The organism is Neobacillus sp. FW104-15D2 (assembly GCF_058790155.1).
In genome coordinates this window covers 57,672-115,342 of sequence record NZ_JBYTCJ010000010.1, presented here as the reverse complement: position 1 = coordinate 115,342, position 57,671 = coordinate 57,672, and the positions used below count along the sequence as shown (strand labels likewise).

General features: G+C 39.9%; 59 protein-coding genes, 2 riboswitches and 1 other annotated feature (2 of these 62 cut by a window edge). Of the genes, 29 read left to right on the top strand and 30 right to left on the bottom strand.

The window, feature by feature from the left end; translation table 11 throughout:
- Nucleotides 1-411, top strand: partial view of a hypothetical protein gene (locus AC3WR0_RS10275; protein WP_492552230.1) — the 3' portion only. 294 nt of this gene lie to the left of the window's left edge; the window shows 411 of its 705 coding nt (coding positions 295-705); its start codon lies off the left edge, out of view; the stop codon is at nt 409-411.
- 373 nt (nt 412-784) lie between these two features.
- Nucleotides 785-1,001 (top strand) — a binding site (T-box leader).
- Between the two features lie 175 nt (nt 1,002-1,176).
- Nucleotides 1,177-2,574, top strand: coding sequence for a proline--tRNA ligase (gene proS / locus AC3WR0_RS10270; protein WP_492552263.1), 1,398 nt, complete (start codon nt 1,177-1,179; stop codon nt 2,572-2,574).
- A gap of 40 nt (nt 2,575-2,614) precedes the next feature.
- On the opposite strand, the gene AC3WR0_RS10265 is transcribed toward proS, so the two are convergent.
- The 3 genes from AC3WR0_RS10265 to AC3WR0_RS10255 all read right to left on the bottom strand — a co-directional run bounded on the left by AC3WR0_RS10265 (nt 2,615) and on the right by AC3WR0_RS10255 (nt 4,509).
- Nucleotides 2,615-3,508 carry a YsnF/AvaK domain-containing protein gene (locus tag AC3WR0_RS10265; RefSeq protein WP_492552229.1) on the bottom strand — a complete coding sequence of 298 codons (894 nt, stop codon included), beginning with the start codon at nt 3,506-3,508 and terminating at the stop codon, nt 2,615-2,617.
- A gap of 184 nt (nt 3,509-3,692) precedes the next feature.
- A complete protein-coding gene (locus AC3WR0_RS10260; protein WP_492552228.1) occupies nt 3,693-3,893 on the bottom strand; it encodes a CsbD family protein in 201 nt (66 codons plus the stop codon).
- A gap of 376 nt (nt 3,894-4,269) precedes the next feature.
- Complete coding sequence (locus AC3WR0_RS10255; protein WP_492552227.1) at nt 4,270-4,509, bottom strand: hypothetical protein; 240 nt, start codon at nt 4,507-4,509, stop codon at nt 4,270-4,272.
- Between the two features lie 251 nt (nt 4,510-4,760).
- On the opposite strand from AC3WR0_RS10255, the gene AC3WR0_RS10250 reads away from it, so the two are divergent.
- Nucleotides 4,761-5,942 carry an alanyl-tRNA editing protein gene (locus AC3WR0_RS10250; RefSeq protein ID WP_492552226.1) on the top strand — a complete coding sequence of 394 codons (1,182 nt, stop codon included), beginning with the start codon at nt 4,761-4,763 and terminating at the stop codon, nt 5,940-5,942.
- A 53-nt stretch (nt 5,943-5,995) separates the two neighbouring features.
- On the opposite strand, the gene AC3WR0_RS10245 is transcribed toward AC3WR0_RS10250, so the two are convergent.
- Nucleotides 5,996-7,300 carry a nucleobase:cation symporter-2 family protein gene (locus AC3WR0_RS10245; protein WP_492552225.1) on the bottom strand — a complete coding sequence of 435 codons (1,305 nt, stop codon included), beginning with the start codon at nt 7,298-7,300 and terminating at the stop codon, nt 5,996-5,998.
- The gene (locus tag AC3WR0_RS10240; protein WP_492552224.1) at nt 7,297-7,893 is read right to left on the bottom strand and encodes a xanthine phosphoribosyltransferase; all 597 of its coding nucleotides are present in this window, start codon (nt 7,891-7,893) and stop codon (nt 7,297-7,299) included. The genes AC3WR0_RS10245 and AC3WR0_RS10240 overlap by 4 nt, the downstream gene beginning before the upstream one ends.
- A 124-nt stretch (nt 7,894-8,017) precedes the next feature.
- Nucleotides 8,018-8,119: riboswitch (purine riboswitch) on the bottom strand.
- Nucleotides 8,120-8,324: 205 nt separating this feature from the next.
- Between AC3WR0_RS10240 and AC3WR0_RS10235 the strand changes: the two genes are divergently transcribed.
- On the top strand, nt 8,325-8,711 hold the full coding sequence (locus tag AC3WR0_RS10235) for a hypothetical protein (RefSeq protein WP_492552223.1): 387 nt from the start codon (nt 8,325-8,327) through the stop codon (nt 8,709-8,711).
- Nucleotides 8,712-8,741: 30 nt separating this feature from the next.
- On the opposite strand, the gene AC3WR0_RS10230 is transcribed toward AC3WR0_RS10235, so the two are convergent.
- Both AC3WR0_RS10230 and AC3WR0_RS10225 read right to left on the bottom strand, forming a co-directional pair.
- On the bottom strand, nt 8,742-9,374 hold the full coding sequence (locus AC3WR0_RS10230; RefSeq protein ID WP_492552222.1) for an SdpI family protein: 633 nt from the start codon (nt 9,372-9,374) through the stop codon (nt 8,742-8,744).
- A gap of 4 nt (nt 9,375-9,378) precedes the next feature.
- Nucleotides 9,379-9,657 (bottom strand): autorepressor SdpR family transcription factor, encoded by a 279-nt coding sequence (locus AC3WR0_RS10225; protein WP_492552221.1) that lies wholly within the window; start codon nt 9,655-9,657, stop codon nt 9,379-9,381.
- A 337-nt stretch (nt 9,658-9,994) separates the two neighbouring features.
- Between AC3WR0_RS10225 and AC3WR0_RS10220 the strand changes: the two genes are divergently transcribed.
- Nucleotides 9,995-10,435 (top strand): SgcJ/EcaC family oxidoreductase, encoded by a 441-nt coding sequence (locus AC3WR0_RS10220; protein ID WP_492552220.1) that lies wholly within the window; start codon nt 9,995-9,997, stop codon nt 10,433-10,435.
- A gap of 547 nt (nt 10,436-10,982) precedes the next feature.
- Here AC3WR0_RS10220 and AC3WR0_RS10215 read toward each other — a convergent pair.
- Both AC3WR0_RS10215 and AC3WR0_RS10210 read right to left on the bottom strand, forming a co-directional pair.
- Entirely contained in the window at nt 10,983-11,498 is a 516-nt protein-coding gene (locus AC3WR0_RS10215; RefSeq protein WP_492552219.1) for a CotG/ExsB N-terminal domain-containing protein, read from the bottom strand.
- Nucleotides 11,499-11,962: 464 nt separating this feature from the next.
- Entirely contained in the window at nt 11,963-12,496 is a 534-nt protein-coding gene (locus AC3WR0_RS10210) for a Rossmann-fold NAD(P)-binding domain-containing protein (protein ID WP_492552218.1), read from the bottom strand.
- A gap of 75 nt (nt 12,497-12,571) precedes the next feature.
- Here AC3WR0_RS10210 and fosM point away from each other — a divergent pair, with 75 nt between their 5' ends.
- From fosM to AC3WR0_RS10150, 12 genes are all read left to right on the top strand, one after another.
- Entirely contained in the window at nt 12,572-12,997 is a 426-nt protein-coding gene (gene fosM / locus AC3WR0_RS10205) for a FosM family fosfomycin resistance protein (RefSeq protein WP_492552217.1), read from the top strand.
- A gap of 90 nt (nt 12,998-13,087) precedes the next feature.
- Nucleotides 13,088-13,411, top strand: coding sequence for an Mpo1-like protein (locus AC3WR0_RS10200; protein WP_492552216.1), 324 nt, complete (start codon nt 13,088-13,090; stop codon nt 13,409-13,411).
- Nucleotides 13,412-13,427: 16 nt separating this feature from the next.
- Entirely contained in the window at nt 13,428-14,477 is a 1,050-nt protein-coding gene (locus AC3WR0_RS10195; protein ID WP_492552215.1) for a class I SAM-dependent methyltransferase, read from the top strand.
- A gap of 79 nt (nt 14,478-14,556) precedes the next feature.
- Entirely contained in the window at nt 14,557-14,883 is a 327-nt protein-coding gene (locus AC3WR0_RS10190) for a hypothetical protein (RefSeq protein ID WP_492552214.1), read from the top strand.
- Between the two features lie 386 nt (nt 14,884-15,269).
- Nucleotides 15,270-16,961, top strand: a complete 1,692-nt coding sequence (locus tag AC3WR0_RS10185) for a serine hydrolase domain-containing protein (RefSeq protein ID WP_492552213.1) — start codon at nt 15,270-15,272, stop codon at nt 16,959-16,961.
- Nucleotides 16,962-16,983: 22 nt separating this feature from the next.
- Nucleotides 16,984-19,071 (top strand): glycoside hydrolase family 3 N-terminal domain-containing protein, encoded by a 2,088-nt coding sequence (locus AC3WR0_RS10180; RefSeq protein ID WP_492552212.1) that lies wholly within the window; start codon nt 16,984-16,986, stop codon nt 19,069-19,071.
- A 21-nt stretch (nt 19,072-19,092) separates the two neighbouring features.
- Nucleotides 19,093-20,343, top strand: coding sequence for an exo-beta-N-acetylmuramidase NamZ family protein (locus tag AC3WR0_RS10175; protein ID WP_492552211.1), 1,251 nt, complete (start codon nt 19,093-19,095; stop codon nt 20,341-20,343).
- A gap of 491 nt (nt 20,344-20,834) precedes the next feature.
- Complete coding sequence (locus AC3WR0_RS10170; protein WP_492552210.1) at nt 20,835-21,698, top strand: Cof-type HAD-IIB family hydrolase; 864 nt, start codon at nt 20,835-20,837, stop codon at nt 21,696-21,698.
- A gap of 126 nt (nt 21,699-21,824) precedes the next feature.
- The gene (gene murQ, locus AC3WR0_RS10165; RefSeq protein WP_492552209.1) at nt 21,825-22,742 is read left to right on the top strand and encodes an N-acetylmuramic acid 6-phosphate etherase; all 918 of its coding nucleotides are present in this window, start codon (nt 21,825-21,827) and stop codon (nt 22,740-22,742) included.
- A 15-nt stretch (nt 22,743-22,757) separates the two neighbouring features.
- On the top strand, nt 22,758-23,612 hold the full coding sequence (locus AC3WR0_RS10160; RefSeq protein WP_492552208.1) for a MurR/RpiR family transcriptional regulator: 855 nt from the start codon (nt 22,758-22,760) through the stop codon (nt 23,610-23,612).
- A gap of 129 nt (nt 23,613-23,741) precedes the next feature.
- A complete protein-coding gene (locus tag AC3WR0_RS10155; protein WP_492552207.1) occupies nt 23,742-25,094 on the top strand; it encodes a PTS transporter subunit EIIC in 1,353 nt (450 codons plus the stop codon).
- Entirely contained in the window at nt 25,091-26,098 is a 1,008-nt protein-coding gene (locus AC3WR0_RS10150; protein WP_492552206.1) for a MupG family TIM beta-alpha barrel fold protein, read from the top strand. The genes AC3WR0_RS10155 and AC3WR0_RS10150 overlap by 4 nt, the downstream gene beginning before the upstream one ends.
- Before the next feature lie 302 nt (nt 26,099-26,400).
- Here the strand turns inward: AC3WR0_RS10150 and dltD are convergent, their stop codons facing one another.
- The 8 genes from dltD to AC3WR0_RS10110 form a co-directional block, all read right to left on the bottom strand.
- Nucleotides 26,401-27,597 carry a D-alanyl-lipoteichoic acid biosynthesis protein DltD gene (gene dltD, locus AC3WR0_RS10145; RefSeq protein ID WP_492552205.1) on the bottom strand — a complete coding sequence of 399 codons (1,197 nt, stop codon included), beginning with the start codon at nt 27,595-27,597 and terminating at the stop codon, nt 26,401-26,403.
- Entirely contained in the window at nt 27,594-27,830 is a 237-nt protein-coding gene (dltC, locus tag AC3WR0_RS10140) for a D-alanine--poly(phosphoribitol) ligase subunit 2 (RefSeq protein ID WP_027322837.1), read from the bottom strand. Before dltC ends, dltD begins: the two co-directional genes overlap by 4 nt.
- 18 nt (nt 27,831-27,848) lie before the next feature.
- Nucleotides 27,849-29,003 (bottom strand): D-alanyl-lipoteichoic acid biosynthesis protein DltB, encoded by a 1,155-nt coding sequence (gene dltB, locus AC3WR0_RS10135; protein ID WP_492552204.1) that lies wholly within the window; start codon nt 29,001-29,003, stop codon nt 27,849-27,851.
- Nucleotides 29,000-30,511: a D-alanine--poly(phosphoribitol) ligase subunit DltA gene (gene dltA, locus AC3WR0_RS10130; protein ID WP_492552203.1), complete on the bottom strand. Its 1,512-nt coding sequence runs from the start codon at nt 30,509-30,511 to the stop codon at nt 29,000-29,002. The genes dltB and dltA overlap by 4 nt, the downstream gene beginning before the upstream one ends.
- Nucleotides 30,512-30,529: 18 nt before the next feature.
- Nucleotides 30,530-30,679 (bottom strand): teichoic acid D-Ala incorporation-associated protein DltX, encoded by a 150-nt coding sequence (gene dltX / locus AC3WR0_RS10125; protein ID WP_027322840.1) that lies wholly within the window; start codon nt 30,677-30,679, stop codon nt 30,530-30,532.
- Between the two features lie 161 nt (nt 30,680-30,840).
- Nucleotides 30,841-31,626: an SDR family oxidoreductase gene (locus AC3WR0_RS10120; RefSeq protein ID WP_492552202.1), complete on the bottom strand. Its 786-nt coding sequence runs from the start codon at nt 31,624-31,626 to the stop codon at nt 30,841-30,843.
- A gap of 293 nt (nt 31,627-31,919) precedes the next feature.
- Nucleotides 31,920-32,405 (bottom strand): C40 family peptidase, encoded by a 486-nt coding sequence (locus tag AC3WR0_RS10115; RefSeq protein WP_492552201.1) that lies wholly within the window; start codon nt 32,403-32,405, stop codon nt 31,920-31,922.
- Between the two features lie 1,011 nt (nt 32,406-33,416).
- Nucleotides 33,417-34,466, bottom strand: a complete 1,050-nt coding sequence (locus AC3WR0_RS10110) for a M42 family metallopeptidase (RefSeq protein ID WP_492552200.1) — start codon at nt 34,464-34,466, stop codon at nt 33,417-33,419.
- Nucleotides 34,467-34,825: 359 nt separating this feature from the next.
- On the opposite strand from AC3WR0_RS10110, the gene AC3WR0_RS10105 reads away from it, so the two are divergent.
- The gene (locus AC3WR0_RS10105; protein WP_027322844.1) at nt 34,826-35,137 is read left to right on the top strand and encodes a hypothetical protein; all 312 of its coding nucleotides are present in this window, start codon (nt 34,826-34,828) and stop codon (nt 35,135-35,137) included.
- A 30-nt stretch (nt 35,138-35,167) separates the two neighbouring features.
- Here AC3WR0_RS10105 and AC3WR0_RS10100 read toward each other — a convergent pair whose 3' ends face one another.
- The 4 genes from AC3WR0_RS10100 to AC3WR0_RS10085 form a co-directional block, all read right to left on the bottom strand.
- Nucleotides 35,168-36,631, bottom strand: a complete 1,464-nt coding sequence (locus AC3WR0_RS10100) for a hypothetical protein (protein WP_492552199.1) — start codon at nt 36,629-36,631, stop codon at nt 35,168-35,170.
- A 111-nt stretch (nt 36,632-36,742) separates the two neighbouring features.
- On the bottom strand, nt 36,743-37,693 hold the full coding sequence (gene corA / locus AC3WR0_RS10095; RefSeq protein ID WP_492552198.1) for a magnesium/cobalt transporter CorA: 951 nt from the start codon (nt 37,691-37,693) through the stop codon (nt 36,743-36,745).
- A gap of 87 nt (nt 37,694-37,780) precedes the next feature.
- The gene (locus tag AC3WR0_RS10090) at nt 37,781-37,999 is read right to left on the bottom strand and encodes a hypothetical protein (protein ID WP_492552197.1); all 219 of its coding nucleotides are present in this window, start codon (nt 37,997-37,999) and stop codon (nt 37,781-37,783) included.
- 103 nt (nt 38,000-38,102) lie between these two features.
- Nucleotides 38,103-38,246 (bottom strand): hypothetical protein, encoded by a 144-nt coding sequence (locus tag AC3WR0_RS10085; protein WP_492552196.1) that lies wholly within the window; start codon nt 38,244-38,246, stop codon nt 38,103-38,105.
- Nucleotides 38,247-38,378: 132 nt separating this feature from the next.
- Between AC3WR0_RS10085 and AC3WR0_RS10080 the strand changes: the two genes are divergently transcribed.
- Nucleotides 38,379-38,960: an HAD-IA family hydrolase gene (locus AC3WR0_RS10080; RefSeq protein WP_492552195.1), complete on the top strand. Its 582-nt coding sequence runs from the start codon at nt 38,379-38,381 to the stop codon at nt 38,958-38,960.
- Between the two features lie 159 nt (nt 38,961-39,119).
- Here AC3WR0_RS10080 and AC3WR0_RS10075 read toward each other — a convergent pair whose 3' ends face one another.
- Together AC3WR0_RS10075 and AC3WR0_RS10070 are read right to left on the bottom strand one after the other, a co-directional pair.
- Nucleotides 39,120-40,565, bottom strand: coding sequence for a DEAD/DEAH box helicase (locus AC3WR0_RS10075; protein WP_492552194.1), 1,446 nt, complete (start codon nt 40,563-40,565; stop codon nt 39,120-39,122).
- Between the two features lie 345 nt (nt 40,566-40,910).
- The gene (locus AC3WR0_RS10070) at nt 40,911-42,080 is read right to left on the bottom strand and encodes a TIGR04053 family radical SAM/SPASM domain-containing protein (protein ID WP_492552262.1); all 1,170 of its coding nucleotides are present in this window, start codon (nt 42,078-42,080) and stop codon (nt 40,911-40,913) included.
- A gap of 439 nt (nt 42,081-42,519) precedes the next feature.
- On the opposite strand from AC3WR0_RS10070, the gene AC3WR0_RS10065 reads away from it, so the two are divergent.
- The 3 genes from AC3WR0_RS10065 to AC3WR0_RS10055 all read left to right on the top strand — a co-directional run bounded on the left by AC3WR0_RS10065 (nt 42,520) and on the right by AC3WR0_RS10055 (nt 45,501).
- Nucleotides 42,520-43,551 (top strand): C40 family peptidase, encoded by a 1,032-nt coding sequence (locus AC3WR0_RS10065; protein WP_492552193.1) that lies wholly within the window; start codon nt 42,520-42,522, stop codon nt 43,549-43,551.
- Between the two features lie 235 nt (nt 43,552-43,786).
- A complete protein-coding gene (locus AC3WR0_RS10060; RefSeq protein ID WP_492552192.1) occupies nt 43,787-45,211 on the top strand; it encodes a PAS domain S-box protein in 1,425 nt (474 codons plus the stop codon).
- A 47-nt stretch (nt 45,212-45,258) separates the two neighbouring features.
- Nucleotides 45,259-45,501 carry a DUF3949 domain-containing protein gene (locus AC3WR0_RS10055; RefSeq protein WP_492552191.1) on the top strand — a complete coding sequence of 81 codons (243 nt, stop codon included), beginning with the start codon at nt 45,259-45,261 and terminating at the stop codon, nt 45,499-45,501.
- A 51-nt stretch (nt 45,502-45,552) separates the two neighbouring features.
- Here AC3WR0_RS10055 and AC3WR0_RS10050 read toward each other — a convergent pair whose 3' ends face one another.
- Both AC3WR0_RS10050 and AC3WR0_RS10045 read right to left on the bottom strand, forming a co-directional pair.
- Entirely contained in the window at nt 45,553-45,813 is a 261-nt protein-coding gene (locus AC3WR0_RS10050; RefSeq protein ID WP_027322855.1) for a hypothetical protein, read from the bottom strand.
- A gap of 626 nt (nt 45,814-46,439) precedes the next feature.
- Nucleotides 46,440-46,772 (bottom strand): hypothetical protein, encoded by a 333-nt coding sequence (locus tag AC3WR0_RS10045; protein ID WP_492552190.1) that lies wholly within the window; start codon nt 46,770-46,772, stop codon nt 46,440-46,442.
- Nucleotides 46,773-46,850: 78 nt separating this feature from the next.
- Between AC3WR0_RS10045 and AC3WR0_RS10040 the strand changes: the two genes are divergently transcribed.
- Together AC3WR0_RS10040 and AC3WR0_RS10035 are read left to right on the top strand one after the other, a co-directional pair.
- Complete coding sequence (locus AC3WR0_RS10040; protein WP_492552189.1) at nt 46,851-47,312, top strand: GNAT family N-acetyltransferase; 462 nt, start codon at nt 46,851-46,853, stop codon at nt 47,310-47,312.
- Between the two features lie 15 nt (nt 47,313-47,327).
- Nucleotides 47,328-47,936 (top strand): LysE/ArgO family amino acid transporter, encoded by a 609-nt coding sequence (locus AC3WR0_RS10035; RefSeq protein WP_492552188.1) that lies wholly within the window; start codon nt 47,328-47,330, stop codon nt 47,934-47,936.
- Here the strand turns inward: AC3WR0_RS10035 and AC3WR0_RS10030 are convergent.
- The gene (locus tag AC3WR0_RS10030; protein WP_492552187.1) at nt 47,933-48,298 is read right to left on the bottom strand and encodes a response regulator; all 366 of its coding nucleotides are present in this window, start codon (nt 48,296-48,298) and stop codon (nt 47,933-47,935) included. The genes AC3WR0_RS10035 and AC3WR0_RS10030 overlap by 4 nt on opposite strands.
- A 47-nt stretch (nt 48,299-48,345) precedes the next feature.
- A riboswitch (cyclic di-GMP riboswitch) is annotated at nt 48,346-48,436 on the bottom strand.
- Nucleotides 48,437-48,587: 151 nt separating this feature from the next.
- Here AC3WR0_RS10030 and AC3WR0_RS10025 point away from each other — a divergent pair.
- The 3 genes from AC3WR0_RS10025 (at nt 48,588) to AC3WR0_RS10015 (ending at nt 51,415) form a co-directional block, all read left to right on the top strand.
- Nucleotides 48,588-48,908: a YnfA family protein gene (locus AC3WR0_RS10025; RefSeq protein ID WP_492552186.1), complete on the top strand. Its 321-nt coding sequence runs from the start codon at nt 48,588-48,590 to the stop codon at nt 48,906-48,908.
- Between the two features lie 340 nt (nt 48,909-49,248).
- Nucleotides 49,249-51,156, top strand: a complete 1,908-nt coding sequence (locus AC3WR0_RS10020; RefSeq protein ID WP_492552185.1) for a glycoside hydrolase family 3 protein — start codon at nt 49,249-49,251, stop codon at nt 51,154-51,156.
- Nucleotides 51,157-51,247: 91 nt separating this feature from the next.
- Nucleotides 51,248-51,415 carry a hypothetical protein gene (locus tag AC3WR0_RS10015; RefSeq protein ID WP_492552184.1) on the top strand — a complete coding sequence of 56 codons (168 nt, stop codon included), beginning with the start codon at nt 51,248-51,250 and terminating at the stop codon, nt 51,413-51,415.
- A gap of 545 nt (nt 51,416-51,960) precedes the next feature.
- Here AC3WR0_RS10015 and AC3WR0_RS10010 read toward each other — a convergent pair.
- From AC3WR0_RS10010 to AC3WR0_RS09995, 4 genes are all read right to left on the bottom strand, one after another.
- On the bottom strand, nt 51,961-52,398 hold the full coding sequence (locus AC3WR0_RS10010) for a hypothetical protein (protein WP_492552183.1): 438 nt from the start codon (nt 52,396-52,398) through the stop codon (nt 51,961-51,963).
- Nucleotides 52,399-52,463: 65 nt separating this feature from the next.
- A complete protein-coding gene (locus AC3WR0_RS10005) occupies nt 52,464-53,843 on the bottom strand; it encodes a M48 family metallopeptidase (protein ID WP_492552182.1) in 1,380 nt (459 codons plus the stop codon).
- 70 nt (nt 53,844-53,913) lie between these two features.
- Nucleotides 53,914-54,174: a ribosome rescue factor BrfA gene (gene brfA / locus AC3WR0_RS10000; RefSeq protein ID WP_492552181.1), complete on the bottom strand. Its 261-nt coding sequence runs from the start codon at nt 54,172-54,174 to the stop codon at nt 53,914-53,916.
- A 60-nt stretch (nt 54,175-54,234) separates the two neighbouring features.
- Entirely contained in the window at nt 54,235-54,492 is a 258-nt protein-coding gene (locus AC3WR0_RS09995; RefSeq protein WP_492552180.1) for a hypothetical protein, read from the bottom strand.
- Nucleotides 54,493-54,689: 197 nt separating this feature from the next.
- Between AC3WR0_RS09995 and fdhF the strand changes: the two genes are divergently transcribed.
- Both fdhF and AC3WR0_RS09985 read left to right on the top strand, forming a co-directional pair.
- On the top strand, nt 54,690-57,647 hold the full coding sequence (fdhF, locus tag AC3WR0_RS09990) for a formate dehydrogenase subunit alpha (RefSeq protein WP_492552179.1): 2,958 nt from the start codon (nt 54,690-54,692) through the stop codon (nt 57,645-57,647).
- Nucleotides 57,640-57,671, top strand: partial view of a helical membrane plugin domain-containing protein gene (locus AC3WR0_RS09985; protein WP_492552178.1) — the 5' end (the start) only. 517 nt of this gene lie beyond the right edge of the window; the window shows 32 of its 549 coding nt (coding positions 1-32); the start codon lies at nt 57,640-57,642; its stop codon lies beyond the right edge, outside the window. The genes fdhF and AC3WR0_RS09985 overlap by 8 nt, the downstream gene beginning before the upstream one ends.

The window sequence follows — 57,671 nt, the reverse complement described above, 5'->3', positions numbered from 1 at the left end:
AAGGGACTTTTTATTGATGTGCCTAATTTTCCTTGGAGTTTTGTTTTTGTCATAAAAGCGGATTGGGGAAAAGAAAATGCTACTTATATTACACGGATTAATATTGGCCAAAAAGTTTCTTACCAGCCATTTTTACCTTGGGGAAGTGGGAAGTACTCAATTATTGAGCTCCTGCCAGGTAATTTTCCGACTAGTACGATTACGAAAATCCCCCGTGACTTAACTATGAAACTGGATAAAATGCGCAGTTTGGGAGGTACACTGGAAGAATTAAAGAAACAGCAGCCTGATCTCCCGATTACCGAAGTGCCGGCCTATTTTGTTTTTGACCAGCAGAAATTTATTTATCAAACGAATAATTTAAACCAGCTTATAGAATTTTTAAAGAAGAAATTGGAACCGGTGAAATAAATGCGAAAAACAAATATAGAATGGCTGCTGGTTTATCTGCTGTCCTGGTAATTTTGGTTGGCTTTGACCAATGGAATTCTTTTAAACACGAAAAACCGCCCAAGCCTGATATATCTTTTAAAAATTGAAAGCAGTTCTTACTGATCATTCCTGGCACGAAACTAAGTTTGCTAGCTAAATTCACTTTTAGCGGAATGGGCGGTGACTCCTTAGCAGCGTTGTTTTGGCAGTTGGAAGGTTCTATGCTGCGAAAAAAACAGTACTAACAAAAAAGCTATTACGAACACTATTTTAATAGGAGAAAATAATAATTTTTTTTAAGAAAATTTGACAAATGTTTTTCCATTGCATATAATTTTGGAAAAATAATCATATTGAAACGCCGACGGGGATTAGTAAAATGATGCGTGTCTTTTCCAGAGAGGAAGCTGAATGGTGCAAAGCTTCCACTGACAGACATTTGAACCTGCCCCTGAGTTCCGGACCGGACAAGTGTGAAGGTCTGTGCGGGTTAAAATCCGTTATCGTATTCGAGAGTGTTAAGCTTTGCTTTGCAAATTAGGGTGGTACCGCCATATTTGGTCCCTATTGTAAAGCGGGGCTTTTTTGTTTTTTAGCTAATTAGAATATATTTCCACAAATTCTGATCACATCAGAAAAACTATGGCATCCGCCAAAAGGTCTTGGCGAATGCTAGGTTTTTTTTAACAAAAAGGAAACGGAGTGAGTCACTTGGCTAAGGAGTTTGTAAAAAATATTACCGGGATGGAAGAGGACTTCGCCCAATGGTACACCGATGTGGTGACAAAAGCGGATTTAATCGATTATTCAAGCGTTCGTGGTTCTATGATTATTCGTCCTTATGGTTATGCACTTTGGGATAATATCAAAAACGAACTGGATTCACGGATTAAGGAAACAGGGCATGAAAATGTCTACATGCCGTTATTTATACCTGAGAGCCTTTTGCAAAAAGAGAAGGATCATGTTGAGGGATTCGCTCCTGAAGTAGCATGGGTTACACATGGAGGATCAGAGGAACTTGCTGAGCGGTTGGTTGTCCGACCAACATCGGAAGTGTTATTTTGCGAGCATTATAAAAATATCATCCATTCATACAGGGATCTTCCAAAGCTGTACAACCAATGGGCGAATGTAGTTAGATGGGAAAAAACAACAAGGCCATTCTTAAGAACACTAGAGTTTTTATGGCAGGAAGGCCATACATGCCACGCTACTGACGAGGAAGCTCTGGAAGAAACCGTTAAAATGCTGAACGTATATGCGGATGTTTGCGAAAATATCCTTGCAATCCCTGTAGTAAAAGGTCAAAAAACGGAAAAGGAAAAGTTTGCAGGCGCCAAATTTACATATACCATTGAGAGTTTGATGCATGATGGTAAAGCGTTGCAGACGGGCACCTCACACCATCTTGGTGATGGCTTTGCCAAAGCCTTTGGAATTCAATTTTCAGATAAGGAAGGCAAGCTGCAGCATGTTCAGCAAACCTCATGGGGATTCACAACCCGTGTAATCGGTGCCATGATCATGGTCCATGGTGATGACAGAGGATTGGTTATTCCGCCAAAAGCGGCTCCAATCCAGGTTATGATTGTCCCTATTGCTCAGCATAAAGAGGGCGTTCTTGATTTCGCTTATGAATTAAAAAAGAATCTGGGAAGAGTAGCACGAGTTGGGATCGACGCAAGCGATAAAATGCCTGGATGGAAGTTTAACGAATATGAAATGAAGGGTATTCCAATTAGGCTTGAAGCAGGACCGAAGGATATCGAAAAAGAACAAGTAGTTTTAGTTCGCAGGGACACTTTGGAGAAGGTGATTGTTCCTTTATCTGAGCTGGAAGAGAGAATTACCTCGCTGCTTGAGGATATTCAGTCCAATCTTTATAATCGTGCAAAGGCGCATCGCGAAGAAAATACTAGCATAGCTAAGGACCTCGGTGAATTAAAAGACAGTCTTGAACATAAGCCTGGCTTTGTAAAAGCAATGTGGTGCGGAGACCGGGCATGTGAGGACAAAATTAAAGAGGAAACAGGAGCAACTTCACGCTGCATGCCATTTGAACAGGAAAAGGTTTCTGAAAGCTGTCTGTGCTGTGGAAAAGGGGCAGAGAAGATGGTTTATTGGGCAAAAGCATATTAGAATAGAGAAAAGGCTGCCGGTGGCAGCCTTTTATTTTAATTTAGAATCGGTCATTATCCCGACGGTTGCGATTAAGAGTGGAGTCATCCACATCAGTTTCTCCGTCAGTTTCTACGCTAGCTTCCTCACGCTTAACATTTTCAACTACCTGCTCGGTATCAGTAACTTTCTTTTTACCGATAACAAGCTCCTCAGTAACGACTGGTTTTTTCGTTACTTCAACTTTTTCCTCTACGATTGGAACGCGGATGGTCTCGTCATCACCTAATGGAGTGGTATCGAGATCATCACCATCAACAGCACGTCTTTCAACATACACTTCTTCACGCTCAACTGGGACATTGACTCTCTTTTGCTCTTCAACCACATTTTTGTGGACCTCAACCTCGCCAGTTTGGACGCGTTCTTTAGAAACATCCAGCTGCTCTTCGCGAAGCTTTAGGGAACGCTCTTCGTCAGTATCGAGAGTGTCAGACTCAAGGCCTGTCCGGTCAAGAGAAGTTGTTCCAGTGAAAGCACCTGCGGCTGTACCAGGAACTGTTTCAGAAGTAGTGTCTGTGAAGTTCCCTGCATTGGTGTCGCCTAGAAGTATGATACGACCAGAATTAATATCGTTCTCATACTCACGTGCCGCGGCGTCATCAATACCAAAACCAACAAAGTGATCATAGTAGGATGTACCTTCGCCTGTATTGGTATTGCCTTCAAACGCTGTAACTAGGCTGTCAAGGAATCCCTTGTTCTCACGAGTCCCGTTTGTCTCATCAATATCCTCGCTAGAAACGCCCGTTTCATATTGAAGAGAAGAAGGGAAGTCATTGGAATTAGATACGATTGACATATCGCTTACTGAATATCCCTGATTGCGGTATTTTTCGATAGCTGGAATCACTTCATCACTAGAATTATAAACGCCTAATACTCTTTTACTCATTAGTCATTACCTCCGATGTCTTTTATAAATTTTGGTTGATCTTGCTTACACCTATCACTTTCCCCATATGTCAATGGTAAAAACATAATCTATTTGGCATATTTTCCATTCTTTAGGAAAAATGTGGAAAAACATAAAAAAAGGAGCAAATCTGGTGATTTGCTCCTTTCATACTTGTATTTATTTATCTGTTTCGATCAACAGCATCGTTAAATTTATCTGCGAGTTTTTCTTTTGTATCACCGTATTTTCCTTGTACAGAACCTTTAGCCTGGTCTGCCTTACCCTCAGCTTCCATGGATTCATTCCCGGAAAGCTTACCTAAGCCCTCTTTCATATCACCTTTAAGTTTATCGAATCTACCTTTTGTTTGATCGTCATTCATGATTGTTTCCTCCTTTTAAAGTGATGCTTGTTATTTACCCTATGTTAACGGAATCAAACAAGCCGATGTGCTGGGAGGGGGATTATAGAAGTGATCCCCTTTATAAGAAAATAAACAATGACCCTATATACATAGGTATTATTAAAGACAAACTAATAGAAAAAGAGAAAGAGAATGTCTTTAATAGGCGCTCTTGAAGACAAACAAATAGAAAAGGGAATGTTCAATGTCCTTAATATCTAAAAATTAATGGCAAATCGAGCCTGTAGGAGGTGTAGTTGGGGTTGCCGAAGACAAACGAATAGAAAAAGAGAGATGGAAGGTCTTCAAACATTTAAAATTATTCATAAAAGCCCATTGGCCGACACCATTAATTTTAAAGTTTTTTCCGTAGGACTCTTAATATCTTCTTTTTAGAAACATTTCCCCCGCACCATTCATAAATTTCATTTGTTGTGATTTTGCGATTTGGCCACAACAACTTAAATTCATCTACAGCTCTTAAAACTGACCTCTCAACTTTTTCTCCAAAATCACATTCTTCACATTTAATCTCATACCTCTGTACCACCACAGAAAATGATCCGCATTTTTCACATATAACCCCTTTTTTCAACCCTTCAAATTCATACTCCGGCAGCCGCGTATATGGTGAATCCTTCAGATGCAGGGAAAGCAGCTTTTCTGCTAGTTTCTTATGTGAGTTATTTAAATGGGAATTCTTATTTTTTAGTTTCCCTCCAATTTCGATCTGAGCAGAGCTAATGAAGCTGCTCTTTTTTTGATTTCAGCCTTCAGGCGTTAACCGGGTTTTCTCTATTAGAAAGTGCTAAAATATAACCAGTACATATCTAGGAGTGTCATACATTGAAAAATAAATTATATTACGAAGATGCCTATAGGAAAAACTTCATTACCAAAATAATCAAAACAGGCCAAGATGAAGTTGGGGAGTATGTTGTTATAGAAGAAACAGCTTTTTACCCAACCGGGGGAGGCCAGCCACATGATACAGGAACCTTAAACGGGGTTCCTGTTGAAAACGTGGAAGAAACAGATGGAGAAATCCGTCACTATATCACAGGACCTTTGGAAAAAGGGACGGACATACAGGGAGAAATCGATTGGAACCGCCGTTTTGACCATATGCAGCAGCATTCAGGACAGCATATTCTTTCTGCAACATTTGATAACATGTTTGGTTATAAAACAGTCAGCTTCCATTTAGGGAAAGAATACATTACGATCGATCTGAATATTGAACAGCTGCCGGAAGAAGACGCATGGAAAGCAGAGGAAATGGCAAACCAAATTATCCTTGAAAACCGTCCAATCGAGACAAAATGGGTCAGCGAGAATGAACTCTCAGAGTACACCTTGAGAAAAGCTCTGAAAGTTACAGAGGATATCAGGCTGGTGATTATTCCTGATTACGACTATAACGGCTGCGGTGGAACGCATCCCCGCTCCACTGGTGAAGTTGCGGCCATAAAGATTCTGGATTGGGAGAAGCAAAAAAAGAATACACGAGTACGCTTTGTTTGCGGAAACCGTGTGAGAACGCAGCTTTCTCAGAAACATAAGATCCTGACTGAATTAAGTCCTTTGCTGAATGCGTCAGAAGAAAATATGGCTGCAGCCATAAACCGAATTTTGAATGGCACAAAAGCAATTGAAAAAGAATTAGAAGCAGCAAAAGAATCCCTTCTTCAATATGAAGGAGCGGAGTTATTAACAAGGAATGATGGACAGGTTGCAGAGATATTTGCCAACCGTACCATTCAGGAGCTTCAAAAACTTGCTAAAATCATGGTAGCTTTAAATGAGAGATCGAGGGTTATTTTAGTCGCAGAAAATGATGGCAAGCTACAGTTTGTATGTGCGAAAGGAAAAAATGCAGAAGGAAATATGAAAGAGTTGGCATCTTCGGCATTCCCGTTCATCAATGGAAAAGGCGGAGGGAATGAAACCTTTGCCCAGGGAGGAGGGGAAGCGCTGGTTTCTGCAGAAGAACTTCTCCGCGTCCTTAAAGGAAATTTAGAAGCTTAGAATGTTAAAAGAGGCTTGCCAATTTGGCGAGCCTCTCTTGCTTTTAAAAAGAATTACGCAGCCGCCTGGCCCTCTGTTTTAGCAGATTGTTTTGCAGGCTTGATCACATTGAAAATAATGTTTAAGAAAATAGCGGTAAAGCTGCCTGCAACAATTCCATTGTTCGTAAGAATCTTTACGCTCTCCGGCAGATGAGCGAATAGTTCTGGAACCGCGGTTACACCAAGCCCCATACCAACGGAACAAGCGATGATTAATAGGTTCTCCTGGGATGCAAACTCTACATTGCTTAGCATTTTAATTCCATAAGCGATAACCATTCCAAACATGGCCACCATTGCTCCTCCAAGAACAGGAGTAGGAATAACAGTTGTTAAAGCACCGATTTTTGGAACAAATCCAAGAGCAATTAAAATCCCGCCCACTGTGTAAATGACATTTTTCGTTTTTACACCTGAAAGCTGAACGAGACCAACATTTTGTGAAAATGTAGTATAAGGGAATGAATTAAATACTGCACCCAGAATAATGGCAAGACCTTCGGCACGATATCCTTTTGATAAATCTTTTTCCGTTAATTTTTTGCCAGTGATATCACTAAGTGCAAAATAAACTCCTGTAGATTCTACGAGACTTACAATGGCAACCAGCGTCATGGTAATAATAGGTGTTAGTTCAAACGATGGTGTAGAAAAATAGAATGGACGAACCATATGGAACCATGAAGCATCGGCTACTGCAGTGAAATTCACCTTACCCATTAGTGATGCTGCAAGTGTACCAACAACCAATCCTAATAAAATGGAGATAGAACGGATGAAACCTTTAGTAAAACGGTAGAGCAAAATAATAAAAAGAAGTGTTCCGAAAGCCAGGCTGATATTGGAAATACTGCCGAAGTCCGGGCTTCCCTGGCCGCCAGCTATATTGTTCATGGCAACAGGGATGAGAGTTATGCCAATGACCGTAACAACTGAACCTGTAACAACGGGAGGAAAGAACTTAATCAGCTTTCCAAAAAATTGCGAAATCAGAATGACTATTAAGCCAGAAATGAGGATAGAGCCGTAAACAGCTGAAAGTCCGTATTGTCCGCCAATCGCAATGATGGGACCAACTGCAGTAAAAGTACAGCCAAGTACAATTGGCAATCCTATGCCGAAGAAACGGTTTTGCCAAACTTGCAGAAGCGTAGCCAGGCCGCACATTAAAATATCAATAGATACTAAGTAGGTTAATTGTTCTCCAGAGAATTTAAGTGCTCCACCAACGATTAAAGGAACAATAACTGCACCGGCATACATGGCTAACACATGCTGAATACCTAAAGAGGCAATTTTTAAAGGCTGCTGTTTCATTTGATTAACTCCTCCGCTTCTTCATTTAAAAATTTAACTTCACCATTTGATAAGGAAGATATTCTTGCTAATGATTCAACCCTGTAACCTTCCTGTTTCAGCAAATTTGCACCTGGCTGAAAAGATTTCTCGATAACAATCCCGATTCCACCAACCACCGCGTTCGCTTGTTCTGCCATCTTAACCAATGCCAGAGAAGCCTGGCCGTTTGCAAGAAAGTCATCAATGATGAGCACCCGGTCATTTTCAGTAATGTATTGTTTAGAAATGGAAAGGTCATGGGTTTCATTTTTTGTAAAGGAATGAACTCTTGCTGTTAGTAAATCTTCCATCAGGGTAGCTGACTTTCTTTTTCTGGCAAAAACAACAGGGACGTTCATATGTAAACCAGTCATTACAGCAGGGGCAATCCCGGACGATTCAATGGTCACAATTTTCGTAATCGAATCATTTTGAAAAAGCCTGGCAAATTCTTTTCCGATTTCATTCATCAGTTGTGGATCAATCTGATGGTTTAAGAAGGAGTCTACTTTTAGAACATTTTCATTTAAAACCCTTCCATCAGCATTAATTTTTTCTTCTAGTAATTTCAAGTTGGTTCCCCCTTTTAAAAATAAAAAGCCCAAAAGTCATTGTTCACATCAAAATGAGTGAGGCAATGACCTTTGGGCTTTTTGACCGAAAGGAATAGGAATAGAAGATATTCAAAAATAAATACCATTCCCATTACCCACTCATAGTCGGAACGTTAACGGCATTCCGGTAGAAACTTGCAGGCCATATCCCTGCGATTATATGAGTGAAACTTTATTAATTTATTGTCATTATATCTGCCTAAAAAAGTTTAATCAACTCTTTTTTTGAAGAATACGAACTATCTTAATTAAAATTACATCATCATTCGCTTTTTGGAAGCGATTACTTATGAGCAGTAATAAAGGAAAGGATTTATTCTGGAAAATGAAGTTTTTAGATTGTGGAAAAGGGAAGAAAAATAAAAAATAAAAGAAAAGGAGAATGGTATATGAACAAACTATTTAAAGTAGCCATTATTATGGCCCTTACTCTTGTATTAGCAGTGATGGCGGGGTGCGGCAAAGGCGGTACAGCTAACACAACAAATCAGAATAATACCACAGATGCTGCTAACACCGTTTCTAAGAAAGAGGCAAAGCAGGGTGACAAGGATAGTATGTCCAAAGCTGAGTTCGATAAAATTAAAAATGGTATGACAAAGGATGAAGTTGACGAGCTTGTAGGAGGAAAGGGTAAATTGCAGGATCAGTCTGGTGACGGGGATCAAAAAACGGAAGTTTACAAGTATAAGGGCGAAGGTACCGTCGGGGCGAATGCTAGAATAACATTCAAAAATGGTAAGGTGAAAGACAAACAACAATCGGAATTAAAGTAAGGAAAAAGATGGGACAGCCTCCCATCTTTTTTATTTGAGTTGTTTTCGAAATATCCAATAAGAATAACCAATTGGAAGAAGTAAAATAAAAAGTATAAACACTCTCATAAATTCCGCGAAACCATTAGGTATAAAGGAAGAAAGGATAAACAAGAATCCGCTTATGATAAAGGTTTTTCCTCCAAATCTATGAGTCTTTCTCCAGTTATTTTCATCGTTTAGGGCCCATGGAGTTTTAATCCCGACAAAATAGTTAGATTTCACCTGGGGCATGTAATTTCCTATGATAATGAAAAGAACTCCTATTAGAAAAAGAACATAGTTTCCCGAAAAAAAAGTGTATCCTAAGCCGTTAGCGATCATAATCAAGTTTAGAGCGAAAAACACGAGCGATATGGAAATATTAATGATGATAAAGCTCTTTGAAAAATAAGGATAGTTTTCTTTTTTAGGATCGATTTTTGGCAAATAAGCCATTGTGATATAGGGAATTAACATCATAGATATCGAGATGATCATTGCAGTTAATTTGGGAGCATAGTCATTGGGTTCCCCATTAATACCCCAATGAATTGGAATTTGGGCTGAAAGCATCGGGAACGCAATAAGCCAAATAATGAGAGAGGCCGCCATAAATATGATTGTAATCCAATGTTTTTTCACGTGATTAACCCCTTTTGTTTTCTTTTTGATCCTCTGTGAAGTTAAAAGCCCAGCTGATGATTTCCTGAAAAATAGTCGTATTAAGTGAGTAAACAACAAATTGCCCTTTTTTTACGTCCTGTACAAGATCAGCAGTCTTTAAGATCTTTAAATGCTGAGAAATGCTAGGTTTGGACATGTCGAAGTGATCGGAAATTTCCCCTGCCGTTAAATCACTTTCCTTTAACAGGTCAAGAATTTTTCTTCGAGTTGGGTCGGACAGGGCTTTAAAGGTTTCGTTCATAGGCCCTCCTAAAGTATTTAAGTATTTAACTAAATACTAAAACGGTGGAAGGATTTTGTAAATACCCAAAAGTAAATTTTTTCCTAAAGGAAGGTGTTTGGGAGGTTTATGAGGAAAAAGTACATGGAGGAATTAGGGTGTTAAGGAAGCTTATTGCTATGATAAAAATTGAACAGCGTTAGACCAACTTTTCTGGGAATTACAGGAAATGAGGTAAAAACTGAAGTTGAACCTTGAACCGATCAGACGGCAGGCCCCTAGAAAGAGCTGACCAAGTATTAAAATAGGGACATAATATAATTGATTTATTATTTTTAAAAAAGGACTGATAAACATATTGGATACTCAGATTACAGCCATTTATCATCACTTATTGGAAGCATGGAACAATAGAAGTGCACAGGATATGGCACAGCTATTCTCCATAGATGGAGAAATGATTGGTTTTGATGGAAGCCAGATTATCGGAAGCGAAGAAATTTTTTCTCACCTTTATCCTATTTTTGAGCATCACCAAACAGCCAGCTTTGTCAGCAAGGTGAAAGGCGTTCGTTCATTGGGAACTGAAACGGCGATGCTAAGGGCAATTGCTGGAATGGTTCCGCCGGGCCAGTCAGACATTAATCCAAAAGTAAATACACACCATACCCTTATTGTGGTTAAAGAGAATAATGACTGGAAATTTCAGCTGTTTCAAAACACTCCTGCCCAGTTTCATGGACGTCCAGAAATAGTAGAACAAATGACAGAAGAGCTGCGTGAAGTTCTGAATAATTAAGCAGAAAAGGAATTATATGACAGCGCATTATTCCTGTCGCACTTCATGTTAATAAAAATTTCTTAACACGAGAACCCGCCAAACTATTGTTGACGGGTTTAATATATAAATTATTATAATGAATTGAATCTTTCTTTTTATTGATTCGAAATTTTACTCTTTCTCCAACTATAACTGCACGTTTAGCTTGATGTTTATGAACTGCCTGGAAACGTTCAATTATTTTACCTGTATTGTAAATTTTGATTATTGTTATGAGTAGGTGCTTTACACCAGCACCAAACTTGGTATACCATGAGCTGCAATAATAACACCAAATAATACATCGTTCTATATAATGATAAAATCCTAGCCTCTTGATCATCATAGATTTTTCACAGAAGGCATCGTACAATACTCTTCGAACAATTTTCCCTGCATGTTTGATCCCTTGATAATTTCAATGCAATTTAGGTAAACAATGAGTAAAGAGGAGGGAATCGTACATGTCGTGTGAGACGGCATCCGTTTCAAATAAATGATGTCAGGAGTGAAGGTTCAAACTACATCAAGAGCTACGTCTGGAGCTACGTCTGGAACTACGTCTCGAAGAACGACGATTTGCACTGCGAGAACGACGGTTGAAACTCCGGCTCGAAGAACGACGATTTGCACTACGTGAACGACGGTTTGAACTGCGGCTTGAACGACGATTCGAACGACGTCTCCTCGAACGACGGTTTGAACTTTGGCGTGAACGACGTCTGGAATTACTTCTCAGCGACCTAAACACTATCAATAAACGTGAACGACGTCTTGAACGACGAGAACGACTACGAGAACGGCGACTTGAACTCCGGCTTGAACTCCGGCTTACACTCCGGCTTGAACTCCGGCTTGAACTCCGACTTGAACTCCGACTTACACTACGGCTTGAACTCCGATTTACTCTTCGGCTTGACCTTCGACTAGCACTTCTGCTACTTGAACGTTGACCCCTTGGTTCTTGATACATAAAATCCTTTAATCCTTGTTTTTCACCTTCCCGTACAGCTTCTTGTACCTCTAAAGCTGAGTATTCCACATAAATCACTCCTTATAATTATATAAAACATGAAAGTTTATTAAACTTATCATTGATATAACGTATGTTAGAGGGAATTTTCCGTACAGGACAAACGCTTAGATTTTAAAATTAATACAATTTTTGATTCAATTTAAAGTGATGATCAGAACAAAATTAAAGCTCTTACTACCACGTAGTAATTGGGGATTTTTTAGCCCATTTTCGAACGGAGGCGTGATGATGTTTGTCCACCACTTGTTTTAAAAAAACGATAGGTATAAAACACTAGATAAAGGTAAAAATGACTTTCATTTATAAAAGGCTGTCTATGGTTCCTCGACATTCTCAGCAAATAAAGTTCTTTGTTCCTAATTTTCATGGCAACATTTTTATGAAAATGATTATTAGAGACCTCTTTTTGTGGAAGATTCCTAAAGCTGCTTTCTTTGTATTTAATCTTTTTTAATCCTTTTTCAGGGTTGCTAGTTTGGCCGCTTTTCCCATGGTTCAACTGTCCCAACCATTTTAACATCGTCATCTGATTTGATTGCTTCGATCACTCCGCTTGATATTTCTCTATTTGTAAGCCAGCGTGACCCGCCGTTCTTAATCACAAACCCCAGCTTAATCTGATGATACTTCACGTTTTCAGGAAGATTTAATAAATTTTTTAAACTCACTAGATCGGTTCGGCTGCCAACCACATGAAATACTTGGAACTGTTCTGTTTTAAGGGATAATTCCTGCAAAATAATATTTAAAGCCATCGGTGCATCTGAATGAATCCAGGCGACTGCTAAATCCACGCATCCCAGCTTATTCATCTCAACTCTAAGTTCCGTTTCGTTCTTATAATCTGTGAATATAGGTGAAATAAAGCCAGAACTCTTTCGGATTAATTGGTCCATTTTATGTTTGTTTCTTGCTAATACATAAACATGATTGCCCTCGGATTCAAGCCATAAGGATACCTCTGCCAGCATCCCTGTACCCCCGATTACCAACGCTCTCTTCAATTCTCTCACCCTCGTTTTTATTTCATTATAAATTAATACAGAAAAATTGTATAATTTACCAGAAGGAGAGATTCTATGAAAATTAAAGGATTAAATCATTTTCTTTTTTCTGTATCAGACTTGGATAAATCTATAGAATTTTACGAGCAGGTTTTTGGTGCAAAGCTTTTAGTAAAAGGGAGAACTACAGCGTATTTTGATTTAAAGGGTATATGGCTCGCTCTTAACGAAGAAAGAAATATTCCGAGAGATGAAATCAACTTGTCTTATACTCATATTGCCTTTTCAATTGATGAAGAAGACTATGAGGGTTTTTATAAAAAATTAACCGATTTAAACGTTAATATTCTAGAGGGCCGCCTTCGGGATGAAAAGGACAAAAAGTCCATTTATTTTACTGACCCGGATGGTCATAAATTTGAATTCCACACTGGAACATTGGAGGACCGGCTTGAGTATTATCGCAAGGAGAAAGAATATATGGAATTCCCTGAGGAATAAATTCTGAATTTTGAAAAAGGATAATAGACCGGCTTGTTGAATATTTTATATAAACATAGGAATATCTTGTTTTATTAGGGGAGTGTCACGATGAATTTTAAAAGCTATGAAGATTTTTGGCCTTTTTATTTAACACAGCACAGCAAGCCATCCACGAGGGCATGGCACTTTGTCGGAACAAGCTTTGTCTTTATCTTTATTCTCTTAACCTTGTACACTCAAAATTATTGGCTTCTGATTCTTGCACCAGTAACAGCCTATGCTTTAGCGTGGATCAGCCACTTTTTTATTGAAGGAAATAAACCAGCGACCTTTGGACATCCTGTATGGTCGCTTCGAGCTGATTTTAGAATGTATCGTCTGATTTTGCTTGGTAAATTGAAGCAGGAACTTGAAAAAACAGATCACGCTTAAACAGGAGGGTGAAGTTATGATTGAAATGGTGCCGGAAAATCGAGATCAAATTCGCTATTCGGAAGAAAACTTTGGCTTGACGGAGCTGAAGCCTAATTACCGGATAGACTTAAGGAATCCCTCGAACGATGATGTTGATCAATTTATCAATGCCAATATGGTTTCCGATTGGTCCCAGCTGAGCTGGAAAGACGTTGGCAAGCCCTATGAAGTGAAGACCGTCGCGAAATCCAAACGCGAATGGGAAAAGGATCATGGTGATATGACCGTGAAAACCTCATGGGAGTTTTTTAACCGTTCCTTCCATGATTGGTTTGTTAAAGATGTTCCGGGAGAACTGACACAATCAAAGCAGAATTTGAAAAAATATTTTTCAAGATTTCAAATGAGTGATGTAAAAAAGGCACTTGGTGAAACGGTGCGACTGTCTTTATGGAATTATGCTCATCGAATTGAAGACGGAGTATGGGACCCTCGTGGAAAAAGGGCTCTTTTTAAAGGTCTGGATATAGATAAGCCACGGATACTTTTCCTTGGAGCGGCCGAAGGGTATGAGGCCATGCAGCTGCATGCGATGTATCCTGGGGGAGAAGTGGTTATGGTCGATTATGACGAATTCTGTAAGACCGACAGATTTGGGCTATTCCCAGAAAGCTACCCGTTCCTGGGGATTAACCGGGCGACCAATCAGCCAAGAGTTTGGCATAAGGATGATATGAATATCCATTATGTTGTGGATGATATTCGAAACCTTCCATTTGGTAGGGAGTTCGATATTGTTCTTAGTGTGGGTTTGCTTGAGCATTTCCCTGATGAATACAAACATGAGGTTATGGACTGGCATCGAAAGTTTTTAAAGCCCGGTGGGTACGCGATCATGACAACGCCAAGGCATCAAATGAAGTCACGGCTTTTTTATATGATCATGGCGGATGTAATGAATCACACGTATAGAGAACTAATGGATATTCGCCAAATGGGTCTCTATGTATATGAGGGGGGATTTGATATCCTCAAGCACGGCTTCATTAAAGTTCATAACGGAATAGTCGCGCGGCCCCGATAATTCGGAGCCGCTTTTTCTTTTAAGTTTAGTTTTAAATGATAAAGTTTGGTCCACTCTAGGAAGGACAGGAGTGAGGCCTATGAAAAAAATAACTCAATCTATTTCGTATATCCTTTTGGTGTTGTTATTGGCTTTAGCCTGCTATGGATTTACCACAGGGATGAATGAGGAAGAAAGAACAGAAGAGGTATCTGGAGTTGTTCAGGGGAAATTCGAGAATCAAGTTGTAGAAAATACATTGAGCAGTTATGAGCTTAATACAGAATTTTGGATAGTAATGAAGGATGGCAGGACACTTCAGCTGCCAGCCTATCTTTATCACAAGGTTAATGCGGGAGACAAATTATCTCTTTTTAGTCCGAAAAGCAGTCCTCTGTTCTATCTACAAAATCGCGCAAGGAATTAAATTTCCCTGTGCTTTTTTACCTTCAACGTAGAAAAGAAGCGGTTTCCAGCACGAATATATGATCTGTCTGTGCAACAAAACTGTCCCTTTGTATGATAGAGTGTCTGCTGCATAGGGAGCTGATTCTCAAGGCAATCTCTTTAGTGAGTCCAAACCATTCGTATTCAAGTATGGCATTTACGCTTAGTGAAATGAAAACTGAAATGCGTTTTAAAAATCACTCCCAAATTCACCCATCATTATACCCATATTTATCCACTTTTAATAGATTAATAGGGCTTATTCGGCATGGACGACTAGATTCTATTTCTATAACCTTAAGTTGTATACGCTTACATATTTTTGTTCCACCCATTATTAACTTACTGTATTAAAAAGGAGGACATATGAAAAAGAAAGCTTATCTGATTGCCGCAGTATGCTCTGTTTGTGTAGGAACAAGCAGCGTCCTGGCTGAAAGCGGGTCTGCTCCTATTCCTTCAATTGAAAAACAGGAAAAACACGCATCCCTCACAGCACAGCCTCCGCATCCGATATTCACCTGGAACTCGGATAAAATCCCTGTTACGAGTGTCCTTCATCCTGGCTCTGCCAAAGGAGCAGGCATGGTAGAAGCACCTCTGCAAAAAATTGATGGCATCATAAACCAGGCTATCACCGATCATGTGATGCCAGGAGCCGTCGTACTGGTAGCTCGCGGAGGAAAGATTGTTAAAGAGGATGCCTATGGATATTCCGCCAGATATTCAGACGGATCCTTTACTGAAATGGAAAACCCTATCATGATGCAGAAGAATACGATTTTTGATTTAGCTTCTATCAGCAAACTGTTTACGTCCACTGCCGTGATGATGCTGTATGAAAAAGGTTTATTTGGTCTGGATGATCCAGTTGCAAGATACATTCCAGAGTTTGCTCAAAACGGAAAACAACAGGTCACCATTAGACAGCTTCTAACGCACACTTCCGGATTTCCTGCATGGATTCCGTTATACACAAAGGGAACTTCAAGAGATGACCGTCTCCAAATTGTATTTAATCAGCCGTTAACAAACTCGCCGGGTTCAACGTACACATACAGCGATTTGAATATGATTACGCTGGGGGCACTTGTGGAACGGCTCTCCGGTCAAAGAGAGGATCAATTTGTTAAAGAGCATATAACTGGTCCCTTAGGAATGAACGATACGATGTATAACCCGCCAGCATCTTTAAAAAACAGAATTGCGGCGACAGAATACCAAACCACTCCGAACCGCGGCCTGGTTTGGGGACAAGTCCATGATGAAAATGCATGGTCCTTGGATGGAGTTGCTGGTCATGCCGGAGTCTTTTCAACGGCAGAGGATTTAGCCAAGTTTGCCCATATCTTTTTAAATAATGGAAGATACGCTGGAAAAACCATTCTACAGCCTGAAACAGTGAATCTATTACTTGAAAATCAAAATAAAGGCTTCCCAGGCGATGACCATGGTTTGGGATGGGAACTGAACCAAGGATGGTATATGGATGCTTTATCTGATGGAGCAGCCTTTGGCCATACCGGTTATACCGGTACTTCTATTGTAGTCAGCCAAATGAATAAAACCATTGCTATCCTTCTTACGAACAGAGTCCACCCAACTCGAAATACTGTTTCAACTAATCAAACGAGAAGATTAGTTGCAAGACAGGTGGCCGATTCGATTCCTGTTACTATGCTTTCTAAAGAACCTGCTTGGTTTGCAGGTTATGGTGATCGTCTGAACAGAACCATGGAGACCGATTTAAACTTAAAACAGGACACCACTCTTAGTTACTCAACCTGGTATAGCCTAGAGAATGGCTCAGATTTTGGATATATTGAGGTCTTTAAAGAGGGGGCATGGCAGAGGCTTGAACAGTTGACTGGCAATAGCAACGGCTGGGAAATGAAAGAACTCACCATTCCAAAGGAAGCAGCAAAATTACGGTTTGTTTATAAAACCGATTCCTCTGTTAACGGCAGGGGCTGGTATATTCAAAATCCTTATTTCGATGATGAATCTGGTATTCAGCTTAATTTTTCAAGCAATGATTGGCAGTTAAGAAACTATTAAACTATTTAGAGGAGGAATAAATATGGGTAAAATGCTGAAAAAACTTACAGTACCAGTTCTTGCCTTAGGGCTGATGGCTACTCAAAATCCCTTGATAGGAATGTCGACCGCGAAAGCAGAAACCGGCGGCACTGATGATCTCGTTATTGATTTAAATGTTCCTCAAGTTACTAGGGAAGTCAAAAATAATCAAATAGACTTGAACGCCCTTCATGTTAAAAGCGATGGCCAATTTATGCAGGCATCCCAAAATATTCAGTGGACCTCATCGAACAAAAATGTTGCCTCTGTAGACAAAAACGGAGAGGTAACCCTGACAGGGCATAACGGCAAAACATTTATCTATGTCAATGATGGCAGCTACAGCGATAGAATTTCCATTCAATACAAAGAAAATCAAGATAAAGTGCTTCTTCAAAAAGAGGAAGGAGTTCGCTATGACCTCATTGGCAATGCTATTAAGCATATGACGATTGAGGAAAAAGTTGGCCAAATGCTAATGCCCGATTTCCGTACATGGAAAGGGAAGAATGTTACCGAGATGAATCCTGAAATCGCTCAGCTGGTCAAGAATTACCATCTTGGCGGTGTCATTCTTTTTAGGGAAAACGTTGTGACTACAGAACAGACTGCTAGGCTTGTAGATTCCTATCAGCAGTCTGCTGATAAGTTCAGTCTGCTGACTGCCATCGACCAGGAGGGTGGAATTGTTACACGCCTGCAATCAGGAACTGATATGCCGGGGAACATGGCTCTTGGTGCGACAAGATCTGAAGAAGTGACCGAAAAAGTAGGAAAAGCGATTGGAGAAGAATTAAAAGCTTTAGGAATTAATATGGACCTTGCGCCAGACCTTGACGTAAATATTAACCCTGATAATCCGGTAATTGGAGTCCGTTCCTTTGGCGGAGATCCAGAACTTGTTGCCAAGCTGGGCAAAGCCTATATCAGGGGACTTCAGGAAAGCGGGACAGCAGCTACCGGCAAGCATTTTCCAGGACACGGAGATACGGCCGTGGACTCTCACTTAGGACTTCCGGAAGTGCCATATGATCTTGACCGCTTGAAAAAGATAGAATTATATCCTTTCCAGCAGGCAATGGATGCAGGTATTGACGCCATTATGACAGCACATGTTACCTTCCCGAAATTTGATGACAGCAAGGCCATCTCCAAAAAAGACGGAACGGAGATTTCCATTCCGGCAACTCTTTCTCATAAAGTCTTAACCGGTCTGATGAGGGAGTCAATGGGCTTTAAAGGGGTTATCATCACGGATGCAATGAACATGCAGGCGATCAGTGACCATTTTGGACCAGTGGATGCAGCCATCCGCGCGGTTAAAGCAGGGACAGATATTGTATTAATGCCAGTTGGAATCAGTGAAGTAGCAAATGGTCTTTATGATGAGGTGAAAAGCGGAGATATTCCGGTTGAACGGATTGAGCAGTCCGACGAAAGGATACTGACTTTAAAAATCCAAAGAGGAATCGTCAAGCCGGAATCAGATACAAGTATTGAAAGCAAGGTGGCTAATGCCCTTCAGGTAGTTGGATCAGAAGAACATAAGCAGGTTGAGAAGGAAGCTGCATCTAAATCGATTACTCTTATAAAAAATAATGCCGTTCTTCCAGTTAAGGCAGCAGAGGGAGATAAAATAGCGGTTGTAGGATACAGCGGTTATTATGTTGACCGACTTTATTCGCAGGTTAAACAGCATCATGCCAACACCATTTTTATTGATACATCAAAACCGCTCACATCGCAGCAGATGGATCAGGTCAAGGCTGCAAAATATATCATTCTCGGAACCTATACTTCATCTGTTTCAGGAAGAGCGCCGGGAAGCTCTCAAATGCTTTTGGCAAACCAATTAATCTCCCAATCCGGGGTGCCAGTCATAGCGGCAGCAATAAGAAATCCGTATGATATCATGGCCTATCCAAATGTTGACGCTTATCTCACACAGTATGGATTTTCCAATGCCAGCTTTGAAGCCACAGCCAATACGATTTTTGGCCAGAACAATCCTGCTGGAAAGCTGCCGATCACGATTTTTAATCAAACCAGAGATGTTTTATATGAATTTGGCCACGGATTATCCTATTAAAAACGAAAAGGAGGCATTTATATGAAAAGATGGATTGCCGGATTGCTCGTTGTAGTCCTAGCCCTCTCAACTTTTTCGGCGGCGATTGCCAAAAATGATAAGGTTAAAAAGAAAGACAAGTTCCGCTTAGGTATCGAAGTTTTATTACAAGATAAGCTTGATTTGGTTAAAGGCAAACGTGTTGGCCTGATCACCAATCCAACCGGGGTGGATCAAAATTTTGACAGTATTGTCGACCTGCTTCACAAAAATCCAAATGTAAAGCTTACCGCATTGTACGGACCGGAGCATGGTGTACGCGGAAGTGCTCAGGCGGGGCAGTATGTTGAAAAATATACGGACGAAAAAACAGGACTTCCTGTATACAGCTTATACGGCAGCACCAAAAAGCCTACACCAGAAATGCTGAAGGACGTAGATGTTCTTTTATTCGACATTCAGGATGTTGGCACACGTTATTACACCTACATCTATACAATGGCTCTGGCAATGGAGGCAGCCAAAGAAAATAATATTCCTATCATTGTTCTCGACCGCCCAAATCCAATCAGCGGCACTAAGGTGGAAGGGCCAGTCTTAGAAGATAAGTATTCCTCCTTTGTCGGGGAGTTCCCTATTCCTGTCCGCCACGGTATGACAGTAGGGGAGCTTGCGGAGCTTTTCAATAAAGAGTTTGGAATTGGTGCCGATTTAACCGTAGTAAAAATGGATGGCTGGAAACGAAATATGTATTATGACGATACAACGCTGCAGTTTATTATGCCGTCACCGAACATGCCAACGTTAGACACAGCCCTTGTTTATCCAGGCGCCTGTTTGATTGAGGGGACAAATGTTTCCGAGGGAAGAGGAACGACAAGGCCATTTGAATTGATTGGTGCACCATTTATTGATGGTTCTGCCCTCGCAGAAAAATTGAATTCATACCATATGCCTGGTGTAAAATTCAGAGATTCATCCTTTATTCCGACCTTCTCTAAATTTACGAACCAGCTGGCACATGGAATACAAATTCATGTAACCGACCGAAACTCCTTTAAACCTTTTGAAACAGGCCTATATATTGTGAAAACCATTCATGATATGTATCCTGGACAATTCCAATTCCGAACTCCTAGCAGCAACGGAATTTCTTATTTTGATAATCTAACGGGAACCGGCTCTATCCGTTCAGCAATCGAACAAGGAAAATCAGTCGAGGAAATGGAAGCAGCATGGCAGCAGGACCTAAACAAATTCATGGAAACACGTGAAAAGTATCTTTTATATTAATATAATTCCAAAAAACAGTGAGACGAAAATGTCTCACTGTTTTTTTAGGCTCTCTTAGAAATAAGCCATATTAAAAAATGAATATTCGTTTTAAACAGAACCGCTTTCGTGATTTTTCACTATGTTGATGGAGCGGAGGCGCGAGACTCCAGCGGGAAAAGCGGGCCAGGGGAGAACCCGCAGGTGCAAAGCGCCGAGGAGGCTCCCGGATCGCCCGCGAAAAGCGAGCGTCTTGAGCGAAATCTACTTTACAGAACATTTTCTTTAAAAGAAGGTATAACTTTTTGTGAAGGTCTATGATACTCCTCGAAAATAAGACTCTGCAAAGAGGCATGAACGAGCAGCTTACCATTCATCTGAGGATCGGAATTACGGGAACGGAATCGACTGGGATTTTAATGCAATAAGAAGGAATAAATCTAACTAGTCTTGAAATATAATTTTATAAAAAGTAAAATTATTTTGAAAAATAATTACGAAGGGGTGCAGCTATGAACTATTCCTTATTGGCAACAGATTTAGATGGAACATTACTAAATGAGGATAAAGAAATAGACAGCAAAACGATTGAAGCGATTCATGAATTTCGCGCAAGAGGAGGAAGGGTTGTCATCTGCAGCGGTCGTTCCCCCTTGTCAACAAAGTGGATTGCGGAAACAATCGGTTTAAAGGACGAACCGATTATAGCTTATAATGGGGCAGTTATCCTGGATGAGAAGGGAAATGTTTTAGAGCAATTTCCTTTCCCTAATAAAGCTCTTTTGACTTTCTTTGATATTTGCCAGGAAGAAGGAGTTTATGTTCAGTTTTATGAGGGAGACAACCTGCTTATCTCTGAGAAAGCAAAATGGAATATAAACTGGATTGAAAATAATATACCAGAATTAAAAAACATAGGAGGGAGAACGGAAGCATGTGACCGCTATAGAAAAAAATGCGATGTGAAGCTGGTTAAAAATCTTCGGGACTATATTAGGGAGAATCAGCCAAACATCAACAAGATTGCGGTTTTTAATGAAGGAGGTTCTTTAAGGGATTTCTCAGAAAAGATTGCACAGGAATATGATCACTTTGAAATAAGCAGCAGCCTTAATTATTTAAATCTGGAAATTTCCCCGTCTGGAATAACAAAAGCCGCGTCGTTAGGGAAAGTGGCTGAACATCTTGGTATCCCATTATCTCAAACAGCAGCTATCGGTGATAACTTCAATGATATGTTCATGCTTGAGATGGCTGGCCTTGGAATAGCCATGGGGAATGCTCCAGATGAAGTTAAGCGCCATGCCGATGCTGTAACTTTAACGAATAATGAAGGTGGGGCCGGAAAAGCAATACAGGATTATTTGCTTTTTTAAAATAGTTTTAAAAAATAATTTCATAAACTTAATTAATATATTGAATTTATATTTCAGTCATTTTATAATAAAATCAACAAGAAAACGCTTTCAAAACTGAAGCGGCAAACCGGAGGATACATAGCTATGGGTGAAAATCTGCAATTATTAACAACGGAGCTACGCAACGGGAACTCCATGAATATTGACCGAATGTCCCCAGGTGAGATTCTTCGCATAATGAATGAAGAGGATCAAAAGGTGGCATTAGCTGTTCAGGAGGTTCTCCCGGATGTGGAGGCAGCTGTACAATATGTCATTCATTCGTTTCAAAACGGCGGAAGGCTCATCTATATGGGAGCGGGAACCAGCGGACGACTCGGTGTTCTTGATGCAGTGGAATGTCCGCCAACCTTCAGTACTGATTCAAAAATGGTTCAGGGACTTATCGCAGGCGGTGAAAAAGCTTTTATTAAAGCGGTTGAAGGGGCGGAAGACAGTCCCGAGCTTGGGGAGCAGGATTTAAGAGACATTGGATTAACTAAAAATGATACGGTTATTGGAATTGCAGCAAGCGGACGGACTCCATATATTATTGGTGCCTTGAAATATGCCCGAAGCATTGGTGCTAGAACAGTCGCTCTTTCCTGCAATAAAAATGCCGCAATCAGCAGAGAGGCTGATCATAGCATTGAAGTGATAACAGGGCCGGAAGTTTTAACAGGATCGACTCGCCTGAAGGCTGCAACAGCCCATAAAATGATTTTAAATATGATTTCCACCTCTTCTATGATTTTACTAGGAAAAGCATATGAGAACCTAATGGTTGATGTCCATGTCAGCAATCAAAAGCTGAAAGAAAGGGCTATTACTATCATTCGAAAAATTACCGGATCCTCTTATGAAAAGGCACTGAGGGCCCTTGAAGAATCTGATCTTCATGTTAAGTCCGCAATCGTGATGATCATGGCAAATGTAACAAAACATAAAGCAATGGAGCTTTTAGAACAGGCCGATGGTTATGTACGGGCTGCGATTGATAAAGCCAAAGCTGAAGGAATTTAAAGGTGGTAGTGTGTTGTGGCAACAGGCGGTTTAAAAATGATTCAAAATATGCTCGAGCAGCTTCCGACGTCCGAGCGTAAAATTGCACAATATATTCTCGAAAACCCGAGAACCATTGTAAACAGTACTGTAAATGATTTGGGAAACCAGGCCAACACCAGCGGGGCGGCAGTAATCAGGCTTTGCAAATCGCTTGGTCTCAATGGATTCCAAGATCTAAAGGTTCGAATTGCCGGAGATCTGGTAAAGCCGGTGGAACAAGGATACCGCGATATAGAACCGGGTGAACCTTTCTTCTCGATTGTACAAAAAACAACTAGCAACAGTATCCAAAGTATTCGTGATTCAGAGGAAATGATTAATTACGAAGAGACTGAAAGGGCAGTTCAAACACTTTTGAATGCCGCCAGCGTCCATTTTTTTGGAATTGGAGCCTCTAATATTATCGCACAGGATGCACAGCAAAAACTCCTTCGTATCAATAAAGGGTCAACCGCTTTTTCGGATACGCATCTTGTCGCCACCTTAATCGCAAATGCAAAAAAGGATGATGTTGTTTTTGGAATTTCTCATTCAGGTGAAACTCCTGAAGTGGTGCAAATTATGGCACTTGCCAAAAAGAATGGTGTAAAAACCATCAGCTTGACCAAGTATGGGCATTCACCCGTTTCTTCCCTTGCGGATATTAAGCTGTACACTTCCTACTCACAGGAAGCTCCATTCCGCAGTGCTGCAACATCTTCACGCCTCGCCCAGCTCTATATGATTGATATTTTATTTTTGGCGATGGCAACGGAACAGTACACAGAAACTGTCGATCATATTGATCGAACCAGGGAAGCGATCCGCTTTTTAAAAGAAGGAAAATAACACTTTAATTTTGGGAGGTGATGCCCGGAAAAATGAGTTTATCTTTCGGTCAACTATTCATACGGGCAAAGGGAATGATTCAGGGATTTGTTTTACGAGAGGGAACAGAATACGAATGGGGGAAATATGATGGCTGGAGAAAATAAACTGCTCGCGGAGAAGCTTCTCAAGGAATTGGGCGGTTCGGGGAATATCGCCGATTTTACTAATTGTATGACAAGGCTTCGTGTAAAAGTTTACGATGATTCACTCGTTAATAAAGAGGCAATCAAGAAAACAGATGGTGTGATAGGGCTGGTTGAAGAAGAGACCTATCAAATCATTCTGGGCCCTGGCAAGGTTAACAAAGTAACAGATGAATTTGGAAGACTCGTAGGTGAAATTAATCTGAAGGACCGGGCTTCAGCGAATAAAGCTGAGATTAATAGAAAGAATGCTACACCTTTTAAGCTTTTTCTTCGTAAAATTTCAAGTATCTTTATTCCATTAATCCCGGCACTTGTTGCTTCCGGATTAATTACAGGAATTACAAAAGCCATTGTTCAGGCAGGAGTGCTGTCAGCTACATCCACTACTGCTGTGGTGCTAAACCTTATTGGCGGGGCACTGTTTGGTTATCTTGGGATTCTTGTAGGTATGAACGCAGCGAAAGAGTTTGGAGGTTCTCCTGCACTTGGAGCACTGGCTGGTATCCTGATTATCAACCCTGCTGCAGCAGGCATTAAGCTGTTTGGCACTGAACTGCTTCCTGGACGGGGCGGACTGATTGGAGTTTTACTGGCTGCCATTTTTATCGCTTATGTTGAAAAGCGTGTACGTAAATATGTTCCACAATCGCTTGATATTATTTTAACGCCGACGATTGCATTATTAATTACCGGAATTATTACTTATCTTGTTTTCATGCCAATTGGCGGTTGGGTTTCAGACGCGATTACACATGGACTTACTTCCGTATTACACGTTGGCGGTGTGGTTGCTGGTTTTGTATTGGGCGCTACTTTCCTGCCGCTTGTCGTTACAGGCTTGCACCAAGGCTTAACACCAATACACCTTGAACTTATCAATAAGATTGGCAATGACCCTCTTCTGCCGATTCTTGCTATGGGTGGTGCCGGACAAGTAGGAGCAGCATTTGCGATTTATTTTAAAACTAAAAAGAAACGTTTAAGAAGAGCGATTGGCGGTGCCCTGCCATCCGGAATTTTAGGAATAGGCGAACCGTTAATCTTCGGTGTTACCCTGCCACTTGGACGTCCGTTTTTAACAGCCTGCTTAGGAGCTGGAGTTGGAGGAGCTTTCCAGGCAGCCTTCAATGTGTCCACTTTGGCCATTGGGGTTTCTGGTTTACCGCTTGCCTTCCTTGTAATTACTGGAAAAGTATTAATCTATCTTCTTGGTGTGGTCATCGCTTATGCAGCAGGCTTCCTGTTTACTTATTTATTTGGTTTTAAAGACGAGATGGCTGGTGAATTTGATTGATCGGTATTTCCTTCTATTTGAACGATCCGCTTGCGGAGTCACGGCTGGAAACAGCCGGTAAACATGGTGTGAAGCGGGCTTTTACCTCGCTTCACATTCCGGAAGAATCGGGAGATCTTGCAGCCAGTGCGAAAAGGCTGCTTCAGAAGGCAAAGGAAGTTGGGATAGAAGTATACGCCGATGTTTCCCATCGGACACCATCCCATCTTGGCCTAGCGAATTTGAATGAATTAAAAGACCTTGGCGTATCCGGCCTTCGCCTGGATGACTTCTTTGATTATGATACGATTATCAGCCTTGCGAAGGAATTTAAAATCGCTGTTAATGCGAGCATTTTATTAGAGGATGATCTAAATTCGCTTCTCGGGTTAGGTCTGGAGGCAGAACAGCTAATTGCCTGGCACAATTTTTATCCACGTCCGGAAACAGGGCTCGATGATCAATTTTTTCTGGAGCAGAATGCTTTATTTAAACAACTGGGTATTCCTGTAGCTGCCTATATTCCAGGAGATGGAGAAAAGAGGGGGCCACTTTTCGAAGGGCTGCCTACACTTGAAAAACATAGGGATTTTAATCCATTTATGGCTGCACTAGAATTGTACCAGGGCGGAATAGAGGATGTTTATATTGGGGATCCCGATGTTAGTGAGTCACTTTTAAAAAAGCTAATGGAATTTGAACAAACGAAAACAATTGCATTAAGAGTCGAAGGGCTGGTGAATGGGGAATTCAGACTGAGACCCGACTTTGCTAGAGATGTCTTACGGTTAATGGATACAAGGGGTGCTGAACCGGTTTCACCTGCAAACACCGTTGCCCGTTCAAAAGGCACCATTACAATGGATAATGATTTATATGGGCGCTATCGCGGCGAAGTACAAATTGTACGAAACCCGCTGCCTGCAGACGAACGGGTAAATGTTATCGGAAGAGTAATAGAAGAGGATATCCCGCTGCTCTCCTATATCCGGCCAGGCCAAAAAATAAGATTGATAGAGGTTTAAGCTAAAGCATGTCCATGGCGGGCATGCTTTTTTATTGAGGACATTTGGATACAAAATCTTTAATAAACACCATAGAAGCAATTTCAGCGAACAATCGAAGTGAAACAAGTTTCCTTGATGACGTTTCAATACAAAAATAAAGGTCAATTGTCTTTAAGAAGCACTCTTGAAGACATTCGTTTTAAGAAATGAAGTTTCATTGTCTTCAATAAGGCCCATGGAAGGACAGCTGAAATAACAATATGAAGACAAATTTCTGTAATAAAAAAATGCCAGGTCCGCCGGTAAGCGGAGTCTGGCACTTATTTATTTGCAAATGTTTTATTGCTATCATCAAGAAAGTTCTGAATGGCATGGTCAGTATAAACCCAGCCTTTCCAGCCAATATGGATAGTGTCCTTCATAAAGTAAGGGTCATACTCATGGCCCGAGAAGTCGGCAACCTGAAAGCCTTCTTGTTCAATTTGATTTTTAATTCTTGTGTAATAAGCGGTACGGCCTTCTTTAGGGAAGCCAACATAATCGTACCACTTTCCATTAACGGGTACTGAAACAAACAACGGCTTTGCACCGGATTGTTTCAACAAATCGAGAACAAGCTGAAAGTCCTTATATTCCAACGAACGTCCGTAGGTTGCACCGACCTTTGAATTTTTTAATTCCGGTACGCGTGCTTCGATTTTGCTGTACTGGGAGTCACTAATCGCAAATTGGTTAGAGCGAGAATGCTTTTTCCCGATTCTGTCAGCATATTGGTCCAGCTGGTTCCATGATTTATTTTGAACACTATGGCTGATGGTTCGATTGCGATGGAAGCCGCCAGCCAGCGTATAATAAAGGTCCTTTTTAATAAGAATCTGCTGGTATGCTTTTGCAAATGGACGAACTAACACAGCTTCACTGTGGACCCATGGATCCTTTGAGATATCCGCTTTATAAAGAACAGTCAGCATCGGATCGGCATTCACAGCGTTATATTTCAGAAGCCGCTTTATAGCTTGCTTTTTCATATTAGGGTCGATTTTATCATTAAAAGCAAAATCATATCCCTGAAGGGAAGAAAAGTTTGGGGCAAAGTGCGATTCATCCGCACCACCAGGCTGAAACCATTGAGGTGACAGCACAAAGATAATTTTCTTATTCTTAAGCTGATTGGTATGCTCTGATAAATTAAGAAAATGGATAAGTGATTCAGTACCGCCACGGCCAACAAGGAAGGGAGTTACCCCTTCTTCTTTATTTACCTTAAAGTAATTGGCGGGGTGGAACTGGTCAAGCCTTGCCAGCTCAGAGGATCCGTAGATCGGAAGATACTTATTGCTTGAAAGCATTTTTTCCTGAACGAATTTCCCCTGGAACATAAAAGGATTAAGTTCCGTTGCTGCCTGGTTTATCCGGTTATGAGGAATCAGTTGAATAATCCATTTATTTGGGACTAGTACCAATGCCAAAAGCAGAATAAACGCCAAAATCAGCGGTGCAAATAACGGTTTTTTCATTTGAAATCAGCTAGTTGCGCCGCGATATGGTTTGGAGTATTCCAAACTTCACGGTCGAATTCAGTAATTGGTACTGTAATCCCGAAACGCTCTTCCACCTGTACTAGTAATTCAACTGTACCAAAAGAATCTAGAAGGGCATTTTCAAATAAATCGATATCCGGATTTTCTTTTACTACATCATCCTGGCATATTTCCGCTAAAAGTTCGATAATTTCTTGATTGAATTCCATAAGTTTCATACTCCCTTTTTAAAATAATTGTCCTGAAAAAATATAAAAACCAAAGCAAACAAAATGGAACGTAATGATAATAGCTAAAACATGTGTAACTTTGTTTTTCGGCCACCATTTATGCTTTTTATTAAAGGTTTCAAATGTGTTATAAGCAACCATGAGCAGGGCATGGTAGATTCCGTATACTATATATTGGATTTCGATGCCATGCCAGAAACCCATTAATAAGAATAACAGAATATAACCTAAATTGGAGGTGGCATTTCTACTTTTTATCCATCTTTTCTTAGTAACCCAGAAAACAAAGCGCATATATACATAATCCCTGAACCAGAAGGAGAGGCTCATGTGCCAGCGATTCCAGAAGTCCTTTATATTTCGGCTGATAAAAGGCTTATTGAAGTTTTCTGGTGATTTGATACCCATGATATAGCTGACGCCAATTGCAAAAGCGCTGTAGCCGGCAAAGTCAAAAAATAGATAAAGACTATATCCATACATATAGTAAAGATGATTTTGAAAATCGCTGTGTGCGATAAATCTTAGATTTGCAATAAAGAAATGGTTGATTGAATACCCAATAATGTATTTATATAAAAATCCTAAAAAGATTTTATTAATTCCTTCATATAAAAGCAGCTTATACTGCTCCTGTGTAAGTTCCGCCTGTTCATCCTTTTCAAAACGGCGGTAACGATCGATCGGACCAGATGATATGGTCGGGAAAAATAAAATAAAATATAGCAATCTAGTCAGTGGAAGGCCTTTTTTTATCAGTCCGTCCCGTGTTTCAATGATCAGTTGTGTGCCTTTAAAGGTTAAATAGGAAATTCCCAGAAAACCAATCCAATTGACCGTACCCAACAGAGGGGTAATTTTTGAAATAAATAACGGAAAAATGGAAGCAATAACGGCTAGGCAGAATACCAAAGTGCTATTATGGTTTTTTCGATAGGCCAGATAGCCTTTAATCAATAGAACCTGCCAAATGGTAAAAATAATAAGGGCGATCGTTCCTCTTAAATTCCCTGCAAAAATAATCGCCAGGGCAACTAGAGAAATAAACATATTGTATTTATGAAATCTTCTTCCTGTCAGTCCAAGAATAATAGTTGGTGTCAGCAGGACAGCCAGGATGAAGAAGAATGTAAAGGATCCATAGGGTGTCATAACAATACCTTTTCTTTAATTAATTTTCGGTCTACTTTGCCATTTGCTGTCATCGGCAAAGCGTCCCGGTAGGTAAATTTCCTTGGAATCATATAGGCAGGCAGGGCCTCCCCGAGTTCCTTTTTGATAGCAGCAGTAAGCTGGAATTCCTTTTCAAATGAATGTTCCGCTGGAACGATGGCTGCCATCAAGTATTCGATTTTTTCATTTTGTGTAACCGGGATAACAACAGCTGCTTTTACATACTGCGACTTCGCAATCTGGTGCTCAATTTCCTCCAGCTCCATCCGGTAGCCATGAAGCTTGATTTGGAAGTCCATCCGGCCCTTGTAGAAGAGAAGACCTTTTTCCATATACCCGGCATCACCGGTACGGTAAGACATTTGGCCATCTTGGGTGTAAAAAGCTTTTTCGGTTATTTCCGCTTGTCCTAAATAACCTTTGCTGACACTAGGTCCGACAATTACTATTTCGCCTTTCTCACCTTCAAGTACTTCTGTTCCGTTTTCGTCAAGCAAGAGGAGGCGGGTGTCACTCTTTGGCTGTCCAACAGGTAGGACTGGAAAGCGCTCTAATATTTCTTCCGTTATTTCAACGGACGTAACAGCCACTGTTGCTTCAGTCGGGCCATAAGTATTATATACGGCTGCTTTCGGGAAGCGTTCTTTTAACTGGCGGCTGATGACTGCCGGCAGAATTTCACCGCAGAATAGAAATAGATGAAGCTCAGGAAGCAGCTCTTCCTTAAAAGAAGGATCCATCAGACACATCTGAACAAAAGATGGTGTAGAGGTCCAAACCTGGACATTGGATTTCTTCAGCTCTTCAAAAAGGATCTTCGGCTTCGCAATCATTTCCTTCGTAATGGCAAAAAGTGTACCGCCGCTTGCAAGGGAAGGGTACAGGTCCATTACAGACAAATCAAAGGAGAAGGGAGCCTGGTTTAAGAATCGTAGCCCGTTCTTAATGGGGAAGTCCTTTAACATCCAGTCCGTAAAGCTTTGCAGATTGCTGGAAGAAATTTGAACTCCTTTTGGATTTCCCGTACTTCCTGATGTATAGATAATATAAAAGTTTTCTTCATCTTGAACCCAGTTATCATGAGAAGCTCTACCATTAAAATGAAAAGACTCAATTTCTTCAAGAGTTATAATTCTAATAGTTGGCTGTTCAATCGGCAGGGGGTTCCCTGACAAATTAACCAGCAGCTCAGCCTTTGAGCTTTCAAGTATTTTTATAATCCGTTCCAAGGGGATGGATGTATCAATTGGAATGTACGGATGACCTGCTTTTACCGACCCAAGAAAGGCTATAAGCATTTCTGGCTCCATATGGCCATAAACTAGGATGGGAGAAGCATTCTTCAACTGAAGGCCATGAAAAAATCCCGCAAATCTTTCCGATTGACTCCAAAGGTCACCGTAGCTAATTTCTGTAGTTGTCGAAATAAAAGCCAATTTTTCAGGCTGTTTTAAAGCAATATCTTCTATGTTGTATAATAATTTCATGTTAAAGTACCTCCAGGATTAAAAATCATTGTAGATATAAGACCCGGAACTAGCATCATTAAATCCATACATAAAAAAGAGCAAAAGCAATATAAGAGCATAATAAAGAAAGCGAACAGCCCATTTTGTACGCTTAAGCTGGAAAAAAACTTTAACTTTGTTGAGCATGGTTTTTCACCTGCCTCATTTAAAATCACCTTTCATATCTTAAATCGATTTTACGTTGGAAACATTAAAATTAAATGAGAAAATTATTAAATTGTATGATAAGCTTGCTGAAATCTTAAAAAGACAAAATAAAACCGGCACTTTTATGTGCCGGAATATCTTTAAAGAAGAGACTCTGCTCCATCGATATAAACTTCGGTCCCCGTGATATGGGAAGACATGTCAGAGGCAAGGAACAATACCAGGTCTCCAACCTGAGAAGGTTTTCCTGGCCCGTTTTCCAGCGGCTGGTCGCCTTCAGGGAATTCGATTGGTATTTTAACCTTTTCAAGACTTTCTTCTTCAGGGAAGGTATTTTGGTCGATATTAGTTTCAATCGCACCAGGACAGATAATATTTACCCGTATTTTGTATGTGGATAGTTCAAGTGCCGCCATTTTACCGAAGCCCATTTGCCCAATTTTTGAGGTAGCGTAAGCGGAAAAACCAAAGTTTCGATAGACACGGTTACCGTTAATGGAACTTGTGATAATAATGCTTCCGCCATTTTCCTTCATATAAGGGATAGCATATTTAACTGTCAGGAAAGTTCCCTTCAAATTGGTATTAATGGTTGTATCCCAGTCTTCCGGCTCAAGGTCTTCGATTGCTGCCATGACGCCGTTTATTCCGGCATTTGCAAAAACGATGTCAATTTTCCCCCATGCTTCAACCGTCTTTTCGTAACAGCTTCTTATCTGTTCAGGAGAGGAGATATCTGCTTCGAGGACAATTGCTTCCCCGCCTTTTTCCTCAATTTGCTTTTTAACTTTTTCGCAGTTCTGAGCCTTAATATCAATAAGGGCGATCTTTGCTCCCTGTTCTGCAAGCTTCAATGCTGCGGCTCTTCCAATCCCGGAGCCTGTTCCTGTTACAAATGCAACTTTACCTTGTACTAAATTTTCCATTGGAATGAACCTCCTTTTTCTCTCTCTAAGTAATTTCCCTTTCTTAGGAAGAAGAAACCTAATAGAAAGAGGATTGGCCAATTTTTATGAAAAAAACAAATGAAAAAGGCCATTTGGGAAAATGGCCTTCTTGTTCATTTTAATTTCTACATATATTAACGCTCACTACTGAATAGAAAATGTTGATTCAGCCATTTGCGAGCATCCAGCGGTCCAAGCGGTCCAAGAGAGACCCTGGAGGCGCAGTCGAGGAGACTTACGAACCGTCCGAAGAAAGCGAGCGGATATAGTAATTAATATTCCATTAATACTCTTTTTGCACCAACATAGCGGTCTTTCCAATATTTTGCTGAAAGTGATTGGATGGAAACCCCTTTATTGACCGTTACAGCAAGGAACTGATTATTGTTTAAATAAATTCCTACGAATGAAACACCTTTTCCGCTTGTGTTAAAGAAAATCAAATCGCCTTCTTTAAGGTTTTTTAAGGTAACAGCTTTACCCAGCTTATACTGTTCCTTTGAAGAGTGGGGGAGAGCCATTTTAGCTGCGGATGTTTTAAATACATACTGTGTATAACCGGAAGCATCAAAACCTTTTGGAGTAGTGCCATTCCATTTATATGGATTTCCAAGGGAAAGCATGCCTACAGCTGTTACTTCTTGTCCCCATGAGACTGTTGCATGTGCCTTGTCCATGGAAGAAGCAAACATAAATGCGATTGCCATTGCCAAAACCGTGAAACCTGCCAAAAGTTTTTTTGAAAAACGTAAAGCCATGTAAAAACCCCCAATTTTTTTTGTTTAGTTACAACATTTTAGTCGCTTAGAAAGGTGGTTTCGTTTCAGATTTTTTGAGTTTTCTCTTCGTCAAAAAACGCAGCAAAAAGAGGCAAAAAAAGACAGCCGGTTGGGAACCTGCTGTCAATTCTAATGATTGGAATAACGGGCATCGATAATTCAAGAAAAGCGCTTTTAACATTTCATAGACATTAACATAAGCGATGCAAGTGTGACCTAGAAGAGGTGCAGATAACGGAAATAACATCGAAAACAGTATCGACTGAACTCCGTTGATCTTTTTTCTAGATATACTCGCAAATTAATTGGTTAACATTGGTTTTCTATCATTTTTTAATAAAAAATAAAGATTTTTAAAGAAGTAGATGATCTTTTATAAACTTGAAGCTGAAAATGATATAAAAGAGTCAAATTTTTCACTAAAATACATCCCGAGCGTGTCACTTATATCGTGCTCGACTGAGAAATGCACGAATTTATCAAAGTAATGCACGAATTTCCAAGAGTAATGCACGTTTTTCTAAGAGAAATGCACGAATTTCCAAGAGTAATGCATGTTTTTCTAAGAGAAATGCACGAATCTAAATGAGGAATGCACGTGTACATCTGTGAATGCACGTAATCATTCAGGAATGCACGCGTGCATCCAAGTAATGCATGTAATCATCTTTCGGGCTGAAACTCCAACTGACATCCCGCTGTCACCATAACCCATGCCATTCATTATCGAAAAATCCTCCGGCTTCTGTAAGGGGATAGAAAGTATGGTAGCTCCAACGCCCAGCGAGTGGTCATCTTAGAAAAAGCTCCTTGAGTATCTTGCATAGTATGACCGATGATACTTGGTGCAACTATGTCCATCCCAGTTCTCCCTCGAACTTTTAAAGTGCTGCTGCACCATAGCATAATTACAGTGTTAGCGCGTCGCAAAGCTTCATGTTCTCTAATCAAACGGGCAGCTGCTTGTGCTGAACGGGAGCTTGCGCTTTTCTAATAATTCATTTCAGACTGTAGGTAATGATAGAGAAGCTTTCCTGTATTCTCAATAGACGTTTGATGAGTTCTTTCAAAGGCGTGAGAAGAGTCAATTCCCGGTCCAATTAAACCATGAACGATATCATGGCCAGAACGGATCGCAGCGGATGCATCAGAACCATAAAAAGGGTAGATATCAAGCTTGTATCCAACGTTGTTTGCTTCTGCAAGTCGGACTAGTCTTTTTCTAAGTTCATAATTGTATGGGCCGCTTGCATCCTTTACACAAATCGAAACCGTGTATTCATCTGTAGACTGGCCGTCACCCATAGCACCCATGTCGACTGCCAGATATTCCACTGTTTCAGGAGTTATATTCGAGTTGCCGCCATAGCCGATTTCTTCATTGTTGGAAATTAAGAAATGCGTCGTATAGGGAAGTTCTAATTTCTCTTCTTTTATCTGTTTAATGAGCTGAAGAAGAATGGCCACACTAGCCTTGTCATCCAAATGTCTTGATTTGATAAATCCACTTGGAGTAATTTCCACTCGTGGATCAAAGGAAACAAAGTCACCGACTTCAATTCCTAGAGCCTTTACTTCTTCTGCGTTATGTACTCTTTCATCAAGGCGAATTTCCATATTCACCTGGTCGCGTTCCGCTTTGCCGGCATCCTTATAAACATGAACGGAGGTCTGGTGCATCAGAATGGTGCCGGTATATTTTTTTCCGGAGCTCGTCTCGATCTGGCAGTACTCTCCTTCAATAGAGTTGTACTTGAACCCTCCGATTAGATCGATGCGAAGTCTGCCACTGGATTTAATCTCTTTTACCATCGCACCCAGAGTATCAACATGGGCAGTAAGCATACGGTGCTGGCTATTATCTTTACCGGGAAGAGTAGCAATTAGACCGCCTTTTCGGTTTCTTTTATGTTCAACCTTTATCTCTGTTAAAAAATCCTCTACAAAACGAATGACCTCATTTGTGTTGCCGGAAGGGCTTGGTATAGAAACAAGCTCTTTTAAAAGCTGAAAGGTTTCCTCTGTGCGATTAAAAGTCATTTTCAAAACTCCTTTTCTAAATATTTCTCATTTTTTTATTATAACTGATTTATATACTTCATCTCCTATCTTTCATAAAAATAAGGATTTTACTAGGAAATATTTTAGATCTTCTGCATATTGTAGAAATTGTAAATGTTTTTTTGGCTAATCAGATTTATATCAATAAATTCTGAACGCATAAGAAAAACTAGGGCATCCGCCAAAAAGGCATGGCGAATGCCAAGTTTTTCTAAAAAAAAGGATTAAGAAATGGTACACCCGGGTAATAATGGGAGTAGACTCATCCTGCGTCTAAGGCATACAGCAATTATTCATTATTTCCAACGCAGGATTATGAAAACAGGGGGGAGAAAAAATTGACCAGATTGGAACTATACCATGAAAGACCGAAGCAATTTCATTTGAAGGGTTTGATTTTTTTCATTCTGTCCTGCGCAATTTTAGTGGGCGGTTTTATGTGGCTGAATCAATATTCACAAAACAACATCCGAATTGAAGCACCAAAACAGGATATGGGAAGAAAAGTCGTCGTCCACCTTCCGAATGGTAAAGATGTAAACACATACGAAAATCTCATTGTTCAAAAGGGTGAGAAGCTTTTTTATAAAGGTGAGCGCAATACACTGGATTTAACAGGCGGAACAATTGATTATAAAGAATGGAAATAAAGAAAAAACATCAGCCGCTGAAGCTGATGTTTATTTTTTTGTGGAGAGAATGGCTTGGGAAGACCATTGCCTTCTCTTTCTTCGATCCCGCTGCCATTTAATCAGGCTTTGAATTCCAAGATACGCAGAAACAATAAGGCCGCTGATTGTCGTAATTAGAGCAATGTACTCAAACGGTCCATATGAAGAAAAATGGCTCCAATTCACTTTTCCTTTTAAATCATGAATCACCAGGTTCATTCCCAATATCCCGCTGACCACAGTATATAGAGTTAAAATCAAGAGGAGGAAGCTGGTTTGCTTGGAAGAAACCTGTTCCTGATAACGGTATAAGCTATTAAGTGTCTGCCTAGCATCTTGATAAAGGGCGTCTATTTGGAAAACCTTCCGAAGGTGAACAAAAATCTCCCTGCCTTGTGATTGTGTTGCCAGCTCTAGGAAAAAGAAATTCGCTGTAAAAGAGTTAATCGAGTGAATCAGTCTTTCAATTTTTTCCGTATCCTGCTCAATTTCGATTTCTGAATAATCACTCGCCATTTTTAAAAGTACTATTTTATGAAAGAGATTAAGCAATAGTCCATAATAAAATTCCCCGTACATCTGGGCTGCAAGCTCAGGCAGCATGCTGTTCTCATTTGTAAGGCAGGTAAAGGAATGCTCATCCATCATATAGTAGGTGAACGGGGCCCAGCGATCATAACCATTTCTTTTTAAATATCTATGGATATACGCTAGATTGTGGGAAGTGACAAACGGTTCTCCATTTCGATTTAATCCATTTAGGTCACCTGCTCGATATACATCCACTCTCTCTACCTTTTCGTTTTCGTTTAAACAAATAAGAGACGCTACATACATTTTTTCATCCTCGAAAAATGGGAAGGTTTCAAAGTAGGCACCGTTTATATTTTCCCGTTCAAAATAATCAGGAAGTCCGGGATAAAGCTCTTTAAAGATAAAATTTTCTACTTGTTTAAAAGTTTTATCATCCAAGTGAATTTCTGTTTGACGGTCACGGGAAGTCCTTGGCTCCAGAACACGAAATCGTGCCGCCATTTCCACAACATGAGAGAAGGGAATATCCGAAAAATTCGCAACTTCTGTCCTTATGGTAATAAATCCCAAGTGAAAAGGACATAAAGTGACATCAAGTGAATGAATATAAAAAGGGACGTCAATATGTTCCGTTTTAAGTCTGCAATTTAAGTCGGCCTTTTTGGAAAAACGATGGAATCCTTTTTGCTTATCGGTATGCGGAAAAAGAACTTTGTTTGTAAAAGGGAGATAGTAAGCCTCCATATCTTTATGAGAAACTTGGAATTCTCCATAATAATCTCTTTCTTTATTAAGCTCGTCCAGGTGGAAACGGTCAAACCCTTGCTTAAGTAAAAAAGAAATCAATTCACTTTCATTAGTAGAAGCCATCGCAAAAGGAAAGATAAATTGAAAAGTAGCCTTCTTTACCTTCTTTTCAGTTAATTTAATATGCTGCATGAGGGAATCCTCCTCAAAAATTACCTATAGTATCAACATACCCTACTTTGATTGAAACGAACCCGGAGGAATAGAAAAAAGCTGACCGGCAGGGATCAGCTTGTACAACAGTTATTTAAACCAGCCTTTTTTCCGAAACCATAGGGACATACTAATTCCAACCGTAAACATGATAGCGAGGGCTATAAAGTAACCATATTTAAGGTTTAATTCAGGCATATACTTAAAATTCATTCCGTAAACTCCGGCTATAAAGGTAAGAGGCATGAAAATGGTTGTAAAAAGAGTCATTACCTTCATAACATGGTTGGTTTGATGTGAATTCAGTGATATATAGCTGTCACGAATATCAGTGGTTAATTCACGGTTCGCCTCGATCATTTCACTTAACTTAAGTAAGTGATCATGAATATCTGAAAAATACTCCTTCCTTGCCAGAATATCCGGCAGCCTTTGGGAGTTAATAATTCTGTAAACTAAATCCCTCATTGGATTGACCGTATGCCTGAGAGATAAAAGATGGTGGCGCGTGTCGAATAAATCCTCAAGCAACACCTCCATGGTCCGGCCCTGTGAGTTCTCGTCTAATTCATTAAGAGTATCCTCTATCTGATAAACAGGCGGGAAGTAGTTATCGACCATTTTATCGAGTATATGATAAAGAATTAAAGAGGGATTCCAATACGGGACGTTTTTGGTTTGGGAAAACCGCTCCCACACCTCGTCAATCTCGGAAGATGTTTGATAATGAAATGAAACTATGTAATTCTCTCCTAAAAAGAAATCTACTTCTTCTCTGGAGAATGTAGTTGCATTTAAAGCCTGCACGACAAAAAATGTATGGTCTTCGTAGTAGTCCAATTTTGGGCGCTGCAGGTGATGCATACAATCTTCAATAGCCAGAGGGTGGAAGTTAAGAGGTGATCTCAAATATTCAACTTCTTCCTCTTGTGTTGGATGGAAGTCAATCCAGTACCACAAAAAATTTCCCGCAGCGACTTCCGCAACAGAAAGGTCTCGAATCAACTCATTATTTTCATTTATAGCGACTGTTCGTATCATTGTTTCTCCTTCAATTTAAACTTTTCTTCTTTCATATTATTTGAAAGGAAGAAAAAAAGAAAACAAAAACTTTTTCAAGCGCGTATTTTAGTCTTCACCAGAGGATGGCTGCTGGCAGATTGTCATTTCATTTCCTTTTACATTTTGGGTACAGGAAGAAGGGGAGTTATCACCGAAGTTATAGTTAGCGCCAATATTCACAGAATTGGCAGTGTGGCTGTTCTGGTAGGTCGATTGAAAATTAATATTGGCATTATTGCTAATCGAGTGAACTTCAAATTGACCGATATTAATCGAAATTTCCATAATTATAAACCTCCTTACCACTAGTTTATTGAAAAGTAAGCATGGTTGTCTGGATGATTGCCCTTCTATAAAGAAAAAGGCAAAGCCCGAAGGCAATGCCTATTTAAGAATTCCTGTTGTTTTTAGATTCATTTTGTTCAATAATTTTATTGATTTTGTCCGTGTTATTTTTGGCATTAATAATCCTTGCCAAATCAGTCAAATTTTCAGCTTCAAAGTCTTCATTTTCATCATCTTTAAACCACATACAAAACACCGCCTTTCAACATTCTTTAAAACTCATACCCGTAAATATGAAAAATACACATGAAAAAGGAAGGTTTTAAAACAGCGATATCGGGCAGTAAAATAATAATATAGTACAAAGGGGGAACCGCAGATGAATATATTATGGGATTTTGATGGGACGCTGTTTAATACATATCCCTCCTATACAAAACTGTTAAAAGAGATGCTGGGTGACTCAGCAACTGAAGAGGAAGCATTGGCTCAGTTGAAGGTATCATTTGGACATGCCTTTCGTTTTTTCAAAATGACGGAGGAGCAGAGCAGGAAGATGATGCAAAAAGTAAGAGGGCTTAAGGCCGAGGAATTCGAACCCTTTCCGGGAGTGGAAGAGGTATTAAAACTTGCCGAGAAGAATGTGATTATGACACACAAGGAGCGGGAGGATGTCTGGAAGGTGCTGCAAATTCATGGGCTAGACCAGTATTTTGCGGATATTATTGCAGGGGATGATGGTTATCCAAGAAAGCCTGATACTTCCGCTTACCGGCATTTGCACCGGAAGCACCGGATTGATCTCGTTATCGGAGACAGGGATCTTGATCTTCAGCCGGCAAGAGAACTTGGAATTGGAACCTGTGCATTCCAGAACCATGAGGCGGAAGCGAACTTCTATCTGGACGATTATCGGGATTTTGACCGCATCTGGAAGTTCTTCAAAGAGGCAGAAAAGTAAGAGGGGAATCCCATATGAGAACCGGGATTTATTAAAATTTCACTTTGAAAACAATTTGAATAACAATAAAACCCTCCAATCCTGTTTTAAAAGGAGCTGGAGGGTTATGTTTTTATGGGGATTAACAGAAGCCTGTTGAGCTGAATTCTTTTTTATTCCTTATTTAATCGCCTTGCTGACTCGCAATTTCTTTCCTTTGATTGTTGTATTCTCCATGGCTTGAAGGACAAGCGATCCTTTTCCATTTAGAATGTCAACGTAGGACATTGCATCCTTTATGGTGATAATACCAATATCCTCCGCAGTTACCCCTGGTATTTTAGTAATCGAGCCTACGAAATCCAGCGCTCTAATCTTCTTCTTTTTTCCCCCGTTGAAATGGAGTTTAGTAATATCTTTGTTTACACGAGCTGTTTTGTTGTTTTTCACCACTCGCCGACCAGCAATTTTTTCCTCGAATGCAGCTTTACCTTTAGAAACTTCCTCTGGGAGTGGAGCTTCCATTTTAAGAATCTCAAAGCCAATGTATTTTTCTATTGCTTTAAGGGATTTCCCCTCATATGAAGTGGCTAGCGTAATCGCTTTTCCTTTATTACCGGATCGTCCGGTTCTTCCTGTTCTGTGGACATAGCTCTCTTTTTCTGATGGAACGTCGTAGTTGATAACAAGTGTTATATTATCAACATCAATGCCTCTTGCTGCGACATCAGTGGCGATAAGATAACGGAAGTTCCCTAGTTTAAAACCATTCATAACACCGAAGCGGTCTTCCTGTTCCAGGCCGCCATGAAGCTTTTCACAAGAATACCCGGATTTGTCCAGCTCTTCAAACAAGGTATCAACATGATCTTTTGTATTGCAAAAAATGATACAGCTATCTGGATTTTCTACAACCGTGATGTCTTTGAGAATCTGAATTTTATTTTCTGTTTTGACTTCGATTACAGAGTGCTCGATTGTGTCAGTAGTCATTCCGACAGTAGTGGCAATCTCAATATTGACTGGATCTTTCATATATTTATGACAAAGATTTTCAACATCTTTCGGTAGTGTTGCGGAAAATACCATCGTAACTCTGTTTGAAGGTAATTGATTTATAATCGATTCTACATCATTAATAAAACCCATGTTCAGCATTTCGTCTGCTTCATCGATGATAACAAACTTTATTTGGTCAAGTTCGAGTGTTCCTCTATCGATATGGTCCATTACACGGCCGGGTGTACCAACAACTGCATGCGTTTTTTGTTTCAATTCTTCTTTTTGTTTCGAAAAAGGTTCTTTCCCATAAACAGCCAGCGCTTTAATTCGTTTAAAACGACCGATATTTGAGATATCTTCCTGAACTTGAACGGCAAGCTCCCTCGTTGGGGTTAGGATTAAGGCTTGGGGCTTTTTTTCCTCCCATTCAATCATCTCGCAAATGGGTATGCCGAAGGAGGCTGTTTTACCGCTGCCTGTTTGGGATTTTACAACAAGATCCTGCTTTTTCAATGCAACAGGTATAACCTCACTCTGAACCTCAGTAGGGTTTTCGTATTTTAACAAAGCAAGTGCTCTAGAAATTTCACTGCTTAACTGATACTCTTCAAAACCTTTTAACATATATGTACCTCATTTATTAGTATTATCTGACTTACTGATAGGGTTCTCTCTAAGGAAAATCCTATGCAAAATCCGACTATTGTCCATTATACTTGAAATGATAAACATACATAAAATTTTATGATAAATCAGCAAGAGATTATCATAAGAAAAATTTTATTAGGTTAGATAATAGAAGAGAGAACGAACTTCTAAGTAAGCCTACGATTGATGGAGGAAAGTATACATGAGCAAATTCCTCCCCATAATTTCGACGGCGTATATCCAGGGATAAAAGGGAAAAACCTAATTTGGCTCTATATATAGAAGAAAGGCATTCCCACCCTCGGGAACGCCTTTCTTCTATTATACTGTTGTTTCCTTATGGCGCATGGCTTCCGGAATATATACGCAAAATGGTTCGCTTTCCATATAATCGCCGGTAACAGCGTAGGTTCTGGAACGGGAGCCTCCGCAAATTTTGTTATACTCACAAACGCCGCATTTGCCTTTGTAATTATCAGGCTGACGAAGGTCTTTAAATACCTTTGATTCACGATAAATTTCAGCAAGGGGAGTTTCACGGATATTTCCTGCCACGATTGGCAGAAGTCCGCTTGGCACCACATCGCCAATATGTGAAACAAAGGCAAACCCATTACCGTCATTCACACCTTTTGGTGCACGCTTTAATCCGTCTATCATTCTGGTTTGATCCATCGTCATGGTGTCAGAATAGTTGATATCGCCTTTTTCAATCAGATGCTCACGTGCTTTCTGCTGAAGAACCACACGTCGGTAATGCTGGGCTGCGGTAGTTTTAATATCATAAGGAGCCGTTTTGCTTAATTCATACAGCCAGCGGAAGACTTTTTCATGCTCAGCAGGTGAGATGCAATCTTCCATTTGGCCTCGGCCGGTCGGAACAAGCAGGAATATATACCACATAACAGCCCCTAATTCCCCAACTAGCTTCGCCATTTCTTCTAGATGATCATAATTATAGCGGGAAATCACCGTATTTATTTGAAGCGGCAAATTTAATTCATTTAAATATTGTATTTTTTCTAAGGTTAGGTCAAAAGACCCTGGTGTGCCTCTGAAGTGATCATGAATCTCTGGAGTTGGGCCATCCAGACTAAATCCCCAGCGAGACAATCCGACTTCCTTTGCCCGCTCCATTTTTTCCTTTGTTACGTTTGCTGTAGCACTTGGAGTCATGGAAACCCGCATGCCTTTTTTTACTGCATAATCAGCAAGCTTAAATAAATCATCCCGCATCATACAATCCCCGCCCGTAAAAACAAGCATTGGATTATTCATTTCATAAATGTCATCAATCAGCTTTAATCCTTCTGCAGTTGTCAGTTCCCTTGGATCAGGCTGGAGCTGGGCATCAGCCCTGCAGTGAACGCATTTCAGCTGGCAGGCACGGGTTACCTCCCAAATAACAATGTACGGATTTTCGTTATAATCGATTGGTTTACTAAGACCATGAGGATGTCCCATACCATGTGGATGTCCGCTTTTGTTCATCATCATCACACCAGACTTTTAAATTTAGGAAAGCTTCCTGAAGGTTAGTCAGGATAATACGTTTTTTATGAAGATTTCTATAGTTTCATTATAAATTTAACGAGCAAAAGAAAGAGTTCTCGTTTGTTACAATATTTCTACAGAAATTAAATGTGATAATTGACATAGGACTTATGGCAGCGTTGGCAAAAATGTGAAGATTATATTCAAATATTAAAAATAGATTACAGCAATGTTACAAATGCTTGGTAATTTATCCAGTATAACCATTGAAAACCCTTATTTTATGAGGGTTGGAGATATTGCTAATTATTGTTACAAAGTTAACTTGTATTTCCTGTAGTGGATATAAATACCAATAGTACCATTTTTTAAAGATATTATTAGTGTTTAAAAGTCGGTTAAGATAATTTTGGAAATACAAAAAGGGAGTGCAACGATGAAAAAACAAATACTTAGTGCAGCAACTGCAGCAGGGATCATGTTAACAGCTTTCGGGGGAGCTGCAAGTGCGCATGAAAATATTTATAACGTTCAATCTGGAGACAGCCTTTGGAAAATATCTCAAATAAATAATCTAACAGTTAGCCAATTAAAATCTTGGAATAACTTAAGTGGAGATACAATCTACGTAAATCAAAAACTATCATTATTGGCACCTCACAGCCATACGACAACTGCAGCAACAACAACATCTGCTTCCGTGATCAACTACACAGTAAAGAGCGGAGATAATTTATGGAATCTTGCAAGAACTTACAGCACATCAGTTTCTAGGATTAAATCACTAAACGGTCTGACTACCGATACTATATACGTGGGACAAAGCTTGAAAATTAGCGGCAGCAGCCAAACTGTTACGACAGCATCGACTCCTGCTCCAGCAACTTCAACTTCTGGAGTGAATTACACAGTAAAAAGTGGAGATACTCTGTCAGAACTTGCGGTAACATATAAAACTACTGTTTCTGCCATTAAATCACTTAACTCATTAACTTCCGATACAATTTATGTAGGTCAAGTTTTGAAAATCGGTGGACAAGCAGTAGCGACTTCAACTTCAGTTACAACAACAACAACAACTACTACCACTACAACAACCACATCCAGCGTTTCAAAAGCTGATGCAGTTGTTGCAGAAGCTAAAAAATACATAGGAACTCCTTATGTATGGGGAGGAAGTACACCATCAGGCTTTGATTGCAGCGGATTCGTTAAATATGTATTTGCCAAGATAGGAATTACGCTTCCAAGAACAGTGGCAACAATTTGGGATGCTACTACACCAGTATCATCACCAAGACCTGGTGATATCTTATTCTATCAAACTTACAAAACTGGTCCATCGCATGCCGGAATTTATATTGGAAACAATAAAATGATTCAGGCTGGTTCAAATGGTGTTGCTGTAAGTGATATCACTTATTCTTACTGGACTACACGTTATCTCGGGACTAGAACAGCATTCTAATATTAAAAATCTTCAAAAGCCTTTGCCAATTTGGCAAGGGCTTTTTCTGTTTTTTGTGATCTTCACAAAAAAAGAGTAGTTAATTGTTAACATCAATGAAAACCATCATGTGAGGATCAATTTTTGTTAGGTTTTACATTTTTTGGTTTGATAATATAAAATCAGGATTTATAATGAAAATAAAGATAATTCAATTAAATCTTATACCTTATCTTCTCGAATTCCAGGAGGCCATATGTTTCAATCAAGCTTATTCAAAGAAATCTTTCTACAATCAAGAATTCCTCAGCTGGTAAGCACACTTGATTTTTCTGAAATGCGCTTCAATCAGGCCTTTAGCGAATTTATTGGTTATTCCCTTGAGGAACTTAAATACCTTTCTATCATAGATTTTTCACATCCGGATGATTTTATAAATGATGATGTCCTTTACCTTGAGCTTGCGAATGGACTGAGGAAAGAATATCAGATTCAAAAAAGATATATTCATAAATCGGGAAAAATGATAACTGGTATATTGAATGTGTCCAAAATATTAGATGAAGCATCGGGAAGGGAATTCTGCCTTGCCCAGGTCATTGATATTACAGAAACGAAGGAAATCGAAGAAAATTTGATAAAAAATGAAAAGAAGTATCGTCTGCTTGCGGATTATTCCTCCGATATTATCATGCTGCATAGAATGGATGGAGTTTATTTATATGCATCTCCCTCGGTTCAAACAGTTATAGGGTATGGCGAGAAGGAAATGCTGGGAAAAACAGCAAGAGACTTTATCCATCCGGATGATCTTGAAAAAGTTAGTAAGCTATGGCGGGATTTGGAGGAAGGAATAAATCAAAATTATCGGGTAACGTATCGCTGTCGAAAAAAGGATGGATCTTATGTTTGGCTGGAGTCCACCATAAAAGCCGTTTACGATGAAAAAGGACATTTTCAGGAAATGATTTCAGTTTCACGTGATGTTCAGGAAAGAATGGAAACAACCGAGCTGCTTAAAAGGTCAGAAAAACTGGCTTTGGTCGGCCAAATGGCTGCTGCGGTGGCACATGAGATTAGAAACCCGCTAACTCCCATTAAGGGATTTATCCAGATGCTGCAACAAGAAAAAGAGCTCAATCCTGCATTTGTAACGGTTATTCTTGATGAATTGAGCAGGGTGGATTCCATTATTTCTGAATTTTTATCTATGGCAAAACCACATCCTGAAAAAATCTCCATCATCCAACTTGATCATTTATTAAGGCAGGTTATCCAGCTTTTGCAAACCGAGGCTCTTATGAAGAATAAGGAAATAATTTTTCGCTTGGACGATGATTTACCTGCAGTTGAAGGTGACCAAAACTCCTTAAAACAGGTATTCATGAATATTATTCAAAACGCACTAGAAGCCATAGAAGAAATGGGGACTGTTGAAATCACTTCCTTTGTCGAAGAAGAGAATGCTGCTGTTCTGATAAGGGATAACGGCTGCGGTATCCCAGAAGAAAGAATGAATAAGCTTGGCGAACCTTTTTATTCGACTAAGGAAAAGGGAACAGGGCTAGGCCTCATGACAAGCTTTCATATTATTCAAAACCATGGTGGAAGCATTATGGTTAAAAGCAAGGAAGGGGAAGGGACAGCGGTTAAAATAATGCTCCCACTAAAACCTAATTAAATATGGGGGGCAAAATGGGTCTATAGGTATTTCTAGCAATCTTGTCAGTGTATGTCTTCATATCCTTATTGCTGTTGCCTTTACAATATCGATTCTTGAAAGCACTAAAAGAAGAGGAAGCAAAGAACAGAGCTAAAGGAAAGTCCCAAGGTGAGATGTACGATAAAATGAATGCAGGGGAGCTGGCACTTCAGGAGAATGTTCAGGGGAACCCATTATTTTTTCTTGCCAATATCCTTGCTTCTATTATGTATAAATGGAAGCACCCGAAACAAAAAAAGTTCAGTTAAAAAAGGAATCGGCATTTCTGCCGATTCCTTTTATGTGTAGCCATAACATTCTTAATAAAACCGTTGTATTCGAAAAAAAAGCTTTGGATCGTTTGGGGCAATCGGTAAGCTGTTTAGTTCTCTCTTTTCAACCACGTCTAGAATGTTTGTAAGCTCTATTTGAACTGCTGTATTAAATAATGCCCATTCACATTCATCCATCGATTTTTCAAGTCTTATGGCAGCCGATTCGGGTCGGGAAAGAACAACTTCCCCTTCTCTAAAACTTTTTACATCTTCCATTGTTAAATAGACTGTGATTTTTTCTGACACTATATCATACATCCTTTTTAGAAGATTATTGATATATATCTATGAAGAATCAGTTTTTTTATACCATTCTTTTAGTGGGATTCTATTAAAAGGAAAGTTTTTTTAGGGGAGAAATATAATGAGTTTTAAAAAAGTAACCCTGATGGGACCGCTAACTTTTCTGGTTCACGACCTGTAACTGTAGAAAATGGGATGAAGAAAAACAACTCAGCGATTGGAAAATTAGTACTGGCAAGATCATTGATCAGAAGCGGAGTGTATACCACTGATCATTTCCTTTTTTGCCTTGGTAAATAACCATGGATGGGGAATGAAATGTTCCCCCGCTATATTTGTCACAATCCATTTTTTTTTTTAATATACTAGTCAAAACTCCGGGTAGGCTGTTAAGAAGGGAGCATCATTTTACAAGAAAAACAGTTTTCCAAGGCGTCGGCTTGGCTATCCTTTTGGTGCCACTTGTCTTTGCCTCGTTTGTCCTATGCAGAGGTTCCTGCTGAGCATTCTCAAGGACATTTTTTGATGCAAGACCGAAGATTTTTCCAGGATGAGCATTCTCAAGGACATTTCTTAGATGCATGACCGAGGAAGATTTGTCCGTGATGGGCCTACTAGTAGGCGCTTCATTAATGCAGGACCGAGGATTCAGCCTCCACAATACAGTTGAAGAAGCTTTTTAAAATAAGCCATTTTCCCGGGTATGCGGAAATAAAATTATCCAGGACTTCCATACTATACACCAGCAAACAGTCATGATGCCCGCCATCCTCTTGTAAATCATATAAAAGTGCATGCGGAATCGTATAAAAGGAGTTAAGCTGATAGGGGTTTAAACATTCGATTCGGAAATTTTGCTCTTTGAGATATTTTAATAGATAATCTTTTTGTAGGGAAACACTTTCCTCTATTGATAATCCGTTTAAAGAAACACGCTCATTTACATAATAGATAACGTTCATTTTACACCTGGTCCATTGAGTTTTTTAGATATAGCTTTGCCGAAATATTTAGAATTTATTCAAAGGGGAGTGGACAAAGTGCCGGTTTGGGAAAAAGATGGATTTTTTATCACAACAGAAAAAGAGGACCTGGATATAGGAGTTATACATCAATTTTTAAATGAGGAATCCTATTGGGCAAAAGGAATAAGCAGGCAGCATGTAGAAAAGGCTATTCGGAATTCGTCTCTTTGCTTTGGTGTTTTTAAAGGGGATAGAGGGGATGGAACTGTTAGGCAGGTGGGTAATGCGAGGGTTTTAACAGATTTCGTTCGTTTAGGCTGGATCATGGATGTATTTATTATTCCTGAATATCGGGGCAGAGGCTTGTCCAAATGGCTGATGGAGGTCATAACGGAGCAGTCAGAATTAAAGGAAGTAAGAAAATTGATGCTCAGCACGGCCGATGCACACGGTTTATATAATCAGTTTGGCTTTATGGAGATTGATAAGCCTGATTTGTATATGCTTAGAAGAAAAAAAGAAAATGTTAATGTTTAAAAGGAGAGACTGACTTTGTTTACTGCAGCAATACATGGATTTACCCTTGCCCTGGGGCTTATTCTCCCCTTAGGCGTGCAGAACATTTTTATTTTTAACCAGGGAGCTGTCCAGCCACGATTTTCCAAAGCAATACCTGCCATTTTGACAGCAGCTCTCTGCGATACATTGCTGATTGTCCTGGCAGTTGTGGGAATATCAGTAATAGTACTTAGCAGCACATGGATAAGTTCAGTACTGCTGTTACTGGGAATTGTATTTTTAATTTACATGGGGATAGCGACGTGGAAAAGCAATCCTTCCGATGGAAGTGATAATAACGTAACTATTTCATGGAAAAAACAAATTACGTTTGCAGCTTCAGTTTCGCTTCTGAATCCTCATGCGATCATGGATACGATTGGGGTCATAGGAACAAGTTCACTTACATATAGCGGTACAAATAAAATAGCTTTTACAATTTCCTGCATTGCTGTATCATGGCTGTGGTTTGCAGGTCTGGCTGTAGCAGGAAGATTTACAGGTCTGCTTGATCGGGGTGGAAGAGTGCTTGTGGTATTAAACAAGCTATCTGCAGTGATTATGTTTGCTACAGCTGTCTATCTTACTCTAAGATTGTTTTAAGAAGCAGATACCTCAATCCGATCAAGCGCAGGAATTAACCCTTGAAAAGAGGGTTTAACAAGAAAATTCTTGGCACCAAAATCCAGGGATTCATCGATAAAGACTCTTGACTCTAATGAAGAAAACATAATGACATTTGCGCGGGGGTTAATTCTCATAATCTCTTTCAGAGCATCAATACCGTTCATTTTTGGCATGGCATAATCCATTAGCACAAAGTCTGGATGAAGATGAAAAAACTTTCGAACAGCCTCTTTTCCGTCATCTGCTTCGGAAATAACACGATAATCACTCTTCGCCAGCAATTTTTTAAGGATGCTTCTTGAAAACAGGGAATGATCCGCGATTAGAATTGTTTTCATTGTTAAAAAACACCTTCCACTATTTGTTTAAAGGCATTATAAGCATCTATTGCAGCCCGGCTGCCATGTCAGTATATTATCTGCTTTAGGCCCGTGGCTTTGCGTCTTTTACTTTCGTAAAATTTGCCCTTAAGGTAATCCTAACAGAAGGAAGAATGGCGAATCATGGGGAAAATGGTCCATTTTTTCCAACAATTCTGTTAAGTTAATGTAAACATAATGTTAATATAAGGTTAATTAGCGTATTATAAAAATTTTTTATTTGTTATGAAAGAAAGTTGAGGTTAATTTGAAAGCTATCATAATGTTTCTTCTTGCAGGTCTTGCTGAAATAGGTGGGGGTTATCTGGTCTGGCTCTGGCTGAGGGAAGGCCGTCCATTCTGGTATGGTGCTGCAGGGGCTGCCATACTGATTGTATATGGGATTATTCCAACCTTTCAGAGCTTTCCGTCGTTTGGAAGGGTTTATGCAGCCTATGGAGGCGTCTTTATCATTTTGGCCATTTTGTGGGGCTGGGGAATAGATGGGAAAATTCCGGATTTATATGACTGGATTGGTGGATTCATTTGTTTAGCTGGAGTAGCAGTTATTTTATGGGCACCAAGATAAGTTAAGTTCGTGAACAGCCTCAAAAAGAGGCTGTTTTTTTGATACCAGAATATTATTTGGAAAATATATTTTGCAAAGAAATAACTATCTAGGAACATGGATTCATCTAGTAATTCATTCTTCCTAATAAATGGTTTTTGTTAGATTAATACCCTGAGAGTATAGTCCTGTATATGGAAATTGAGGCAAAATAGTCCAGAAATACGCAAAATAATCCAGAAATTATTTCGCTTTTCTAAAAATTTTGTAATGTATAGTGAAATTGTAAGCGCGTTCAATAAAAGAGAGGAGGCATATCTTTTAATTTATTTTCCATAAAATATATTGGAGGTAATGAAAGTTGTCCAAACGTAAACTTCGAAATTCTATTTTTACTGGTATTACACTACTAGCTTTAACAGTAGGATCCTCAGTAGGGACAATGTCTAAAAATGTAAAAGCACAAGAGACCATTGCTCCGTACAAAAATTCTAAGCTTCCGGTTGAACAAAGAGTAGAAGATTTGCTTTCTAGAATGACAATGGATGAAAAAATTGGACAGATGGTTCAGCCTGAACGAACTTCTGTCACGGCAGAAGATATTAAAAATTATGGTATTGGCTCTGTTTTAAGCGGAGGGGGGTCATTGCCGACAACCGGAAATACCCCAACAGATTGGGCGGATATGGTGGATAACTTCCAAAGCGGCGCCTTGGCTTCAAGATTAGGAATTCCAATTATTTATGGGATTGACGCCGTGCACGGTCATAATAATGTTTATGGGGCGACTATTTTTCCACATAACATTGGACTTGGAGCTGCAGATGACTTGGATTTGATGAAACGTATAGGCAGCGCCACTGCAGAGGAAGTTCGAGCAACAGGGATTTCTTATACATTTGCTCCAGTCCTTGCTGCACCGCAAAATATTCGCTGGGGCAGAACGTACGAAGGCTATAGCGAAGATCCACAGGATACTGGAAAACTTGGCTCCGCTCTTGTAGAAGGATTGCAAGGAAGCCCTAAGGACAGTGATTTCTTAAAGGGTGCTCATGTAGTATCTTCTATTAAGCACTTCGTTGGCGATGGTTTAACCGAAGGCGGCGATGACCAGGGAAACGTAACAGAATATACCGACGAGCAAATCAAAAAGTTTATCAAGCCATATAAAGAAGCCATTAAAGCTGGAGCAAGAACCGTGATGGTTACCTACTCAAGTATTAACGGCTTAAAAACTCATGGTGACTATCACCTCATAACTGAAGTACTGAAGGGAGAGCTAGGCTTCTCTGGATTTGTTATCTCTGATTATAATGGTCCGCAGCAGATTGTGCCCAATGACTTTAGAGAATCAGTTAAACGGAGTGTCAATGCAGGTGTTGATTTATTCATGATTCCAAATGACTGGAAAAAATTCATCACTACAACAAAAGAACTGGTTAGTACTGGGGAAGTCTCACAAACACGGGTCGATGATGCTGTGACAAGAATTTTACGAGTAAAGTTTGAGAATGGTTTGTTTGAAACACCATACGCTGACAGAGACCTTGTAAAACAAGGAATTGGCCAGCCGGAACATCGTGCGATTGCGAGAGAAGCAGTAAGAAAATCTCAAGTATTATTAAAAAATAAAAATAACATTCTGCCACTTAAGAAAGACGGCTTAAATATTTTTGTTGCTGGTAAGAAAGCAGATAGTATGGGGTACCAGGCTGGCGGGTGGACCATTAGCTGGCAGGGTGGATCACCTCAATGGATGGGTCAGCCGGAGAAAAATCTAATTCCGGGAACAACTATTTTACAAGGGATTAAGCAAGTAGCTGGGCCAAACACGAAGGTTGATTTTAGTAACGATGGTGCTGGTGCTGAAGGACATGATGTTGCAGTCGTTGTTATCGGTGAACCTCCTTATGCTGAAATGTTTGGAGACCGCGATGATTTAGGCTTGCTTCAGGAGGATATTGATCTATTAAATAAGGTTAAAGCTTCTGGTGTGCCGATGGTAGTTCTTCTTCAATCCGGACGCCCAATGATCGTATCCGATGAAATTAAGGATTGGGATGCATTTATAGCCTCATGGCTGCCTGGAAGCGAAGGCGCCGGTGTAGCAGACGTTCTTTTCGGAGACTACCAATTTACAGGGAAACTTTCATTTACATGGCCTTTGAATATGGAACAGGTTAATAATCACGATAAAGTTCATCCATTATTCCAAAAAGGTTATGGATTAAGAACGAATCAAACAGGCCAAAAATCACTGAGTAAATAAAGAAGTTTAAGGGGCTGGCAGGTAGTTGTCAGCCTCTTATTCTATTTGTATTATAGTAGTAACTGCAAGGCTTTGGTTTGGGGGAGTTAAAATGAAGGATTTTCATTGCTGTGCAACATGCAAAAATTTTTTAGCAAAAAGAAAGAATGATAGGATGACTTATTTTTGTGACAGGCTTGGATATGAAACAAAGCCAGACTATAAATTTAATTGCTGGGATCCGAAAGACAAAATAGTAGAATTAATGAAGAAAAACTAAAGTGGGACATCCAGATGTAAGTATAGGAAGGGCATTGTCCGGACAAACCGTGCATTCTTCTTGGAAAACCGTGCATTCTCTGTGGAAAAACGTGCATTCTTCTTGGAAAAACGTGCATTCTTTTATAAAATCCGTGCATTTCACTAACCAAGTTTAAAATTTTCTAAGAATAGTCCGGTTTTTATCCTCAAAAATACATACCGGAACAGAAAAAGTCTATTTTTTGTTGAAAATCATCTATTTTTAATAAAAAAGACCGCCGAGTCGATTCGGGCAGTCTCAAGTTGATAGATTACATGACTATATTTAACTTTAAAATTTGTCTAACAACAGCGGCTAGCGAGTTTTCAGCCTTGAAGCCTGATATCTTTCATGACCATTGGTGCAGCTAGTGTCCGTGCTAAGGCAAAATTAAAGTAATCCGCCTGCCCCAACGTTTATTCCTCGAGTCTTTGTTTCAGCTCGCCGCGAAGCTGCGTGAGCCTCTCCAAAGAGGTAAGCTTTAATGATGTTATCCAAGGCAGCTGCCGGGCGCTCACGCTTTTTTATGATGCCTGGTCCTTCTTTAATCTGCTAAAGATCATAGAACCCTCAATATTTCTAATCGATTCCTCAAGTTTGTCTTTTTCCTTAAATATAACGATTCCCGTGTCTTCAAATGCACTAAGCTCTTCCGTATACTTCTCGTATAATTTCTCCTCGAATTCTTCCTGATTTTTTCCTTTTGGCCATATGATGTTTAATCCCAAAAGATACTGTTTTCTTTCAGGTATCGCAGTAAGTACTTTTCTTACAAGGAAGGCTTCGGTTATGATCGTATTTTTTCGGATTTGTTCTATCCCATGTGTTAGTATTTGTTCGCTAGAATCAGCAGTAACAAATAAATCGGCAGGGTGGAAGTAGTTGCATTCGTCATCGGATTGATCAACAAGATCCTCCCATTTTTCCAGTTCATCTCTTATGGCTTCGAATTCTTTCCTCATCTCATTATGAAAATAGTAATCACAAAGCATGTTTAAGCCGGGAAGACGAGCCTTCCAATCCAGCTCTATTGCTTTTTTCGTAAGAGAAATAGCCTCGTCGGCCTTATCGTCTCTTTCAAAATGAATGGCACAAGATTCAAATAAGCAGGTGCAGTCTGTTCATTGGCCGGATAAGAATCGATGATTTTTTTATAAATCGCTTCCGCTTCAGACATGCCCTTAAACCCTTCTGCCAGCTTAGCTTTTTCATAAAGTTCATCAAGGCTGTAAGTTGTGCATCCAGATAATTCATCAAATCTAACTTTGGATTGGTTAAACTCTTTTTGATCGTTTTTCCATTCGTCTCCATTTTCCTGAATCCAGGACTGATCGAAATCATGTAGAATATCTCTGTCATTACGAATAAAAACCTCAAGGGCGTTTTTCTCTGCTATGGCTGGTAAGGATGGTTGAGCGTTAATAGAAGCAAGTCTGTCAGCTAAACAAGGATGGGTATCAGAAAAATAACTCTTTAACTTTAACTCTTTAGTTAAAAGATTTGATCTGTACGCTTCGTTCAGAGATTTAAATTTAATGATGAAGTTGGAATAAGGATTTGGAACCTCATTCGTTTTGGAGCAGTCGTGAAACAGTTCATTATAGAAATCGTCATAATAATACGTTGCTCCAATAGGAATTGTACATAAAGTATCCCTGACAGTTTCAGGTGATGTTACCCTTGCAGAAACGGCATCTGCGTCGTATTCCTGCTGTCTAGCAAGGGCAAAAGTGTAAGCATTGTACCTTGGATAATACCATTGAAAAAACTTACGGAAAATAAAGGTTCCAAACTGCTCGTTTTCCTCAAGTGAAACTAAAAGCCTTTCCCATGTTTGCCTTACACGATAAATTTTTGCCCCAAAAGCAGTATCTGAATGGGAGATATGGGCAAGCTCATGAGCCAGTACAGCTTTAAATTGCTCCGGATTAAGGGTTGATAAAAGAGGCACACCAATTAGCAAAATATTCTGCTTAGGGCCGGCAAAGCCAAACTTTGAATACTGTCTCACCCCTGCGTTATATTCATAATTTAAAACAATCTTATGAATAGGCGGAGTATTAAGCTGCGAGCTTATTTCGTTGATGACATCTCTTAATGGAGCAGTTTCAGTATCTGATAGATAATAGCCCTCAGGCAGTTCATCTTTAACCCACAAAGCTTTCAAAATAAAGAAGGAAAGAGCTCCAGTGAGGAGGAGTACTTTTAAATTTCCAAAACTAAAATGGCCGTCAGCAAACATAGCAATGGAGATTCCTAACAAAAATAAAAATAATGCGAGAAAAAAGAGTACATAGCCATAGCCAAGTCCTGTAAAAAGCAACACTTTAAAACGGTAGCTTCCCTTATTCACTGCCGCGCTTTTTTCGTGCTTCTTCACCAGAGCCTCAAAACGATTTATATCCATCCTCATTTTCCTTTCTTTTTTCAGTTTCCTAGATTGTATTATAGCAGGCTGGAAATTATGGATATAGTATTTATTTTTGGAACATTAAGGGTAATAGGGGGGTTAAATAAAATGGAGATGTGGGGAGTATTTGGGCAAAATAAAAAGAACCATCCATTCCTTCCTGGAGGGGCTGGTTCTTGTGTTTACTGCGGTATAGATAATCCTTTTTATTTTTAGTTACTCTTGTTTGCATATCAGCAGCTGCAAAGGGGCTCCTGGATTCTTCCGGATTTCTTCTTCCTTCCCGGACAAGCTTGTCACGCCATTTTCTGGCGGTGGATTTAGCCATTATTTATCACTCCTAAATTTTTATAAAATAAGTATACATCAAAAATATTCCACTATAAAGCTATTCGTTAATACACCGATATTGCAGAATACGGAAGGATTTATCTTTTAATGATGGCAGTTTGTTTTTTTTGATTTCAAGTTCGGATGTATATGGAACAATCAAATACAATTGGCCATCCACTTTCGGATTTTTTTTTCTTAAGCGCTTGTACATCAGGTCACTCGCAACCTCAAGTGAAGACGCATTAATCGTTCCGTATACCTCATGGCCATCCTTTCCATTTTGATTGTTACTTTTATAGATTATGAATTTCATAGAGATTAGTCCCTTCGTTTTTTTTTCTCACTTCTTCCCTTAATCTGTTTCAGGCAAACCATCTGGCAGGCAATCAGGCAGGCAAAGCAATAAGTTTCAGTCCTTTATGTTTTTCCTTTTGGCAAGTTGGGTAGTGAAAAAAAGAGGAAATTTAATTATTTCTGTAGAGATAAAAAGAGAGAAAGGGTGAAACCATCTTGACAGAAAAAATAAAAGTGAAGATTAATGGAGTGGAGGTCGAAGCTGACCGTGGACATACTGTTATTCAGCATTTAAATAATAGTTCTATTGAAGTGCCGCAAGTATGTTATCATCCTAGTCTTGGACCTATTGAAACATGCGATACCTGTATAGTAGAGGTTAACGGGGAACTGGTTCGCTCGTGCTCCACACAATTAAAAAACGGAGATGTAATTGATACCGTATCACCGGAGGTTATGAAGTCTCAAACCATGGCGATGGACCGGATTCTTCATAATCATGAACTGTACTGTACTGTTTGTGATTACAATAACGGCGGATGTACAATACATAACACCGTTAAAGAAATGAAAATTAACCATCAAAGCATCCCATTTGCACACAAACCGTATGAAGAGGATAATTCCAATCCATTTTACCGCTATGACCCCGATCAATGTATTCTTTGCGGCCGCTGTGTTGAAGCCTGCCAGGATGTACAGGTAACAGAAACACTTCGAATCGATTGGGACCGTGATCGTCCGCGTGTTATTTGGGACAACGACGTACCAATCAATGAATCATCTTGTGTATCCTGTGGCCACTGTTCTACTGTCTGCCCATGTAATGCCATGATGGAAAAAGGCATGGTTGGCGAAGCTGGATATTTGACCGGCATCGCAAAAGATACACTTCGTCCTATGATTGAAATAACAAAAGGTGTTGAAACTGGCTACGGATCCATTCTCGCTATCTCTGATATGGAATCAGCAGCACGAGATGCAAAAATTAACAAAACCAAAACGGTTTGTACATTCTGTGGTGTAGGCTGCAGCTTTGAAGTATGGACAAAGGGCCGCGAAATCTTAAAGGTTGAACCTAGCGTAGATGCTCCTGCTAATGGAATTTCAACTTGTGTTAAAGGAAAATTTGGCTGGGACTTTGTGAATAGCGAAGAGCGTTTGACCAAGCCTTTAATCCGTGAAGGAGACGGCTTCCGTGAGGCAGAATGGGATGAGGCGTTGAATCTAGTAGCACGTAAATTTGCCGAGATTCGCGACCAATCGGGTCCTCAGTCAATGGGATTCATCACATCTTCAAAATGTACAAATGAAGAATCCTATTTAATGCAAAAGCTTGCAAGACAAGTGATTGGAACCAATAACGTTGACAACTGCTCCCGTTACTGCCAGACTCCGGCAACGGTTGGACTTTTTAGAACTGTGGGGTACGGCGGTGATGCAGGAACCATCAAGGATATTGAAAAAGCAGGACTTGTTATCATTGTTGGATCTAATACAGCGGAAGCTCATCCAGTCTTGGCAACAAGGGTTAGAAGAGCTCATAAATTAAGAGGACAGAAACTCATTGTTGCGGATCTCCGTGAGAATGATATGGCAGAACGTGCAGACCTATTTGTTCACCCAAGCGCTGGATCAGACCTAGTCTGGTTATCAGCAGTGACTAAATATATCATTGACCAGGGCTGGGCCGATGAGAAGTTCATAAAAAGCCGTGTTAATGGGGTTGAAGAGTATATCGCTAGCCTGCAGCCTTATACACTTGAATTTGCTCAGGAAGTAACTGGGATTTCAAAAGAAGACCTTGTCACAATTGCAGAAACGATTCACCAGTCAGATGGCACATGTATCTTATGGGCAATGGGTGTTACCCAGCATCTTGGCGGCAGTGACACAAGTACAGCGATTTCCAACCTTCTATTAGTTACAGGCAACTATGGCAGACCTGGCGCTGGTGCATATCCGCTTCGTGGACATAATAACGTTCAAGGAGCAGGGGATTTTGGAAGCAGTCCAACTCAGCTGCCGGGTTATCAATATGTTACAGATGATGAAGCCCGCATGAAGTTTGAAAAGGCATGGGGTGTAAAACTTCCACCAGAGCCTGGCATCAACAACCATGATATGATCGAAGGCATTCATGGTGGCACTGTAAAAGCGATGTACGTAAAAGGCGAAGAAATGGGATTAGTTGATTCCAATATTAATCACGTCCATGCAGCCTATGAAAAACTTGAATTCTTTGTTGTACAGGATATCTTCTTCTCGAGAACTGCACAGTTTGCTGATGTTGTATTGCCTGCAAGCCCAAGCCTTGAAAAAGAAGGTACCTTTACAAACACAGAAAGAAGGATTCAGCGTTTGTATCAGGTTATGGAACCAATGGGCGAATCTAAGCCTGACTGGGTAATTATTCAGGAAATTGCCAACCTTCTAGGTGCCGGATGGAATTACGAGCATCCAAGGGACATTATGGATGAAGCGTCAAAACTCATGCCAATCTATTCAGGCGTATCCTACGAACGGCTTGAAGGCTTCAACAGTTTAGTTTGGCCTGTTAAGGAAGATGGAACTGACACACCGCTTCTATACAAAGACAGCTTCCCGTTCCCGGATGGAAAAGCAAGGTTTTATCCGGTTAAGTGGACACGTCCGCTTGTATTTGAAGAAGAATATGATATCCATGTAAATAACGGCCGTTTGCTCGAGCATTTCCATGAAGGAAACCTGACTTATAAATCTAAGGGAATTTCTTCAAAAACTCCCGAAGCATTCCTTGAGGTTTCTCCGGAGCTTGCAGCTGCAAGAGGTATTAAGGATGGTACGCTCGTCCGTCTGACATCTCCTTATGGCAATTTAAAAATCAAATGTACGATTACTTCCAGGGTAAAAGGAAATGAAGTATACCTGCCAATGAACGACCAAGGTGAAGGGGCAATCAACTATCTGACAAGCAGTGCGGCAGATAAAGATACCGATACTCCTGCATATAAGGAAACGATGGCCAAGATGGAAATTCTTCAGGTAGAAGGAATTAACCCTCTTCCAAGAACTAACTTCCGTTATGGCAATCCACAGCCTCAAATGGGGGTTCAGGTTCAAAAGAAATGGGCCCGTAATGATTACATCTTCCCAGGTGATCTCGTGCGGAAAGGGGAAAGGGTAAATGGCTAAAGCGACAACGCAAATTCATCGTAT

Bases quoted from the DNA above. Each gene is read 5' to 3' on its own strand.
- dltA (WP_492552203.1), bottom strand. From the start codon at position 30,511: ATGAAATTATTATACAACATAGAAGATATTGCTTTAAAACAGCCTGAA.
- fosM (WP_492552217.1), top strand. From the start codon at position 12,572: ATGAAAATTAAAGGATTAAATCATTTTCTTTTTTCTGTATCAGACTTG.
- AC3WR0_RS10225 (WP_492552221.1), bottom strand. From the start codon at position 9,657: ATGAACGAAACCTTTAAAGCCCTGTCCGACCCAACTCGAAGAAAAATT.
- dltD (WP_492552205.1), bottom strand. From the start codon at position 27,597: ATGAAAAAACCGTTATTTGCACCGCTGATTTTGGCGTTTATTCTGCTT.
- corA (WP_492552198.1), bottom strand. From the start codon at position 37,693: ATGATACGAACAGTCGCTATAAATGAAAATAATGAGTTGATTCGAGAC.
- AC3WR0_RS10015 (WP_492552184.1), top strand. From the start codon at position 51,248: ATGAAGGATTTTCATTGCTGTGCAACATGCAAAAATTTTTTAGCAAAA.
- AC3WR0_RS10120 (WP_492552202.1), bottom strand. From the start codon at position 31,626: ATGGAAAATTTAGTACAAGGTAAAGTTGCATTTGTAACAGGAACAGGC.
- AC3WR0_RS10065 (WP_492552193.1), top strand. From the start codon at position 42,520: ATGAAAAAACAAATACTTAGTGCAGCAACTGCAGCAGGGATCATGTTA.
- AC3WR0_RS10005 (WP_492552182.1), bottom strand. From the start codon at position 53,843: ATGGATATAAATCGTTTTGAGGCTCTGGTGAAGAAGCACGAAAAAAGC.
- AC3WR0_RS10195 (WP_492552215.1), top strand. From the start codon at position 13,428: ATGATTGAAATGGTGCCGGAAAATCGAGATCAAATTCGCTATTCGGAA.
- AC3WR0_RS10200 (WP_492552216.1), top strand. From the start codon at position 13,088: ATGAATTTTAAAAGCTATGAAGATTTTTGGCCTTTTTATTTAACACAG.
- AC3WR0_RS10090 (WP_492552197.1), bottom strand. From the start codon at position 37,999: ATGGAAATTTCGATTAATATCGGTCAATTTGAAGTTCACTCGATTAGC.
- AC3WR0_RS09995 (WP_492552180.1), bottom strand. From the start codon at position 54,492: ATGAAATTCATAATCTATAAAAGTAACAATCAAAATGGAAAGGATGGC.
- dltX (WP_027322840.1), bottom strand. From the start codon at position 30,679: ATGCTCAACAAAGTTAAAGTTTTTTTCCAGCTTAAGCGTACAAAATGG.
- proS (WP_492552263.1), top strand. From the start codon at position 1,177: ATGGAAGAGGACTTCGCCCAATGGTACACCGATGTGGTGACAAAAGCG.
- AC3WR0_RS10235 (WP_492552223.1), top strand. From the start codon at position 8,325: ATGAACAAACTATTTAAAGTAGCCATTATTATGGCCCTTACTCTTGTA.
- AC3WR0_RS10185 (WP_492552213.1), top strand. From the start codon at position 15,270: ATGAAAAAGAAAGCTTATCTGATTGCCGCAGTATGCTCTGTTTGTGTA.
- dltC (WP_027322837.1), bottom strand. From the start codon at position 27,830: ATGGAATTCAATCAAGAAATTATCGAACTTTTAGCGGAAATATGCCAG.
- AC3WR0_RS10190 (WP_492552214.1), top strand. From the start codon at position 14,557: ATGAAAAAAATAACTCAATCTATTTCGTATATCCTTTTGGTGTTGTTA.
- AC3WR0_RS10060 (WP_492552192.1), top strand. From the start codon at position 43,787: ATGTTTCAATCAAGCTTATTCAAAGAAATCTTTCTACAATCAAGAATT.
- AC3WR0_RS10180 (WP_492552212.1), top strand. From the start codon at position 16,984: ATGGGTAAAATGCTGAAAAAACTTACAGTACCAGTTCTTGCCTTAGGG.
- AC3WR0_RS10045 (WP_492552190.1), bottom strand. From the start codon at position 46,772: ATGAACGTTATCTATTATGTAAATGAGCGTGTTTCTTTAAACGGATTA.
- AC3WR0_RS10115 (WP_492552201.1), bottom strand. From the start codon at position 32,405: ATGGCTTTACGTTTTTCAAAAAAACTTTTGGCAGGTTTCACGGTTTTG.
- AC3WR0_RS10100 (WP_492552199.1), bottom strand. From the start codon at position 36,631: ATGCAGCATATTAAATTAACTGAAAAGAAGGTAAAGAAGGCTACTTTT.
- AC3WR0_RS10070 (WP_492552262.1), bottom strand. From the start codon at position 42,080: ATGAACAAAAGCGGACATCCACATGGTATGGGACATCCTCATGGTCTT.
- AC3WR0_RS10010 (WP_492552183.1), bottom strand. From the start codon at position 52,398: ATGAGGAAAGAATTCGAAGCCATAAGAGATGAACTGGAAAAATGGGAG.
- AC3WR0_RS10075 (WP_492552194.1), bottom strand. From the start codon at position 40,565: ATGTTAAAAGGTTTTGAAGAGTATCAGTTAAGCAGTGAAATTTCTAGA.
- AC3WR0_RS10170 (WP_492552210.1), top strand. From the start codon at position 20,835: ATGAACTATTCCTTATTGGCAACAGATTTAGATGGAACATTACTAAAT.
- AC3WR0_RS10080 (WP_492552195.1), top strand. From the start codon at position 38,379: ATGAATATATTATGGGATTTTGATGGGACGCTGTTTAATACATATCCC.
- AC3WR0_RS10175 (WP_492552211.1), top strand. From the start codon at position 19,093: ATGAAAAGATGGATTGCCGGATTGCTCGTTGTAGTCCTAGCCCTCTCA.
- AC3WR0_RS10085 (WP_492552196.1), bottom strand. From the start codon at position 38,246: ATGTGGTTTAAAGATGATGAAAATGAAGACTTTGAAGCTGAAAATTTG.
- brfA (WP_492552181.1), bottom strand. From the start codon at position 54,174: ATGGCTAAATCCACCGCCAGAAAATGGCGTGACAAGCTTGTCCGGGAA.
- murQ (WP_492552209.1), top strand. From the start codon at position 21,825: ATGGGTGAAAATCTGCAATTATTAACAACGGAGCTACGCAACGGGAAC.
- AC3WR0_RS10030 (WP_492552187.1), bottom strand. From the start codon at position 48,298: ATGAAAACAATTCTAATCGCGGATCATTCCCTGTTTTCAAGAAGCATC.
- AC3WR0_RS10245 (WP_492552225.1), bottom strand. From the start codon at position 7,300: ATGAAACAGCAGCCTTTAAAAATTGCCTCTTTAGGTATTCAGCATGTG.
- dltB (WP_492552204.1), bottom strand. From the start codon at position 29,003: ATGACACCCTATGGATCCTTTACATTCTTCTTCATCCTGGCTGTCCTG.
- AC3WR0_RS10265 (WP_492552229.1), bottom strand. From the start codon at position 3,508: ATGAGTAAAAGAGTATTAGGCGTTTATAATTCTAGTGATGAAGTGATT.
- AC3WR0_RS10110 (WP_492552200.1), bottom strand. From the start codon at position 34,466: ATGACTTTTAATCGCACAGAGGAAACCTTTCAGCTTTTAAAAGAGCTT.
- AC3WR0_RS10155 (WP_492552207.1), top strand. From the start codon at position 23,742: ATGGCTGGAGAAAATAAACTGCTCGCGGAGAAGCTTCTCAAGGAATTG.
- AC3WR0_RS10260 (WP_492552228.1), bottom strand. From the start codon at position 3,893: ATGAATGACGATCAAACAAAAGGTAGATTCGATAAACTTAAAGGTGAT.